Raw genomic sequence first — 51,731 nt, forward strand, 5'->3', positions numbered from 1 at the left:
CCCACATCACAAACGGCGCGTACCGCCTCCATCCGGCGGAATGGGCCGTGGGCGACGCGGCGGCGACCGTGGCGGTGTTTTGCCTGCGCGCCGGGGTGACGCCGCAGGCGCTCGCCGCCCGTGCCGATCTTCGCCGCAGGGTGCAGCTCTTGCTGCTCGACGAACAGATTCCCGTCTACTGGTACGACGATGTCCCGCTCCGGCACCCTGCGTTTGCGGCGACACAACTGCTCGCCGTCGAGCGCATCTGGGAGGGGAACGACGCAGACCTGCACTTCTCCCCCGACCTCGCGATGCGCACGGACGAAGGAAAACGGCGGATCGCCGCCGCGGCGGCGAGCATCCGCAAGTGGGGCGGGACCGCCGATCCGGAATCGGCCGCGTTGGAGCCGGCGCCCGAGGACGACGTTCTTCCGCTGCGCCGGGACGCGGCCGCCACCCTGATCGCGCTCAGCGTGCCCGGTGCCACCGCGCCCGAACCGGCCGCCGGGTCCGGGGCCATCACGCGGGCGGAACTTGCGATCTGGCTGGCCGACCTCGTACGCTCCGCAATCGAGCGCCACGCGCCGGCGTCCTGACCGGCGCCCGAGGACGCACCGCGCCACCCACAGTTTCCCATCCAGTCAGGGCCTCCACGCGCCCGCAGGCCGCGGGGCACGATCGGCCCGTGTATGCACTGCATGCCTGATTGGAGAATCGGTGGTCAACCCGATACCGAGGGGGAAGTCGGAGTGATAGATTTGGCGCGGCGGCTCCTGTGCCGTCCGGGCGAACGTGCGCACGCATCGGTCGCGCCCGCGCACCTAAGGGAGGTGGCGAGATGAAAGTCATCACCGCCGGGGCACCGCGTGCAATCCGAGAACATCCGGGCTTCAACTGGAAGCCGTTTCTGCCGGTGCTGCTGGCCCTGGCGATCGCGCTGATCGGACCGTTTCCCGGACTGACGCGCGCGGCTTGGCTCTACTTCGCGCTCTTCGCGGGCGTGATCGCCGCACTCATCCTCGAGCCGCTCCCCGGCGCTGCGGTCGGCCTGATCGGCGTCGGTCTCGCCACCGCGCTCGGCCTTATCCTCGGCCCGCGGCATCGATCACCTGGGGGCTATCGGGGTTTTCCGACACCACCGTCTGGCTGATCTTCGCAGCCTACATGGTGGCCCTCGGATATCAAAAGACCGGCCTTGGCCGGCGCATCGCGCTGTCCTTGGTCAAAGCGCTTGGCGGGCGGACCCTCGGGCTGGGATACGCGGTGGCCCTAAGCGACCTGGTGCTGGCCCCGTTCACCCCCTCGAACACCGCCCGCAGCGGCGGCACCATCTACCCCATCGTCGAGAGCATCCCCCCGTTGTACGGGTCGCTCCCGGGGCAGACGGCGCGAAGGATCGGGTCATACCTGATCTGGACGGCGCTGGCCACCACGTGCGTGACGAGCTCGATGTTCCTCACCGGCGTCGCGCCGAATTTGCTCGGCGTGGCGCTCGTGGCCAAGATGGCGAAGGTCAGTTTCAGTTGGGGCCAGTGGTTCATGGGATTCCTGCCGCTCGGAATCCTCCTGTTCCTCAGCGTGCCGCTTGTGATCTACTGGCTGTACCCTCCGGAGATCAAGCGCAGTGACAACGTGCCGGCCTGGGCCGCCAGCGAGCTGAAGAAGATCGGCCCTCTGACCGCGGGAGAGCTCAAGATGGCGGCGCTCGTGATTCTGGCGCTGACGCTCTGGATCGGCGGCGCGAGTTGGATCAACGCGACCGCCGTGGCGGTGGGGATCGTCGCGCTGATGATCGTGCTCGGGGTCATCTCGTGGGACGACGCATTGGGGAACCGGCAAGCGTGGAACGTGTTGATCTGGTTCGCCACGCTGGTCACCCTCGCCGACGGGCTCAGCCGGGTCGGTTTCCTCGCGTGGTTCGCGCACGGGGCGGCAGGGGTGTTGCACGGCGTGCCGATCATGACGTTCGTCCTGGCCTCGGTGGCGCTCTTCTTCCTGATGCACTACATGTTCGCGAGCATCACGGCGCACACGGCCGCGCTGCTCCCCGTGTTCCTGGTCGCGGCGGCGGGCGTCCCCGGCGTTCCGATCAAGTTGCTCGCCCTGGCGCTTCTGTACACCCTGGGCCTCATGGGAATCCTGACTCCTTATGCGACCGGTCCGGGGCCCATCTACTTCGGGAGCGGCTACATCAGCCGGAAAGACTTCTGGATTCTGGGGCTGATCTTCGGCGCGATCTTCCTGGCGGGCCTGCTGTTCATCGAGGTGCCCTATCTGTCGACGCTCTACCGCTAACACGAGAGAGAAGCGAACCTCGTTGATCAGAGGGACGCGGGCCGGCCGTCGGTAGCCGGGCTTGAGCGGGCGAGGGCCGTTGGTCCGGTCGTGCAGACGCAGGTCTGCGCGGCGTTCAGCCCCTTAGATATTCCTCCCGCAGCGGGTAGAAGACATCCAGCACCCGCGCGGGGCCGCCGGACGCACGGGCGGCGTGGCGCGTACCGCCCGGGATCACATAGGCATCCCCCGGCCGCAGCGCCCGCCGCTCCTCACCGATCTGCATCTCAATCTGCCCCTCGAGCACCACGCCCAGTTGCTCATGCGGGTGCGAGTGAAGGGCCACGGTGGAATCGGGCGACAAATCGACGCAGCTGATCATCACATGCGCTCCCGCGAGCGGACGCATGGTCACACCCTTCGCAATCTCCTTACCGGGCAGCGCGTTGAGCGACGTGAAGACGTACTCCGCAGCCATGGCATGCCTCCTTGCGACGGGCCTCGTGAGCCGTGCGAGCCCTGCGTCGGAAGGTTTCGCCCGCGTCGGGGACGTCCCTTCAAGAAGAGGAGGCCGCGGCACGACCGGACGGCGTCTCCGGGCGCTGCGGCCCGATCCTGGCGGCCCGTTGGCTCCTAAAGAGGAATTCGCCGGATTTTCTCGAAATGAGAGAGTTGACAACTTGTCGCGGAGGAGGTGAACGTGGTGGCACTCGTAGCGTTTCTCGCACTCATCGGCATCACATTGTGGGCAACCGGCCACCTCATCGTCCGCTGATCGCGACGCTGCAGCGGGACGCCGGTTTCTTTCGATGAGGGGGGTCACCCCCCTCATCGGTCTATCTGGAATGTTTGCGCCGGGGCCGTGCAGGGAAAACAAGCGGTTGAACCTAGTAGCCAGGGGGTGCCTTTCATGGTGTTTGTGTTGTTGGCGCTGCTGATTCTCGCGGCAACGGGGCACATGATCCTGCGCTAGCGGTGAAACGGCGGCCGGCCGCGAGGCTCGCGCCTGCGGCTTCCGCCTGAGCACGAACGGGGCGGTCATTCACTTCCCTTGAACCCGACAGCTGGGCGGTGCGGACACATGAGCGGCGTGCGATGGAAGGCGGTCCTATGGTTGACGGGCGTGCTCCTCGCGCTGGAAGGCGCGGCGCCGCTCTGGTCCGGGGCTCAGACCTCCCCGGGGTCGGCGACCGGTCAGGTGAATCAGGTCGAGTCGGTCACGCTGGCGCACGGGGTCAAGTCGGCGTCGGTGTTCGGATCGGGGCTGCTGACGCCCGTCGATCCCGCGACCACGTTCGTCAACACAGACGTACCGTATGCGATCGTCCGGATCAAAGCACTCGCGCCGGACACAACGGTCGCGCTGCGCCTCGCGGATCCGTCGGGATCCGCCTATGCGGTACAGGCCAAGATACCCGCCCATCGAGGGAACCCCAAGGACTTCGACTTCGCCGCCCCGTTGTACATCCTGGGCACGGACCTCGAGTCCCACACGGGAACCTGGCATGTTCAGATCCTGATCAACAACGCGCCCGCGAGCGACGTGACATTTCAGTGGCAGGCTGCAACCGCTGCGGAACTTGCGAAGCTCAAGGACACGGTGAACCAGTCTCCGCTCACCGCAGACCTGCACTGGCGCTATGGCGCCGCGCTCGGGCTGCTGGGCCACCTGTCGGAATCGATCACGGAGCTTCAGAACGCCATCCGCCTGGACCCCAACTACGCGCTGTACTACATCACGCTCGGACGCGTCTATGAACTGCAAAGCCGTGTCGCCGATGCGACGCAGCAATTTCAGAAGGCACTCAGCGTGCACGGCAGCTTCTACGATAGTGTGTTCGAGGGTTGGGCACGCGCCGGTCTCGTAAAGCTTCAGGCGCACTAGGGCCGTTCCATCGCGATGCACGGTTGGCTCCCTGGATCCGCGGCGTGCAGCGACACCCTGGGCTCGGGTGGCGTGCCGCGCCGATGCGCGTCGTCGGTGGAGCGCTAGGATCGCCGGGAGATGCCGGAGGGTAACCCCAGGGCAACGACCTACCTGCGGACGCTCTGCTTCATCCGGTACGGCGACCGCGTGCTTCTGCTCCAGCGTCGTCACCCGCCCAACCAGGGGCTGTACAACGCCCCCGGCGGCAAGATCGAGCGGGACGAAGATCCGTACGAAGCCTGTCTGCGCGAAGTCCACGAAGAGACGGGGTTCCACCTCCGCAAGATCAGGCTGCGCGCGCTGCTGACGGTGATCAGCCGGACGACCGGTGCCCAGTGGCTGTTGTTTGTGTTCGTGGGGGATCGGCCGGCGGGAGACCCCGACCCCATCGCGACGGACGAAGGGACGCTGCGGTGGGTGCCGCTGTCCGACATCGCCTCCCTGCCGGTGCCCGCGGACATTCCGCTGATTCTCCCCCACCTGTTCACCCCCGATCCCGGCATCCTGATCGGCAAGATCCACGCCGAGGACGACGTGCTCGTGGACTACGAGGTTCGAAACGCCTGACCCAAGACGGTCGGGCCGCGCGAAGGAGTTCCGGGCATCCAGGGACAACAGGATCGTATGCCCGAACAGGTCCTGGTCGTTCCGCGTGCTCGGCTGTTGCCGCACGGAGGGTTTCACGGATTCTGCCGCGAGGGACTCTCGGCGTACCTGACCACGATCGAGGGGTACGCGTTCTTCGCGCCAAGGGATCAGGTCGAAGAGGACGCGAGTCTCAAGCAGATCATCCCCTACGTGGTCCTCCGCCACGACGCGCGCATCTTTCTCGTCGAGCGCACGCGCGGCGGCTCCGAAGCGAGGCTGCGCGACAAACTCTCGATCGGCCTCGGCGGGCACATCAATCCCGGGGATGGCGACGGTGCGGCGGACCGGGTGGCGGCGGGGATGGAACGGGAGTTGACCGAGGAGGTCGACCTGCCCGCGGGATGGCGCGCCAAGCCGATCGGCCTCCTCAACGACGACGTCGAGGCCGTCGGACGCGTGCACTTCGGCCTCGTGTACGTGGCCGATCTTCCGTCACCGGACGTGCGCGTCCGCGAGACCTCCAAGCTCGCGGGCGCGTTTGCCACGCGCGAGGAGGTCCGCGCCGCGTACCCCCGCCTGGAATCGTGGTCGCAGTTCGTCGTAGACGGGGTGGATCTGCTGGAGGTCTAGGCATGCCCGCGTGGACGCTCGAGGCGGCCGGGGTCCACCTCCGGCGCACGCTCGACTCCGGGCAGGCGTTCCGATGGCGTTGGGAGACAAGGAACGGCGGCCCCGATGTGGCCACCGGGATCGTGGGCTCCCACCGGCTCCGCGTCACACAAGACGCTCGAGGCGTTCATCTGCTGGCGCCAGGCACCCCGACCGCGCGCGACGCGCTTGCGCGCTACCTGACGCTGCCGTCCCCGGACGCCACGCGTTCGGGCGGCGACGCACCCGGGCTGCACCGTATCGAAGCGCGCCTCGCCGCAGACGCCGTGCTCGCGCGCGTGCTGCCGCGTACGCACGGCATTGCGCTGCTGGTTCAGGACCCGTGGGAGGTCCTAATCTCGTTCATCGTCTCCCAGAACAACAACATCCCGAAGATCACCCGATCGATCGAAGGTCTCGCCCGCGCGCTCGGAGCACCCCTCGGCGACGGCGCCTACGCGTTTCCGTCACCGGCGCGGCTCGCCGCGTCGCACCCGGCGACGCTCCGCGCCTGCCACCTCGGCTATCGAGCACCCTACGTGCGCGAGGCGGCGCGGCGTGTGGCGGAGGGGCGGCTCGATCTCGACCGGCTCCGGCGCATACCCGAGGCCGAGGCGCGCGAGGCGCTGCGCGAACTCCCCGGCATCGGCGACAAAGTGGCCGACTGCGTCCTGCTGTTCGCGCTTGGCCACGTCACGACGTTCCCGGTCGATGTGTGGGTCCGGCGCGCAGTGGAGCGGCTGTACTTCGGCGGCCGGCCGAGACCGTTGCGGGAGATCCGCGCGTTCGCACGAGATCGCTTCGGCCCGCTCGCGGGCTACGCCCAGCAGCACCTGTTCGTGTACGCGCGCACGCATCTCAGGAATCCCCGCGGGCGCGACACCGTCGCGGTCACCGCGCCCGCAGGCGCTTCCGGGCGAGCGCGGGCCCGCCCGGGCCGATCGCGGGCGTGAGCGCGCGTCCACCCTCACCGCGCGGTAACGGTGATCTCGCCGAGCCCCGGCCCCGTGATCTCGCCGACGACGGCGGCCAAGGTCCCCCGCTCGCGCAACGCTCCACACAGCCGCTCGAGACGGTCCCCAGGCACCGCGATCAGCAGGCCGCCCGAGGTTTGCGCGTCGCACACGATGACCTGCGCGTCCTCGGCGACACCGTCCCAGACGACGGCCTCTTCGAGCGCGGCCCGGTTACGCTCCGTCCCGCCCGGGATCGTCCGCTGCCGGACCAGCGTCCAGGCCTCTTCGAGCACGGGAACCGCCGAGAGGCGGAGGTGCGCGCGCACCGCGGCCGCGCGCGTCATCTCGTGGAGGTGTCCGAGCAGTCCAAACCCCGTCACGTCTGTCGCGGCGGACACGCCGGTCGCGACCATCGCGTCCGCCGCGGCCCGGTTCAGCGTGGCCATGATGCGAATCACCTCGTCGGCCGTCTCGCGCGACGTGCGGCCCTGTTTGATTCCGGTGGTGATCACGCCCATCCCGAGCGGCTTCGTGAGGACCAGGATGTCCCCGGGGCGCGCGGACGCATTGGTCACGACGCGGTCTGGGTGCACAAACCCGGTCACCGCGAGCCCATACTTCGGCTCGGGATCGTCGATCGTGTGCCCGCCGATCACGGTGACGCCGGCCTCGGAGCACTTGTCCGCGCCGCCGCGGAGGATCTCTCCGAGGACATCCAGGGGCAGCGCCGTCCTCGGGAACGCCGCGATGTTAAGCGCGAGGCGCGGAACCGCACCCATCGCGTATACGTCGCTGAGTGCGTTGGCGGCGGCAATCGCGCCGAACCAGTAGGGCTCGTCCACCACGGGCGTGAACACGTCCACGGTCTCGACGAGGGCGAGTTCGGGCGTAAGCCGATACACCCCCGCGTCGTCCGCGGTGTTGGTACCCACGAGGACGGCAGGGTCGGTGATCGGTGGCAGGTGGCGCAACACGTGCGCCAGGTCCGTCGGACTCAGTTTGGATGCTCAGCCGGCGCAGGCCACCATGCTAGTGAGCCTGATCCGGTCGCGCTCGGTCATCGCGTCCTCCCCGTCCGCGCCTCCCGCGCCCGCGGATCCTGACCGCGGGGGCGCCGTCGTGTCCTCATTGTAGCACCGGCGCCGGCGGCGGGGCCGCATGATGAATGCCCCTCCTCATCGGCGCAGGCCCCTGTTATAGTGAGTGGTAGCACATGTGGGAGAACCGCCATGGCGATCAACCTCCACCAACTCAAAATCTTTCACACCGTGGCCAGATCCGGCAGCTTCTCGCGCGCGGCGGCTGAACTGAAAATCAGCCAGCCGTCCGTGAGCATCCAGGTCGGAGATCTAGAGCGCCAGTTCGGCGTCGAGCTCTTCGAGCAGGCGGGGAAGGCCGCCCGGATGACCGAAGCGGGCCGGATCCTCGATGCCTATGCCGGCCGGATCCTGGCGCTCATCGACGAGACGCGCGGCGCGATCGACGAGGTCAAGGGCCTCCGCCGGGGTCGACTCCTGATCGGCGCGACGTCGACGCCCGGGGCCTACCTGCTGCCAGGACTGTTGAGTCGGTTCCGCGAGCAGTACGCGCACGTCGAATTGGGCCTGCGGATCGCCGGGACGCGGCGCATCCAGGAGATGCTGCTGCAGCGCGAGTTGGACCTCGGCGTTGTGGGCGGACACGTCACCCAGCGGGACGTCGAGGCCGTGCCGATCGCCACCGACGAGCTGGTGCTGATCACGGCACCCGGCCATCGGTTCGCGTCGATGCCGTCGGTGGCGACCCCGGACCTCGCCGGCGAGCCGTTCATTCTGCGCGAACGCGGATCCGGCACCCGCGAGGTCGTGGACGAGGCGCTGCATCGTGTCGGCGCCCACCTCACGCCCGCGATGGAACTCGAAGGCGCGGAGATGGTCAAACAAGCCGTGGCCGCCAATCTGGGCGTGTCGATCCTCTCGCGGTGGGCGGTGGCGATCGACGTCGCCGCGGGCCGTCTCTGCATCGCACCGATCGACGGGGTACGGATCACGCGAGAGATTCTGCTCGTCTACCATCGGGACCGCCGCCTGCCGCATCTCGCCCGCGCATTCGCCGAGATGGTGGCACCGGCCTGGCACGCCCCCGCCTCGTCGGGCGCTGCCCCTCCCGCGGCGGGTCGCGCGTAGCCGGCGCCCGCGCCGGCCGCGCCGCGCACCGACACACTCCAGCGAGAGGGGGAGTTTCATGGAGATCTTTGAGATCCTCAAGGACCGCCTGTATCAAAGCGGCGCGCCGGAGGAAGCGGCCGAGTGGGCGTCGATTCACGCCCTCGGCATCGATACGGTCGTCGACCTCTTCGGGACGCTGGACCCCGGCGTGCCGACGGAACCCAACTCGATCCTCTACATCTTCTGGCCGATCGCGGACCATGCGGAGCTCCCCGATCTCACGATCCTGAACGTCCTGGTTGACACCGTGGTGCGCCTCATTCAACTGAACCACAAGATACTCGTCCACTGCCACCGCGGCAAAAGCCGCTCGGGACTCATCAACGCGCTTGTGGCCATGAAGATCTTCGGGATCACCGGCGCGGAGGCCGTCGACCTCGTGCGGCGCCAGCGGCCGGGGGCGCTCGCCAACCCCGTGTTTGCGGCCTATCTCGAGGCGCTCCCCGCGCCGGCTCGATCCGCGACGCCGACGACGTGACGGGCCGTCCTCACGCCTGATCGGCCCGCCCGCGCCCGGTGACGTGTGCCCGCAGGGCGCGCTATTTCTCGGTCATCCAGGTCGTCCGCAGACCGATGTACGACGTGTTGAGGTAGTGCTGATAGCCGTGCACGTTTCGCCGCGCCGCCTCGTACTGCGTCGAGTGGAACAGGAACACCATCGGGACGGTGTCCTGGAGCCGCAGCTGGGCCTGATCGTACAGCGCCCGACGCTTTGAGTCGACGGCCACGAGGCGCGCCTGCTCGACGAGCTTGTCGAACTGCGCGTCGGAATAGCCCTCAAAGTTGCTGCCGGCGCCCGTATGGAAGTTGTTGTAGAGGAAGTCGTCGGGATCGGTCTGGCCGGACGTCCCGAGAATCGTGAGCGTGAAGTGCTTCTGGAACACGGTCGGGAGATAGACGCTCCAATCCGCCGCGACGATCTTGGTCCGGATGCCGATCTTGGCGAGTTGCGCCTGAATGAGCTCGGCCGGCGTCCGGAGAAAATCGTACGTACTGGTCACGTACAGGTCCGCGTCCAGCCCGTTCGGGAACCCGGCCTCCGCCATCAAGCGCTTCGCGCGGTCGAGATCGACCTTGTCGTACACGTTCTTCCTCAGCGCGTAGTAGTTCCCGGGCGGGATCGCGGTGCCGGTGGCGACGACGCCGCCCACGCCGAACAGCGCGGTGTCCACGATCTCCTTGCGGTTGATCGCCCACGCCATCGCCTGACGGACCTTCACGTTGTTGAAGGGCGCGACCGTGTTGTTGATGTAGAGACCGCGGAAGTTGGCAGAGAGCCCCCCGATCACCTCGACGTTCGGATCGGCCCGTAGGCTCTGCACGTCCGACGAGGGCACGTACTCGATCCAGTCCACGTTCCCCGTCCGGAGCGCCGTCGAGCGGGCGACCGCGTCAGGATAGAATACGAACTCGATGCGGTCGATGTAGGGGAGGCGCCGCCCGGTCGCGTCGGTGCCCCAAAAGTCGCCGCTCCGCACCAGGATCATGCGCTGCTGTGGAGTATACCCGACGAACCGGAACGGCCCCGTCCCCACGGGTTCCTTGTTGAGGTCCCCGTCCCGCTCCACGATCTCGTGGGGCACGATCACGTTCGTGGACAGGGCCAGCTTGGCCAGGAGCGGCGAGAACGGCTGCTTGAGCCGAATCGCAACGGTGAGCGGCCCCGCAACCGTGACGGTGTCGATGATCGCGAAGTCCGACGCGCGCGGCGATTTCGTTTTCGGATCGCGGATACGGTTCAGCGAGTACACGACGTCGTCCGCGGTCATCGACCGGCCGTTGTGAAACTTCACGTTCGGCCGAAGATGAAAGGTCCAGGTCAACCCGTCCGTCGAGGTCGTCCACGACGCGGCCAAGCTGGGAAGAACGTGCAGCGATGGGTCGACCGTCACGAGGGTGTCGTAGACGTTCTCCATCATGTTCCGCGTCGCCGTCGCGGTCGTCGTGTGCGGGTCCAGCCCGACGGGGTCGGTCTGCATCCCCGCGCGCAGCGTGCCCCCGTACCGCGGCCCCGGCGCCTGCGCGAGCGCGGCCGGCAGAACCAGGAACAGTACCATGCTGACCACCACGAGCCACCGCATCGTCCGCATCCTGTACCTCCCCTGATCGATCTATCCGATCCCGTGCAGGTGCGGGTCCAACGCGTCCCGCACGCCGTCACCCAGCAGGTTGAACCCCAGCACCGTCATCGTGATCGCGAGGCCGGGCCCCATCGCCGGCCACACGCTGAACTGCATCACGGCGCGCCCCTCCGCGACCATCTGCCCCCAACTCGGCGCCGGCGGCTGCGTGCCGAGTCCCAGGAACGACAGGGCCGCCTCCGCCAGGATCGCAAACGCGAGTCGCAGCGTGCTCTCGACGATGAGCGGCGCCGCCGCGTTCGGTAGGATGTGACGCCGCAGGATGCGGGCGTCCCCGGCGCCGACCGCCCGCGCGGCGTCGACGTACTCCTCGTGGCGCACGGTCAACACGGCGGCCCGCGCGACGCGCGCCATCGGCGCCGCGTACACGACGGCGATCGCGATCACCACGTTCCAGAACCCACCGCCCAGAAACGCCAGCAGCGCGATCGCGAGCAGAATCGCGGGAAACGCGAGCACGACGTCCGACACGCGCATCACCGCGGCATCGAACGTCCGACCCCAGTAGCCGCACAGCGCCCCGAGGGTCCCGCCGCTGAGGAGCGCAAAGCCGACGGAAAACACGCCCACCCCAAGCGAGATCCGACCGCCGTACAGCACGCGCGCGAAGATGTCCCGCCCGTACAGGTCGGTTCCGAACAGATGCGCCGCGCTCGGCGCCTGCAGGCGCAACGCGGGCGCGACCTGGATGGGATCGTAGCGCGTGAGCACCGGAGCGCCGAGCGCACCGGCGACGACCAGCCCGAGCAACACGACCCCCACCCGCGCGCCGACGTGCCGCACGACGCGCGTGCCAAGGCCGCGCAGGCGCCCGGCGACGACGTTAGCCGTAGCGGACGCGAGGGTCGAGGAAACCATAGAAGACGTCCACGCAGAGATTGACGAACACAAACGACAGCGCGATCGCCAGCACCGCGCCCTGGATGACCGGGTAGTCGCGGAGGTTGATCCCTTCGAGCGCGTACCGGCCGATTCCCGGCAGGCTGAAGATCTGCTCGATGATCACCGCTCCGCCGAGCAGCGTCCCGAATTGGAGACCGATCACGGTGACCACGGGAATCAGCGCGTTCCGCAGTGCGTGCCACAGGATCACGCGCGGCTCGTCCAGGCCCTTCGCCCGCGCGGTCCTGACGTACGAGCGCGTCAGCACCTCCAGGAGACTGCTGCGCACGATGCGGGCGATTGCCGCCGCAAGCGCAAGGCCGAGAGATACCGCGGGCAGCACCATGTGCGTGAGGTTGGCGCCGACCCCGTCGCTGGGCGCGTAGTACCCGGTCGGCGGGAGCCAGCCGAGGCGCAGCGAGAAGAGCAGGATCAACAGCACGGCCAGCCAAAACGACGGCACCGACAGACCGAGCAGCACGAAGATGTTCGCGAGATAGTCGCCGGCGCGCCCGCGTTGGAGGGCTGCGGCAATGCCGGTCGGAATGCCGATCACGAGGGCGACCCCGAGCCCGAGGCAGGACAGCTCGATCGTGACCGGAAACCGGTGAGCGAGCTCCGGACCGACCGGCAGCCCCGTGCGCAGCGACTTCCCCAAGTCGCCTTCCGCGACGCCGGCGAGGTACGCGGCCAACTGCGCGGCCAGCGGTCGGTCGAGGCCGAACATCCGCCGGAGTTCTGCGACGCGCTGGGGGGAGATCGACGCTTCCAGGCTGACCATCTGCGTCACGACATCCCCAGGCACAAGCCGGATCAACAGAAACACAGCGACGAGCACGCCGAACGCCGTTGGAACCGCGAGGGCCATGCGGCGAAGCAGGTAGGCGCCCAGGGGAACTCCTCTCCGACGGCCGCAGCCCCCAACGTCGAGGAGCTGGGCGCTCGATGCCCGCCACCTTTCTTCGGCACGAAAGCGGGGTCCTGCTGCGCCGGTCCGGGCGCCTGCGCCAACCGAGGCCGTCCCGTTGACGTTCCTCGGACGATAATGCTATGATGCCCCGAGCAGGGCGATGACGGAGACGCGTCGGCCCGTGCCGCTCCCCAAGAGAGCCGGTGGCGGTGGAACCCGGCGGAGACGGACGGACGGCATCCACTCTCGAGCCGCGGTCGGATCGCGCGGTGGCACGCGCGTGAAGGAACTGCCGGGTACGCCCGTTACCGCGATCAAGCGCCGGACCGCCTGTGCGGGGTCCGGAAATGGAGTGGCACCGCGAGCGTTCTCGCCTCCGTATGGCGAGAGCGTTTTTTGTTTGTGTCGGATCGCACCTGAGACGCGTGACGAGGAGGAGAGCGATGGCCCAAACCAACCTGCTGCTGATTCCCGGCCCCACCCCACTGCCGCCCGAGGTGCTGCGGGCCATGGACCGGCAGATGACCAACCACCGCGGCCCGGCGTTCGGCCGGCTGATGGGCGAAACGATGGATGGTCTAAAGGAGATCTTCCAGACCAAAAACGACATCATCCCGCTCGTCTCCTCCGGGACGGGCGGTCTCGAGGCGACGGTCACGAACTTCCTGTCGGCGGGCGACCGCGTGCTCTCGATCAACAACGGCTCCTTCTGCGAGCGGTTCGCCGCCATCGCGGAGCGCTACGGGGCCCGCGTCGACCGCGTCACCGCTGAATGGGGCCACCCCGTGCCGCTCGACGCGATCAGCGAGCGCATCCGGGGGGACGCCAAGCGCGAATATCGCGCGGTGCTAGTCACCCAGAGCGAAACGAGCACCGGCGTCCACAACGATGTGCGGGCGATCCGCGGGGCCCTCGGTGACCACCCCGCGCTCCTGGTGGTCGACGCCGTCAGCAGCCTCGGGGCCATTCCCCTCGAGACCGACGCCTGGGGCGTCGACGTCGTCGTCACGGGGTCGCAGAAGGCCCTGATGAGTCCGCCGGGCATGGCCTTCGTGAGCGTGAGCGACCGCGCCTGGACGGCGGCCGAGCGGTCCACCACGCCGCGGTTCTACCTCGATCTGGGCCGCGGTCGGACGGCGGTTCACGATCGCGTCCCTTCCACGCCGTTCACCACCGCCATGACGGTCGCCTATGCGGTGCACGCGGCGGTCGGGCTGATCCTCCACGAGGGCCTGCCCCAAGTTTTCGAGCGACACCGGCGGATGGCGCGGATGGTCCGAGCCGGCGTTCGGGGCATGGGCCTCGCCCCGCTCGTCGAGGACGCGTACGCCGTCAACTCGGTGACCCCCGTGCTGATGCCGGAGAACGTGGACGGCAAGGCCGTGGTGGCGCGCGCCCGCGACGCCTACGACGTGCTGCTTGGAGCCGGGATCGGACGCTTGGATCGCAGCACCGTGCGGATCGGCCACCTCGGATACACAAAGACGGAGTGGCTGCTCACCGGTCTCGAGACGCTCGGCCGCTCCCTCGGCGATGTGGGCCACCCGGTCGCGACCGAAGCCGGCGTGGCCGCGGCGCGGCTCGCGCTCGAGACCGCGCCGCAGCGGTAACGACCGGTTCCATGCGCGTTCTTGTTGCCGACGGGCTGGCGGAGGAAGGCCTGAACCGGCTACGTGACGCCGGGGAGGTCGTGGTGCACCGCGGGCTGTCGGAGGATGAGCTGTGCGGCCTCCTCCCGGAGGCCGAGGCGGTCGTCGTGCGGAGCCGCACGCGCGTCACGTCGCGCGCGCTCCGCGACGCCGGCCGTCTCCGAGTGATCGCCCGCGCCGGTGTTGGCGTGGACAACATCGACGTGGACGCGGCGACCCGCCGGGGCATCCTCGTCCTGAACACGCCGGACAGCAGCACGACCGCCGCGGCCGAGCACACCCTGGCGATGGTGCTGTCGTTGGTGCGGCGCATCCCCCAGGCGCACGCCTCGTTGGCCGCCGGAGAGTGGGCGCGCGACAAGTTCCTCGGCATCGAACTGGCGGGTAAGACGCTTGGCGTCGCCGGTCTCGGGAAGATCGGCAGCGAGGTCGCGCGGCGCGCCCGCGCGTTTCAGATGCGCGTCCTCGCCTACGACCCGTACGTCACCGAGGAACGCGCGCGGCGTCTGGACGTGGAACTCGCGCCCTGGGACGCGGTTCTTCGGGAGAGCGACATCCTCACACTCCACGTGCCGCTGCGGTCGGACACCACGGCCCTGATCGGCCCCGGTGAGCTTGCGATCATGAAACCCGGGGCGCGGCTCGTGAACTGCGCGCGTGGGGGCCTCGTGGACGAAACCGCACTCCTCGACGCCCTGAACCGCGGGGCGATCGCCGGGGCCGCGCTCGACGTGTTCGAGGAGGAACCCCCCCGACCCGGGCACCCCCTGATCGGCCACCCCCGCGTCGTCGCCACACCCCACCTCGGCGGGTCCACCGTCGAGGCCCAGCGGCTGATTGCCGTGGAGATCGCGGACCAGGTGCTGGCGGCCCTCAACGGCGCGCCGGTGCGCGGAGCGGTCAACGCGCCGGCCCTCGGCACGGAGGTGTGGCAGCGGCTTGATCCGTTCATGCGGCTGACCGACACCCTCGGCAGCCTCACCCAACAGCTCGTAGAAGGCCAGGTCGCCGCCGTGTCCCTCAGCTACGAAGGAGAGGTCGCGCAGTTGCAGACGGATCCGCTGACGGCGGCGTTTCTCGTCGGGTTGCTCCGCCACGTGTCCGACGAGCCGGTCAATCCGGTGAACGCGGTCGTCGTGGCCAAGGAGCGCGGCCTGCGGGTCAGCGAGTCACGCACGGACCTGTGCGAGGACTTCGCGAGCCAGGTCCTGGCGGAGATCCAGACCTCGCACGGAACATTCCACATCGGCGGCACACTCTTCGGACATCGGGAACCGAAGATCACGCAGCTCAACGGCTGGGAGCTCGACCTCGCGCCGGCACCGGAGATGCTGTTCGTCTGGAACGCAGACCGGCCGGGCATGATCGGCCGAGTCGGGACCATCCTCGGCCGCCACCGCGTCAACATCGCCAACATGCACGTGGGTCGCCGGAACGCTGGCGGCGAGGCGGTGATGGTGTTGACGCTGGACGCGCCACCCCCTGCGGCGGCGGTCGAAGAGATGACCACTGCCGACGGCATCACCGCAGTGAGGCACGTGCGCCTGTGAGACCCTGGACCGTCGGCCGGGCGCACGGTCGACGCCCACGGCGGACGACGAGGACACGCCGATGATCGATCTGAAGCTGCTGCGCGAGCAACCCGACTTGTTTCGCGCGTCGATGCGAAAACGGGGGTTGGACCCGGGGGCGATCGACGAAGTGCTGGCGCTCGACAAGCGGCGCCGAGAAACCCTCGCCCGTGTGGAAGGGCTCCGTGCCCGACAGAAGCGCGCCTCCGATGAGATCCGTCGCCTTGCGGACCCGGAGCGGACGGCGCGGCTCGAGGAGCTGCGGCGCCTGGCCGCCGAGATCAAGGCGGAGGAACCTGCGCTCAACAGTGCCGAGCGCGAGCTGACCGCAGCGCTGCGCACCATCCCCAACCCGCCCCATGCGTCCGTACCGGAGGGCGGCGCCGACGCCGGCCAAACCATCCGGACGGTGGGCATGCCGCCGGCGTTTCCGTTCACCGCGCGGGACCACGTCGAACTCGGCACCCTCCTCGACATCCTCGACGTGGAGCGCAGCGCCAAGACCTCTGGGTCTCGATTCTTCTTTCTGCGGCGCGACGGAGCACTGTTGCAGCTCGCGCTGATCCGCTACGCGGTCGACCAGCTATCGACCGAGGGGTTCGTGCCGACGATCACGCCGGTGCTCGTTCGCCGGGAGAACCTGCTCGGGATGATGGGCGGCGCGCAACTCGACGACCAGATGGTGTACCGTGTGGAGGGAGAAGATCTCGCGTTGACGGGTACGTCGGAAATGGCCCTCGGGACGATGCACGCCGGGGAGGTGCTGGAGGAAACCCAGTTACCGGTCCGGCTCTGCGGCATCTCGACGTGCTTTCGCCGGGAGTCCGGCGCGCACGGCAAGGACACCCGCGGCATCTTCCGGGTACATCAGTTCGACAAGGTGGAGATGTTCTCGTACTGTCACCCCGACCGCTCCTGGGACGAACAGGAGTTCCTCCTGAGCCTCGAGGAGCGCCTCTGGCAGTCGCTCGACCTCCCGTACCGCGTCGTGAACATCGCCGCGGGCGACCTCGGCGATCCGGCGGCACGCAAGTTCGACATCGAGACGTGGATGCCCGGGCGGAACGGCTACGGGGAGACGCAGTCGTGCAGCAACTGCACGGATTTCCAGGCGCGCGCGGTCAACGTCCGCTTCCGGCGGCGAGACCGGACCGGCACGGAGTTCGTGCATACCCTGAACGGCACGGCCGTCGCCGTCCCGCGAACGATCGTGGCGATTCTGGAGAACTATCAGCAGGCGGACGGCAGCGTGACAATCCCGGAACCGCTCGTTCCGTACATGGGCGGGCTCAAACAGATCCGGCCGCGCGACACGACGGCCAGGTGAGGAACGGGCGCAGGGACCCGGCGTCAGCGACGCCGGGTAGCTTCTGCACAGCCGCTTCCGACGCCCGCCCCGGCCGGTCCGTGCGACGGGCGCGGCGCGTTCCAGGCGCCGGCCCGAAGGTTACGACGAGACCGACACCCCTTGCACACCTTCGATGTCGGCCAGCCTGCGATCGAGGTCGCGCATCCGCCGGCGATACTCGATCTCGACGGCGACGGCTTCCTGCACGTAGCTGAGGATCGGCCCCTCGGCGGACTGCGGCTTGTCGCGCTCCAGCGTCCAGATCAGGTCGGTGAGGCTGTGTACCAACTCCTTCAACTGCACACGAATCCCTCCCCTTGGGGTTTCGCGTTGGCCGTCCCAGACCACATCGGCCATCGCGGACGTCTCGGGCCCACGCTCCGGTAAGTGAAGCGTGAGAGAGACTCCCCCGTCGGGGCGGTGGCGTCCTTCGATCAAAGCGAGTAATTCAGCACTGCCATCCGATCGGTACTCATCGACCGAAAGATAGAACGCCACTCCCTCTCGGCGTTCCGCAAACTCCGGCCCGACGACCTGTCGCCCCACCGCCTCCCAGAACGCGCACGCGCCCCACATCGCGCCGAACTCCAGTGCGGCCGGGCCGAGATACGTGGGAACGCCCAGGCGATCGAATACCGCGTCGTCACGGGAAAGAGACGGGTCCCCGTGGGCCGGGAGGCCAGCCACGAGGCCCGCCCGCACAGAACGGGCGAGATCTGCACGCGTCACAATTGATCGTCTCACGGGGCGCCACGCCGCACGATGACTCACGCGCCTCACGGCGGCGCATCACGTCATTGCACGCCGGTTGGCGAGTTCCTGCTCCACCTCCCGCAGCCGAGGCGCCGCACGTGTGTCGAGTGAACGATTCGGTCGTCGGATCTGGACGAGGGGTTTCGACCTGGCGCGCGGCGGTGGCGCACCCGAGCGCCGCGGCATGCATCGCATTCTTGATCGGCAGTTGATTCGATTTGATTTGGAATCGTAGCAGGCATTGTCGAGGTGGCACAGAAACACTGTGTACATCTATCGTACGGGGAGAACGACAGTGCCGTTGACGGATAGTGGCTTTTCCAGTCCGCACGAAGAAGATGATCTGATGGCGCAAACGCTCCGAGCAGTTCGGGCAATTCGAGGAGGAACACTCCCGGCGGAATCGATCCAAGGCGCGACGCGTCGGATCAAGATATCCGAAGACATCCACATCGCGCTGGAACACGTGTGTTCCGCGGTCGAGAGCATTGTGGAGTGGATGGAACAGGAAGCGCGGCCTCACGCTGAGGCGACCCAACTCGTCGGCAACCTGCGCAAGGCGGGCGATGCCCTGGCGCGCTGCGCCGCCGAATATCCGCTTGAGATGGTGCTCGAGAAGGAAGACCTGCCTTCGTAACCGGCCCGCCGCGGACGCGACGGGCCCGCCGCTACTCCCCCGCCGCGCTCCCTTTCAACGCTGCGGGGCGGCGCACGGCGGTGCGCGCGCGCGGAGACGACTTCCCGGTCTCGCGGTCCGCGACCTTGCTCGCCCCGTAGCTGTCGGGTTTGGTCACCGCGGCGTAGCCGCTGCCCTGGACCATGCCGACGACCTCGCGAATCACCCGCTTGGTCTCCCCGCGGTCGCCGACGTCCAGATGAATCTCCACGGGCAGTTCGCTGTAACCGTTCTTCGCGAGTTCGGCGCTGAGCTGGCTTGCCGTCTCCAGGCTGAGCGAGGTTTCGTAGAGAATGCGCTGTCGCAGGCTCTCGATCTTGCGGTTTCGGAACTTGTGGTAGAAATACCGCCCCCCGCGACCGACGCGATGCACCACGACGGCGGTCACGAAACAGGTGTCGTCGCCTAGCAGGGAGTCCGTCCCGATGATCAGGTGGTACCGTTGGTCCGGCTGTTCCTGCATGTAGCCGACGAGCTGTTGGAACATGCGTTCGAAGCTGAGCCTACCGTATGTAGGGCTGACGAACTCCATACCCTCACCGCGCCCAGTATAACCAAGGGATCGGAACCAGGCAAGTGACCGTGCGGACGCGCAGGCCGGCTACAGCTCGCGGCGTCCCTCCAGCGCGCGAGCCAGCGTCACCTCGTCCGCGTACTCCAGATCGCCGCCAACGGGTAACCCGTGCGCGATCCGGGTGACCCGGACCCCGAGGGGCTTGAGCACTTTGGACAGATAGAGCGCTGTGGCTTCGCCCTCCACGCGGGGATTCGTGGCGACGATGACCTCGCAGACCTCGCCCGTGGAGACGCGATGCAGCAGTTCGGTGATGCGCAGGTCGTCCGGTCCGATCCCGTCCAGGGGGGAGATCGCACCCTGCAGGACGTGATAGACGCCCTTGAACTCGCGCGTGCGCTCCATCGCGGCGATGTCCCGCGCGTCCTCGACGACGCAGATCACCGACCGGTCCCGCTGCGGATTGGTGCACAGCGCGCACGGGTCGGCCTCGGTGATGTTGCCGCACACGGAGCAGTGACGGATCCGACGTTTGCATTCCAGAATCGCCTCGGCAAGAGCCTCGGCGTCCTGCGCCGACATCGAGAGCATGTGGAACGCGAGACGCTGCGCGGTCTTCGGACCGACCGTGGGCAGCTTCCCCAGCTCCTCGATCAGCCGGGCGAGCGGCGGCGCGTACGTGAACACCGCGGACTCACGCGCCGGGGCCGGGCAGACCGGGAATCTGGAGCCCCCCGGTCACGGCCTTCATGCGCTCGGCGGCCAGGTCCCGGGCCTTCCGAAGGGCTTCCCCGGACGCCGCGACGACCAGATCCTCGAGCATCGAGACGTCGCTCGGGTCGACGACGCTAGGGTCGATCGTGATCGAGACGAGATCCCCGTGCCCGTTCGCGATTGCGCGGACGACACCGCCGCCAGCGGTCCCCTCGACGCGTTCGCCCGACAGCGCCTCTTGGACCCGGGCCATCTCTTCCTGGACCTTCTGAACCTGCTTCAGCATCTTCTGCATGTTGAACATGCGTCACTCCCCATGGTGCGTAGGACGCTCGGCGCCCCGAACCAGCGCCGGGCCTCGCCACGGCCGCCCTTACTCGGGGCGCCGGACCTCCTGCACGGGATTGCCGAACCGGCGCACCGCCTCCGAGACCAACACATCATCGGCTGCGCCGGGGGCCTCGGGAGGCACCTCCTGCGCCGGCGGCGGGGTGTCATCGAGCGTAAACCGCACGCGCATCGGCGCACCAAACACGCGCGCCAGCGCATCCTCCACGATCCGGCGGGTCTTGAGGTCCTGAAGGCTCTCCATGTGGAACCGGTGCCGCACCGCAAGCACCAGCTCGGTGCCAGACAGCTCACGGGGCGTGCTCTCCAGGAGAAACGCGTGGACCGTGCGAGTGCGCTGCTTCACCTCCTCCATCACGTGGCCCCACCGGGCACGGAGCAACTCGAAGCTCACGCCGCCCTCGGACGCAGCGTCGCGGGCGGCCACCTGCCCGGGAGACGCCCCAGCGCCGGGCGGCTCGGGCGCGGCGGCTCCGCGCGCCCCCGCCGGATCCGATCGTGAACCCGCGGAGGCGCTGGCCTGCGATTCCTCGACCGCCCCCGTCGAGTCAGCCCCGGCGTCGCTGCGCGACGGGTCGCGACGGGGCGCGCCCGCAGTTCTCGGCGCGGCCGAGCGTGAGGCGCCGCCGCGCCGCCCCTGCCCGGCGTCGTCTCCAGAGGACGGGGCGCCGGTCGCGGGACCCTCCGAGCGCGGCGGCGCGGCCGCACCGTCTCCGGCCGGTCGATCGCGCCGCCGCTCGAGCGCCTCCACCCGCGCTGTCAACCCGTCGAGCGTCGGATCCATCTCCGGGCGGCTCACCCGCAGCAGCGCCATCTCGAGCGCAATCCGCGGCTGGGTCGTCAGCCTGGCTTCCGCCTCGGCGGCGGCGAGCATCCGGATCTTCTGGATGATCGCCGCCGGGGCGAGCCGCGCGCTCTGCGCGCGCAGGGAAGCCAGCCGAGCGTCGCTCGTCTCGACGACCCCCCGGGGCTCGTCGACCACCGCAACCACGAGGAGATCCCGGAACTGCTCGATGAGACTCCTGAGGATCTGGCGGACATCACGGCCCTCGTCGATCACGCGGGCCGCGATCACCAAGCACCGCGCGCCATCGCCGCCGATGATGGCGTCCGCCAGTTCCTGCGTCACTTCCTCCTCGATCACGCCGAGCACCGCCAGCACGTCGGCCGTGGTCACGGTTCCCTGGCAAAAGGCGCTGAGCTGGTCGAGCAGGCTCTCAGCGTCCCGCAACGCGCCGTCCGCGCTCCGTGCGATCAGATGGAGCGCATCCTCCTCGACAGTGAACCCCTCCGACGTCGCGATGGCGCGCAGGCGGTCGACGATCGTGGCCTGAGGAATACGTTTGAAGTCGAAGCGCTGGGTGCGCGACGTGATCGTCGGCGGGAGCCGGTGCGGCTCGGTTGTCACGAGGACGAGCACGGCGTGCGCCGGTGGCTCCTCGAGCGTCTTCAGCAGCGCGTTGGCCGCCTCCGTCGTCAACATGTGCGCCTCGTCGATGATGTACACGTTGTACCGGCTCCCGACGGGGACGCGCGAGATCTTCTCGCGGAGATCGCGGATCTCGTCGATGCCGCGGTTGCTCGCCGCGTCGATCTCAATGACGTCGAGCGAGGCGCCCTCGCTGATCGCGCGACAGTTCGCGCACACGTTGCATGGCGTCGGCGTGGGACCGCGTTCGCAGTTCAGCGCCTTCGCGAGTAACCGCGCCGTGGTCGTCTTGCCGGTGCCGCGGTACCCGCAGAACAGATACGCGTGCACGATGCGGTTCGATGCGATGGCGTTCTGAAGCGTGCGGGTCACACGCTCCTGGCCGAACACATCCTCGAACGTCTGCGGCCGCCATTTCCGGTAGAAGGACACATGAGACACGCGGACGTCCACCTCGCGCAGGTCTTGCGACGTATTCGCCGAACCTTACCGGCACTCCTGGAGGTGCAGCATCGGACCGCGATTGCTCGCGCTGGTTTCCCTTACGATCGCGGTCGGCATCTTCTTCGACGCGAGGCCGCGCGTCGGCGCGAGGTCCGCCGCGCTGTGGGCGGTGGCCACGCTGCTCGGCCTGGGTCTCGTCGCGCCGCTCTACCTGTTGATGCGTCCCTCACGCGCGCCGGCGTGGGGGATCCTCGAAATCCTGGCGCTCACGCTGTTCTTCACGATGATCGTCCCGCTCATCGGCCAATTGCTTCACGTCCGCGCCGCCGGTGCGCCGCCGCTTCCGACGATCGCCGCGCTCGCGGTGCTCCAGAACGCGGTGTTCGCCGCCGCTGCCGTCTACGTCGCGCGCGTCAAGTACCGCCTCCCGCTCGCCGCGCTTGGCCTCACGATCGGTGCCTGGTCGCAGCGGCTCCGCCAGGGCGCGATCGCCGCGGCGGCCGGCATCGCGGCGAACAGCGTGGGGCAGAGCGCCACCGTGGCCGCGCTCGCGATCTGGATGGGGCGCCAGGCCGCAAACGACCTCGTGGTGCGCGACGAGGTCCACACGCCGGTGTACCGCATCCTACCGCAGCTTCATCAACGCGGCGAGATCGCCGTCCTCGCGGTGCTGGTCGGCATCGTCGTGCCGATCGGCGAGGAGATCTTCTTTCGGGGCCTCGCGTTCGGGGCGCTGCGCCGCGTGATGAACCGCCACCTCGCGGTACTGCTGAGCGCGTTGTTCTTCGCCGCAGCCCATCTCGAGCCGGTGGCGCTCGTGCCGATCGTGCTGCTCGGCGTGGTCCTCGCGTACACTTACGATTACACCGGCTCGCTCGCACCGGGCATGATCGCGCACGGCGTCAACAATCTCGCTGCGCTCTTCGTCTTCTACCAGAGCCCGACCCCGGGATCGTCGTAGCCGCCGCACACCCGCGGCGGAGAACCCGTACCGGGGGTCTGCGCGCCGGCAAAGAGAGTTTTGGCCGTGCACCCGCCGTCGACAACCTCTCCGAGGCGGTCCCCACGCAGCCAGCTCCGACCAGGTGTCCCCACGGCACACGAAACGGCTTACGTACCGTTGCTTCCTTCCGGACCTGGCGGGGTTGGTAAGATCTCGTTGCGCGGGACCCGATCCTCCTCACCGCTTACGTAGGCCGGTTCCTCAGAGACGAGGCCTCGGGCGGGAGTTCAGCCCCGCTGTAGCGGGTTGCGGGTACAGGGAACCGCTAGCTCCCCGCCTAGCACGGCCACCAGCAGTATAACACACGGGGCGCGCTGTGCCCGGCGCGTCCCACCGGGTCTTAACTGCGGCCAACAGGGCGGCGCGCGTATCTGGGTCGGGCCGCCACGCTACGGCGGCGGTGACGACGGAGGGCTCGTCGAACCCGCGGCGGCGCGCAGCGCCTCGCCCCGCCGCCGCGATTCCCGCGCGTACCTGAGGGTCCACAGAATCAGCGCGATCGTGACGCCGTTGGATACAATCGGGCCGACGACCAGCATCCGCGGGATCGACAGGCTCAGCACCAGCAAGACCTTGAGCGCAAACTCGCCGACCCACCCCACGCCCCACACCGTGGTCATGATCCGAAACACCCGGCGTGCGCCCGCCCGCTGCCAGAGCGCGTTGAACTCGGCAACGCGCACCGGATCGTGTCCCGTGCTGAAGTCGCGGCCGATAAAGAACAACAGCGGTCGGTGCCACAGGAGCGAGAACAGGCAGATGGCCCCGAGCGCGCCCGTCACGAACGACTCGCGCATCAGCACGAGCTTGGGGTCACCGCTCAGGAACGCGGTCGCGGCGCCGACGGTGATCCCCACCAGGACAAAGACCCCGATAATGTCGAGCGTGCGGCTGCGGATCAGGCTCAGGACGTTGCCGAGCGCCGGGAACACCCCGGACAACACGAGCGCGAGTGACGGCGACATGCCCGGCACCCGATGCGTCAGAAACGTGTACGCCAGGTAGGGGCATGCGACATCCAGCACCAGAATCGGTACCAACCCGCGCGCGCTGAACCCTTCCTGGGACCGACCGCTAGACACGGCGTCCGGCCGCCTACGGTTTCGTGACCATGAGGTACAGCGCGGCGAGAGGCAGCAGCGTGGCGATCCCGCCCCACAGCGCCCAGCGCGCGGACAGGCGCCGGAACTCGGGGGCGAGACTCCCGGACCGGCGCGCGGCGTCCGCGACCGTGATCAACCGGCGCTGGATGGGCACGAGCACGAGCAGATAGAGGAGCACCGTGACCCAGTACAATCCCTGCCCCCACTCCAGCCATGGGAGGCCGTGGAGGGGAAACGGACGCCGCACCGCCATCGCGTACCCGGTGACCGCGATCAGCGCCGCCCCCGGCACCGTAAACGCCAGATCGGTCAGCCCCACCAGCCGCTGGGCGAACGCGATTGTCGCGAGATCACCCGTCCGGTCGGCGCGTGCCTTCCACATTGCGGTCACCATGATGTTACCGAGGAACAGCACCGCACCGAAGATGTGCAGGAACTTGATAAGCGTGTACATCGGCCGTCTCTTCCGCCTGGAGAGGGCGCGGTCCTGCACCGTGCGTGCGGTCGCGGCATGGATGCCGGAAACCCACAAGGGACTCGTTCCCGCCGCGTGGAATGCCGATCGCTAGTCGTCCCCCCGGCCGCGCGCGAATCGCGCGAGGCGGACCGGTTGCCCTTGTGGGGCCCCGCGGAGAGGAGCGAGGCGAGAGGTGGAGCCGCGTCCGTGGCATCGATTCTACGGCAATGCCGTCCCCGCATCGATCACGTTCCCCGACGCCCCGCTGCCCTCGTTTCTCCGAACGGCCGCCGATCGCTTCCCGAATCGCCCCGCCGTCTTGCTGGCCGGCCCCGGATTCACCGGATCCCTGACGTACCGCGCCCTGGACCGGCAGAGTGATCGGTTCGCCAACGCGCTGATCGGTGCGGGAGTGAGACCGGGGGACCGCGTCGCGGTGTCCCTGCCCAACCTTCCACAGTACCCCATCGCGCTGTATGGCATCTTGAAGGCGGGCGCGGTGGCGGTCCAGGTGAATCCCCTGTACCACGGCGACGATCTCGCGAACCTGCTCGCGGACTCCGGCGCGCGGGTGCTCGTGACCCTGACGCGCCTCTCCGCCCAAGTGGAGGCGATCCGCAGCCGGACGTCCCTCGAGCACGTCGTCCTCACCAAGGTATCGGACTACTTCCCGCCTCTCTGGCGGGTGTTGTATACGCTGACCCGCGAACGCCGTGCCGGGGACGCGATGCCCGCGCACGTCCGCGCGCTCCCGTGGTATCGCTTCCTCCGCTCCGGCCACGCCACACCGCCGGTGATCACGGTGGCTCCCGACAGCGTGGCGATCCTTCAGTACACCGGCGGCACGACCGGCATCCCACGCGGAGCGATGCTCTCCCACCGGAACCTCGTGGCGAACGCCGCGCAGGGTATCTCTTGGTTCGTGGACCTCCGCGAGGGCGCGGAGTGTTTGTTGACGGTCGTGCCCCTCTTCCACGCGTACGGCCTCCTGGTGCTCAACGCCGGCATTCGGCTCGGCGCGACGCTGCTCATGGTGCTGATGCGCATGTTCGACGCGCGGCTCGTGGCCGAGCAGGTGCCGCGCTACCGGCCGTCGGTGTTCCCGGGGGTGCCGGCGATGTACGCCGCGATCAACCGCGTCAAGCACGTCGAGCGGTACAACCTGCACAGCATCCGCCTGTGCGTATCGGGCGCAGCGGAGCTCCCCCAGGATGTCGTGGCGGAATTCGAACAACTCACGGGAGGGCGGCTCGTCGAAGGCTACGGACTCACCGAAGCGTCCCCGTTGGTCTCCGCCAACCCACTGTGGGAGGGCGGCGTGCGCAAGGCGGGCAGCATCGGCGTTCCCCTGCCGGACACCGACGCCCGGATCGTGGATCTCGACACCGGCACGCGGACGTTACCCGCGGGCGGGACCGGCGAACTGATCGTGCGGGGCCCCCAGGTCATGCGCGGCTATTGGAACGCGCCGGCGGAGACCGCAGGCGCGATTCGCGACGGGTGGCTGTTTACCGGCGACGTCGGGCGGATGGACGAGGACGGGTTCTTCTTTCTCGTGGACCGCAAGAAGGATATGATCAACGTCGGCGGCTTGAACGTCTACCCGCGCGAGATCGAGGAACCGCTTCGGCAGCACCCGGCCGTGCGGCAGGCCGCGGTCGTCGGCGTCAAGCGGCCGATCCGAGGGGAAACCATCGTCGCGTACGTGGTGCCGAAGGAACCGGTCGCGGACCCGGGCCCGCTCCGCACCGAACTCCGCGAGTTTCTGCGCGCGAGAATCCCAGACTACAAGATGCCCCGGCGGATCACCATCGTGGACGAAATCCCGACGACGCTGATCGGGAAGCCGCTCCGCCGGATCCTGCGTGAAGACGCCGCCCGGCACGCCGTGGACGCGCGGGAGGAGCCCCCGACGGATGCGCGCGCGTAACCGCGCCTACCGCAGCAAACGCAGCCGGTCCACGGGCCAGTAGATCAGGATCGCCTCCCCGACGAGATTGCTGTCTGGCACGAACCCAAACGCCCGGCTGTCTTCGCTGTTGTCGCGATTGTCGCCCAACACGAAGATCTGGCGGGCCGGTACCCGTGCCGGGCCGTATGTCCCGTCGGTCGGCACACGCAGGTAGGCCTCCTGAAGCATCCGGCCGTCGACGTAGACGTGCGCGTCGTGGATCCGCACGGTCTGGCCGGGCACCGCGACGACGCGCTTGATGTAGTTACGCCTGGGATCGATCGGCGGATGTAACACGACGATCTCGCCCGCGCGCGGCGGACGGAAGTGGTAGACGAACTTGTTGACGAGGACCCGGTCGCGCGGCAACAGGTTGGGTTCCATGGAGTATTGCTCCACCTGGAAGGCTTGCGCGACGGACGTCATGATCAGCTGCGCGAGCACGAACGCGATCACGAGCGTCTTGAGAAATTCGAAAAGCGCGCGGCGGATCTCCCGCGTGTTCATGCCCATCCTCGTCTGCGATTGAATTGGCGGAGGGGGTGGGATTTGAACCCACGAGGCGGTTGCCCACCTACACGCTCTCCAGGCGTGCCGATTCGGCCGTGCTCTCGCACCCCTCCGGAACGACACCCATTATAGCACGGCCCCTCCGCCCTCAGGGGACGCGCACGGTCAGCCCGGCGATGGCGCGCGCCGCCGCAAATGCGCAGCGGTGTCAGGCCGCGGTCGCTACTTCGCGCGCTCCGCCGCCTTCAGGACCGCGCGCTTCACGTACACCGACGCAAGATGCGCGCGGAATTCGCTCGAGGCATAGAGATCGCCTTGCGTGTCCGCACCCTGCGCGGCGTGGGCCGAGGCGGCCGCCACGGTCTTCTCGTCAAGCGCCTGCCCCGTGAGCGCCTTCTCGACCGCAGTGGCGCGGTACGCTTTGCCCGAGACGCCGTTGACGCCGACCGCCACCTTCTGGCACTTCCCGCCGCTTACCGACAGCACGACCGCCACGCCCACGACCGCGTATCCGCTGGCCGGGTGCGCATGCTTCACATACGCCGTGCCGGTGCCCTTGCCGAGCACGGGAACCCGCACCTCGGTGATGATCTCCGCCGGCGCGAGCGCGGTCGTGAGCAACTCGACGAAGAAGTCCCGCGCCGCGATCGTGCGGGATCCCTTCGGCCCGGTGGCCACGATCTGCGCGTCCAGCGCGAGCATCGCCCCCGGATAGTCGGCGGCGGGATCGGCGTGCGCCAGGGACCCGCCGATCGTGCCGCGGTTCCGCACCTGCATGTCGCCGATGAGCCCCGCGGCCTCCGGCAGGAGCGGGCACTTGGCCTTGAGCACGTCGCTGTGCTCCACGGTGTCGTGGGTCACAAGCGCGCCGATCGCGATCGTGTCGCCCGCGGCCTTGATCCCATCCAGCCCCGGGATGCGGCCGATGTCCACCACGATTTTCGGCTGCGCGAGCCGGAACTTCATGATCGGAAGCAGGCTGTGGCCGCCGGCGAGCACCTTGGCGTCGTCTCCGTGCTCTTGCAGCAGCCCGATCGCCTCCTTCACGGTCGTTGGCGCGTGGTATTCAAACGCTGCAGGAATCATGCTGTCGTCACCTCCGGGTCGTTGCGTGAATCGCGTTCCAGATCCGCTGCGGCGTCAGCGGCATGTCCAGGTGTGTGACGCCGAGGGGGCGCAGCGCGTCGAGCACCGCGTTGACGACGGCCGGCGTGCTCGCGATCGTGCCGGTTTCCCCCACGCCCTTCACGCCGAGCGGGTTGTGCGGCGACGGCGTCTCGGTGCGCGCGGTCGTGAACATCGGGAACATGTGCGCCCTCGGCACCGCGTAGTCCATCATGGAACCGGTCAACAACTGCCCCTCTGGGCTGTAGACGGCACCCTCCCACAGGGCCTGCGCAATCCCCTGTACGAGCCCGCCGTGGACCTGCCCGTCGACGATCAGCGGATTGATGACCCGGCCGCAGTCGTCGACGGCCACGTAGTGCCGCAACTCGACCTCGCCGGTATCCGCGTTGACCTTGACCGCGGCAATATGCGTCCCGAACGGGAAGGTGAAGTTCGACGGATCGTAGAACGCCGACGCCTCGAGCGACGGTTCGACGCCCGCCGGCAGGCTCCACGCAAGGTACGCCGCGAGCGTGACCTCCTGGATCGTCTTCGACCGGTCCGGGCTCCCCCTGACAGAGAAACGGCCCTGGTCGAACGTGATGTCCGCCTCGGACGCCTCGAGCATGTGTGCCGCGATCTTCCCCGCCTTCTCCTTCACCCGGCGCGCGGCGAGTACGATCGCGGCGCCACCGACGACCGTCGTGCGGCTCCCGTAGGTCCCCCACCCCATCGCGATCGCGCCGGTGTCGCCGTGCACCACGTCGATGTCTTCGATCGGCAGGCCAAGCTCCTCTGCGACGATCTGCGCGAACGTCGTCTCCTCCCCCTGCCCGTGCGGCGACGCGCCGGTGAACACGGTCGCCTTGCCGGTCGGGTGGAGACGCACCGTGGCGCTCTCCCACAGCCCGCCCTGGAAGCCGACCGCGCCGGCGACCGCCGACGGACCGAGCCCACAGATCTCCACGTACGTGCTCAGTCCGACGCCCAGATAGCGGTTGTCCTTCGGCCCTTGTTTCTGAAAGTCCCGGATCTTCTCGTACCCGATCAGCTCGAGCGCCTTGGAGAGCGCGGGGTGATAGTCCCCGCTGTCGTATGTCAGTCCCTCGACGGTCGTGTACGGGAACTGCTCGCGCTTGATGAAATTCCTCCGGCGGACATCCGCGGGATCCATCTTCAGCGCGCCCGCGACGAGATCGACCATCCGCTCGATCAGGTAGGTCGCCTCGGGGCGACCGGCGCCGCGGTACGCGTCCACCGGCGACGTGTTCGTGAACACGCCGAGCACTTCGTACGACAGGTTCGGAATCGCGTAGCACCCCGTGAGGATCAGGCCGTGCAGGATCGTGGGCACACCCGGCGCGGCGGTCGAGAGGTACGCGCCCAGATTGGCCCACGTCTTGCCCCGAAGTGCCGTGATCGTGCCGTCCTTCCGCGCCGCGATCTCAAGGTCGGTGATGTGATCGCGGCCGTGAATCGTCGCGACGTAGTTCTCGCGGCGATCCTCGACCCACTTCACCGGGTGCCCCGTCTCGCGCGCACAGAACACCACGACCGCCTCGTCGGCGTAGAACGGGATCTTGCTCCCGAACCCTCCGCCGACCTCGGGAGCGATCACCCGGACCTTCTGCTCGGGGATCCCCGTGACGACGGACATCAGGAACCGCGCGATGTGAGGGTTCTGGGTCGTATACCAAACGGTCAGCTCACCGGCGCCGCTGTTGTACCGCGCGACGACGCCGCGTGTTTCCATCGCGTTCGGGATCAACCGCTGATTCACGAACCGCTGCGTGACCACGACCCCGTCACGCTTCGCCTCGGCGAACGCCTGGTCAGCGTCGCCGCCCGCGACACGCCACGTGAACGCGACGTTCCGCGGAACGTCCGCGTGAACTTGTGGCGCGCCGTCTCGCACCGCCTGTTCCTGGTCCACCACCGCCGGGAGGTGTGCGTATTGCACCTGCACCAGGGCCGCGGCGTCGCGCGCAGCGTACAGGCTCTCCGCCACCACGACGGCGACGCCGTCCCCGACGTAGCGCACCACATCCACCGCGAGCGCTGGATGCGGCGGTGTCTTGAGATCCGCGTTCGGCACCAGCCACGCCGTGGGGATCGGGTTCAGCTTGCCTGCGAGGTCCTTCCCCGTGTAGACGGCCACGACTCCCGGATGCCGCCGCGCCGCCGCGGCGTCCACGCGAACGATCCGGGCGTGGGCGTGTGGGCTCCGCACGATCTGCGCGTGCAGCATGCCCGGTAGCTGCAGATCATCGGTGTAGGTCGCCTGTCCCGTGATCAGCCGGGGATCTTCCCGGCGCTTGATGCTTGCCCCGAACAATTTGCTGACGGCCATGACGACTCCCTCCCCGTACCCCTACCGCGCGACTTTGCCTGGAGTCTCGCCCCGAAGTTTCTTGGCCGCGTACTGTATCGAGTTGACGATGTGCTGGTACCCGGTGCAGCGACAGAGATTGCCGTCGATCCCCCATCGGATCTGCTCCTCGGTCGGATTGGGGATGCGCTGGAGCAGATCCACCGCGGTCAACATCATGCCAGGCGTGCAGAATCCGCACTGCAGCCCGTGCTCCTCCCAGAATCCCTCCTGGATCGGATGGAGCTGCCCATCCTTGGCGAGGCCTTCGACCGTCGTGAACTGGGCTCCGTCGGCCTGGACGGCGAGGAGCGTGCACGACTTGACGGCCTTGCCGTTCATCAGGACGGTACACGCGCCGCAGTTCGTCGTGTCGCATCCGATGTGGGTCCCGGTCAGCCCGAGGACCTCGCGAATGTAGTGCACCAACAAGAGGCGCGGCTCGACCTCGTTGGTGTGCGTAACGCCGTTCACCGTGATCTTGACCGTCCGCTTCACTGTTCGTCCCTCCTCCACAGTCCGTTGCCACCAGAACGACGCGCGCCGGTCCCCATCTCACGTGGGCCGGCACGCACGCGCGCCTGCAACAATCGGGGGCTTGTGACCGCACCGTTGAAGCCCGCAGCCCGAGGAGTGCGCATCGTCATCCGCACCTGAAGTCACGACGTGGTGACGGAACGACGGGCCCCGACGGAAACGCTCCAACAGTCACGAACGGCGGCGGTCATGGAAAGGGCCAACGTCGCTTTGATCCTACTTTGGTCCTAGCGTGTATTATAGGGCGTTCGCGGGGGGACGGAAACTTCCTCCGGCCCGCCGCCTGGCTTTACGGCTCGAGCAACGCGACCGCCTCGACCTCAACCAGCATCCCCGGCGCGATCAGCGCGCGAACCTCGACCATGCTCGTGACCGGGCGGATCTGCCCGAACACCTCGCCGTGCGCGCGGCCGACCTCCTCCCAACGGCCGATGTCGGTCACGAAGATGCGCGTCTGGACCACGTCCCGCATCGTCCCGCCGAGCTCGCGGATCGCGCGCTCGATCCGGCCGAGCACGTCTTTGGTTTGCGCGTACGCGTCTCCGGGCGCGATCGCGTTCCCATGCGGATCCGCCGCCGCGGTCCCGGCCACGAAGATCATGTTGCCGGCGCGCACGGCGCGCGAGTACCCGACTCTGGGACCCCAAACCGCCCCGGCCGACACCTGCTGTCGAGTCATCGATACGGCCCTCCGGTAACGACGTGGCAACACTACCCGCAGTATAGGCCGGGATCGGGGCTCCCCGGAAGCTCGTGCGGTATACTGGTGCACGGCGAGAGGCACCAGCCGCGCAGGAACCCGTTCCCCGCTGCGCAGGAGGTCGCATGAGGCAGGCGTTCCGCGTGTCGGCTCCACCGGCGTTTGATTTCCTCGGGACGATCGAGGCGCTACGCCGGGGCCCCCACGATCCGCTCCATTGGTGCGACGGCCGCCGGTGGCGCCGCCTGTTCGCGGTAGACGGGTGCGTGTTTCTGGTCGAGGTGACCTGCCGCCGCGTGCTCACGATCCGACGTCTGGCCGGCGAAGCGCCCCGGGACCTCGTGAAACGGACCGTCACGCGGGTCCTCGGGCTCGATGACCCCGGCGCGGCCCTGGCCGGCCGCCTGCCGCCCGCAGCGCGGCGGTTCGTTCGCGCGCGCGCGGGCCGTCTGCTTCCGGGGCATTCGTCCTTGTTCGAGGCGCTCGTCCACGCGGTGCTCGGCCAGCAGCTGCATGCCGCGGTCGCGAATCGCCACCGCGCCGCGTTCATCTACGCGTTCGGCATGCGCTACGATTACCGCGGCGTCGGGTACTGGGCCTACCCCACGCCGGAACGGGTCGCGGGCACCCGGGCGTCGCGGATCCGCGCGCTCGGGATCAGCACGGGCAAGGGGCATGCGATCCTGACCATCGCCCGACGCCTGCGCGACGGCCGCCTGACCGCGGCACGCCTCGCGGCGATGCCGTCCGAGGACGCGATCGCCACGATGAGCGCGCTGCCCGGGATCGGACGTTGGACGAGTGAATGGGTGCTGCTCCGCGGACTGCGCCGCTTCGACATCGTCCCCGCCGGGGATCTCGCGGTGCGCAAAGCGGTCGCGTGGTCGCTCGGGCGCCGGCGGCTCCTCACGGAGCGGCAGGTGCGGTCCGCAAGTCGGGCGTGGGCGCCGTACCGCGGCCTCGTCGCCTACCGCATGCTGCACGCCCATCGCCAGGCGGTCGGCTAGCCGTGTCTTCGACTCCCGCCGACGAGCTCCGGCGCCGCGCCGCCGCGCTGCAACGTCATCTCCGAGATCTCGACCTCCATGCCGCGCTGATCACCCAGAACGCGGACCTCTTCTACTTCGCCGGCAGCATGCAGAGCGGTGTGCTCGTCGTGCCGGCCGCCGGCCGCCCCGTCTACGGGGTCCGGCGGGTCTTCGAGCGCGCGACGCGCGAGAGCGCGCTCGAGCGGATCGTGCCGCTCGCCAGCCTGCGGGACCTCGCAGCCCTGGTGCGCGACGCTGCCGGCGGACCGGTCGAACGTGTCGGCATGGAACTGGATGTGCTGCCTGTGACGGTCCGCGACCGCTTCGCGGCGACATTGGACGGCGTCACGGTCGCGGACATCTCGTCGTCGATCCGCCTCGTGCGCGCCGTGAAGTCACCGTACGAGATCGATCGGATCCGGGCCGCGGCGTCCCTGGCCAACGAGATGCTCAAGGAAGCCGTGCGCACCCTCCGCCAGGGGATGACGGACTTGGCGTTCGCGGCCGGGATCGAGGCCGCCGCGAGGCGCCTCGGCCATCAGGGCATCGTCCGCACCCGCGGCTTCAACCAGGAAGCCTACTACGGCCATGTGTTTTCGGGCGAGGCCGCAGCGGTCCCGAGCTTTCCCGACCTACCCCTCGGCGGTGTCGGTCCGAGCGCCGCGGTGCCGTACGGCGCCGGGCATCGCCGCATCGTGGCGGGAGAGCCGGTGATCGTGGACTATGTCGGCGCCGTGGACGGCTACCTCTGCGACCAGACGCGGACCCTCGCGATCGGGACGCTTTCCCAGAAGCTCCTTGACGCCCACGACGCCGCGGTCGAGATCCTCCGGGAGGTGGAGGCCGAGATCCGGCCGGGCGTCACCCCGGAGCGCCTGTTCCGTCTCGCCGTCGAGCGCGCCGGTGCGCGGGGGTACGCCGACGCGTTCATGGGTGCCGGCCGGTTCCGCGTGCGGTACGTCGGGCACGGCGTGGGCCTGGAACTCGACGAGTGGCCGGTCCTCGCGGACGGCTTCACCGCCCCGCTCGAGCCCGGGGTGGTCTTCTGCGTGGAGCCGAAGATCGTCTTCCCCGGCGAAGGGGTCGTCGGGATCGAGGATCAGTTCGCGGTCACGGCGGACGGCGCCGAGCGGCTGACGCTGCCGGAGCAGCGGCTGTTCCCCGTGTAGCCGAGCATCGCGATCAACGGATGCGCGCGGCGGCGGCTCCCGTCGGGGGCCGCGGCTCCCTCCACTACTCCAACGAGAAGTTGTCGCCGATGCCGCGCGCCAGGGCGTGTTCGTAGGCCAGCCGCGCCGACGCAACGTCTTCCACCGCCAGGCCGACGGACTCGAACAGCGTGATCTCGTCGGGACCGGTCCGCCCAGGATGCATGCCGGCGAACACCTCGCCCACCTCCGCCAGCACGTGGGCCTCAGTGAGCTCGCCCGCCCGCACCGGCATCACCAGATCACCCGCCTCCGCCACCGCGCTCGCTCGGGAGTCCACGAACAGGTGCGATCGCGACACCGCGTCGGTGTCGAGCTCGCGCCAGTCGGGCCGGGCCGCCCCCACCGCGTTGATGTGCACGCCGGGCTCGAGCCACGCGCCCTCGAGCACCGGTGACCGGCTCGACGTCACCGTGCAAATCACGTCCGCGCCTCGGGCGGCGTCGCGCGGAGAGCCGCTGGCCACCACGTGGAGGCGCAACCGCTCGCGCATCTCCGCCGCGAACCGGTCGGCGGCATCGCGGGTGCGGCTCCACACCCGCACCTCGGCCAAAGACGCGATTTCACGGAGTGCGTGCAGGTGGCTGCGCGCCTGAACACCCGCCCCTAATAGCGCAAGCGTGCGGACGGGACGACCGGCGAGCTTCGCGGTGACGGCGGCCGACACCGCGGCGGTGCGCATCTCGGTGATCAGGCGCCCGTCCATCACGGCGAGCAGCACCCCCGTCGGGGCGTCGAGCAGAAGGATGGTCGCGAGGTGCGACGGCAGCCCCCGCGCCGGGTTGTCGGGGTACACGGCGACCGCCTTCAGCCCGATCGCCTCCTGCGTCACCAGGTACGCCGGCATCACCGCGAGAAACCCGCGATGCGCGTCGACTGGAACCACGGGCCGAAGCGGCTGCACCGCCCCTCCCGCACTGAACGCCGCGAGCGTCTGTTCCATGAGCGGGATCAACGCGCGCATGGTGAGGAGTTGGTGCAGGTGCGACTCTCGCAGGAGCAGCGGCATCGGCACTCCTTTCGCCCGCGCGGCGGGCGCGGCCTGTGAATCCGTTCTGTTCGACGCTGCGGGGTGCTGCGCGCTAGGACGGGCGAGTTCTCAGCCGATCAAAGAAGCCCCGCAGCACGGCACCGCACTCCGCGGCACAGACCCCGCCGGTCACCTCGACCACGTGCGGAAACCGGGGGTCTCGCAGCAGGTCCACGACGCTCCCCACCGCGCCGGCCTTTGGATCGGTCGCGCCGTACACCAGTCGGGGCAGCCGCGCCTGCACCATCGCGCCCGCGCACATGGCGCAGGGTTCGAGCGTCACGTACAGCGTGCAACCGATCAGCCGCCAGCCGCCCAAGTGCCGCGCGGCCTCGCGCAGCGCCAGCACCTCCGCGTGCGCCAGGGGGTCACGGTCGGCCTCGCGACGATTGTGCGCGCGCGCGAGCACGCGGCCGTCTCGGACCACCACCGCCCCGATCGGTACGTCGCCGAGTTGCGCGGCGGCCGCCGCCTCCGCAAGCGCCACGCGCATGAACGCGTCGTCGCCCCTCGAGCCGCTTCCGCCGCCGGCCTCGCGCACCGCGGGGCTCTACTCCGACGGGGGCAGCGGCGCGCCCTCGGCCGCGAGCCGGAGGGATTGGAGCGCGGTGAGAATGGCCGCCACCGCGGCGGCGATCTTGCGCGGGCGGTCCGCATCCACCAGTTCGTCTTCTTTCAGGACGACGCTCGACTGCACGCGCGCGCTGTACATCGGCGCCGCATCCTCCGTCGAGAAGTGCTGCTGCAGGCTGATACTCGGCACGCCGGGATCAGGGGACACGGGCATGATCGCCCTGCGCAGCCCGACGACGTCCGGCGGCACGAGCAGCCGGTCCATCGTGACCTCGGTCAGCAGTTCGCCGAAGACCTGCACCTCTTCGTGCACGGTGCGCGAGAACTCGACGCCCTCGTCGTACTCCGCGATGTGTCGTCCGAACGAGAGCGCGTCCACGAGAAACCGCAACTCCGCCCACGGCCACGCGAAGGTTTGCGGAGTGTCCGCCGACGGCTCCTGTTCCAGATGGACGACGTACCGGTACTCGCGGCTCATGTGGTCCACGTCCACGAAGAACGCGTACCCGGACACGACGAGATGGTTGTCCTCGAGCGCCTCCGTCAGCCGCCCGGCGAACTCGTGGAACGGATCGTGGTAGTCGAGCCGACCGGTCAACGCGTCACCGATCCCCGCGGGAGCGCGCAGCGACGGACGCGGCGGCCTGCCGCAGCCCCGTCACCTGCGCCTGCGCAGCCCGCAGGAACAGCCGGGTCGCGCTGTCGACGAACATGGTCGCACCCAGAGCATGGTACGTGCGAACATCCTCCGGCGTCAACGCCAGGATCCCCACGGCGACGCCGGCCCGCCGGCCCGTCTCCACGATGCGGCGAATCGCCGCCTGTACTTCCGGATGGTCGGGCCGGCCCGGGTGCCCGAGGCTCTGCGACAGGTCCGACGGGCCGATGAACAACACGTCCACGCCAGGGACCTCGGCGATCTGTTCGACCGCGGCCAGTCCCCGCCTGGTCTCGATCTGCAGCACGCTGATCACGACCGCGTTGCTCGTGGTCACGTGATCCCCGAGCGACACCGCGCCCCAGGAAGACGCCGCGGTGCCTCCGGCGAGGCTCCGCGTTCCCTCCGGCGCGTATTTGGTCGCGGCCACGGCCGCGACGGCCTGCTCGGGCGTTTCGATCTGCGGGACCATCACCCCCACGCAGCCCACGTCGAGCACCTGCAAGATCTGCTTCGGCCGGTGGTCGGGAACGCGCGCGATCGGCGTGATGCCAACGGCGCGGCACGCCCGCACCATCGCCTGAAGCGTCTCGCTCGTGAGCGGCCCATGCTCCATGTCGAGCAGCACCCAATCGTACCCGGCGACGCCCACGATCTCCACGACCTCGGGGGAGGGCAACGACACGATCGTGCCCAGCACCGCGTCGCCGCGGCGGAGCCGTTCCTTCAGCGGGTTCTGGAGCATCTGACCCTCCCTGCGGGCGTTCCGGTGCAAGACTTCCATCCCGCGCGGGCGAATTCCCCCATGTGCCCACCGTCGTCTATCTCGTCCGCCACGGCGTCACCGATTGGAACGTCGCGCATCGTCTGGCCGGACGGCTGCCCGGTATCTCGCTGAACTCGGACGGCCGGGGGGAGGCGGCCGCCGTCGCGTCGAGGCTCGCCGCGCTCCCGATCGGGAGGGTCGCATCGAGCCCGCTCGAGCGCGCGCAGGAGACGGCGGAGCGGATCGCGCGGCCGCACGGACTCGCGGTGGCGACGGAGACCGCGTTGCTCGAGCGGGGGTACCCCGCGTGGCAGGGCCTGTCGGCAGCCGAGATCCGCGAGCGGTTTCGCGACGACGTCGACGCCGTGGCGCGCGGCGGACGCGTCCGCGGGGTCGAATCGGTCGAAGAGATGGCGGAACGCATGTGGGCCGTCGTGGAGCGGCTCGCGGCGCTCCACGCGGACGAGGCCATCGTGATCGTGTCCCACGCCGACCCGATCCGGGCCGTGATCGCGCGCATCGTCGGGGTGCCCCCCGCCCGCCTGCGGGCGATCACGATCGATACGGGCTCGCTCTCCAGGATCCGCCGGCGCGACGCCGCCGCGGTCGTCGACTACACGAACAGCCGGATCCACCTTGACGCCCTCGGAACACCGGGCCAGTCTTCCTCCAGCCCCGCGTAGCGCGAGGCGCCCGGCGGGAGCCACAGGAGCGTCACGACCGCCCGATCAGGATCCCCGCGAGGAACACCAAGCCCCCGCCGACGACCACCTGGAGGACCGAGAGCCAGAAGCTCATGGCAAAGTAGCGATTCCGGATGAACGCGATCGTCACGAGCTCGACTCCTACGACCAGGTAGGCCAATGCGAGCGCGGTGCCCAAATGCGGGATCAAGAACGGGAGCGCGTGCATCAGGCCGCCGATCAGCGTGGCGATTCCGGTGATCGACCCGCGGATGATGGGCTTGCCCCGGCCGGTCAACGTGCCGGTGTCGGAGAGCGCCTCCGCAAAACCCATGCTGATCCCGGCGCCGACCGCCGCCGCGCTGCCAACCAGGAACGCGGTGTGCGGACTGCGAGTGGCAAACGCGGTCGCAAACAACGGCGCGAGCGTGGAAATGGACCCGTCCATCAGCCCGAGGAGCGCGGGCTGGACCACCTTGAGGAGATACCCGGAGTGGTGCTGTTGGGCGCGCAGGTCGGCGGATCCCGCGTGCGGATGGCTCGGCTCCACGACCGCCACGTGGACTTCCGGATCGTCGCGCGTCATGCCCCCGCCTCCTGTGCGGGGCCCCGACGCCTCCGGCAGCGAGGACAGACCCCATGAAGTTCGAACCGAACCGATCGCACCTGAAAGCCCGCGCGCGACGCGACCGTGCGTTCGATCGCGCGGACACGCGGGTCCAGAACGTCGAGCACATCCCCGCACCGCCGACAGACCAGGTTCACGTGCCGTTCCACCTGGCCGTCGTAGCGCCGGACCGGACCGCCGACTTCTTGCACGATGCCGAGGTCGGCGAACAGGCCCAGCGTAGCATACACCGTGGCCGGGCTGATGCCGGGGAACCGCCGCCGCACCTCGTCGCAGACCGTTTCGACGCGCGGGTGCGTGGCGCGCCCGACGACCGCCTCGTAGATCGCCATCCGCTGCGGCGTGAGCCGCCCGCCGCGAGCGGCCAGCGTACGCCGGAGCGCCGTCCACGCCCGGTCCGGCGCGGTCCGCCCGGAACCGGCGCGCCTTCCCCCTGAACCCGCAGTCCGTACTGAATTCTTATTTGTAATCATTACAGTTACAGCCTATCCGCCGCACGCCCGCGTGTCAAGCGGCAGGGACGCACTGCGCCCGACGCCAACCCTTCTCCGGGCGGGCCGGAACCGGCCGGCCCCACAACGGCGGCGGCCGCGCGCGGGCTGCGACCGGCCGCCATCCTCGGAGGTGCAGGCATGCGGTTGGTGACGTTTGCGTCGCGCGGGAGGACCCGGGTCGGGGCGCTGTCGGGAGGCTGGATCGTCGACCTGACCGCGGCCGCGCAGGCGCACTACGCGGCGCGCGGGGCGGCGCGCCCCGGGGCCCGCGCCCGCACGTTGCTGCCCCCGTCGATGCGCCATCTGCTCGCCGGCGGCGACGAAGCGCTCACGTTCGCCCGCGCGGTCACCGCCGAAGCGGAGGCGCGCCTCTCCACGACGGAGGGCGCTCGCGCGTTGGAGGCGGACGGCATCGCGTGGCGCCGTGACGATGTGCGGCTGCTCCCTCCGGTTCCCGCCCCGCCGAAAATCCTCTGCGTCGGCCGGAATTACGCGGAGCACGCGCGCGAGGGCGGGAGCGATCCCCCCGAGCTCCCGATCTTCTTTGGGCGGTTCCCCCACAGCCTGCTCGGCCCCGGCGAGCCCTATGTGATGCCGCGCGCGAGCACCCAGGTGGATTTCGAGGGCGAGCTCGCGGCAATCATCGGGACGGGCGGGCGCGACATCCCCGAAGCCCGCGCGTTGCGGCACGTCGCCGGCTACACGCCGTTCAACGACATGTCGATCCGGGACTATCAGCGCCGCACGTCGCAGTGGATGCTCGGCAAGAACTTCGACCGCAGCGGCCCGCTCGGCCCGGCCCTTGTCACGCGCGACGAGATCCCAGATCCGCAGGCGCTCACCCTTACGGTGGACGTGAGCGGCGAGCGCATGCAGGAGGTCAGCACCAGCATCATGATCTTCACGGTCGCATACCTGATCGCGTATGTCTCCCGCGTGCTGACGCTCGAACCCGGGGACGTCATCGCGACCGGCACGCCGAGCGGCGTTGGGTACGCACGCACACCCCCGCGATGGTTGCGCCCCGGTGACGTCGTGCGCGTCGAGATCACCGGGCTCGGCGCGCTGGAGACGCCGGTCGCGGCGGGGTCCTAACGCGGGTCCAGGCTTCGACGGCGCGCCGCGGGAGGGACCGGCGGAAGCCCGAGAGGGCCGCCCACCCAAGGCGACCCTCTCGGCGCACCAACTCGGGCGTCTCGCGCCCGACGTCCCTACCGTGCCGCGGCGACCGCCGGCGCGCCGAGCACTTCCTCCTCGGCCTCGTACGCGTCGCCCGCCGTCTCGTCCCTCCCTCGGGGCACGCCCACCGCGTCGAGGATCCACGTCCCCACGATCGCGATGAGGATGTTCAGCACGAACATCTCGAGCGCGGCGTAGGCGTTGATGGTCATGCCGCCGACGTGCAGGGGGTACACCGGCGACTTGAAGCCCGTCGACCACGCGAGGCCGGTGCCGACGACCATCGCGACCAGCCACCCGAGCACCAGCGCAACGTGATGGAACCAGCGCGTGTACAATCCGAACACGATGGCCGGGAACGTCTGGAGGATCCACACGCCTCCGAGCAGCTGCAGGTTGATCGCATACTGCGTCGGCAGCAAGAGCACGAACGCGAGGGCGCCGATCTTGACGAGGAGCGACACGGTCTTCGCGACCGTGGCCTCCTCGTGGGAGGCGCCGACCGTCTTGAAGTACACGTGGTAGATGTTGCGCGTGAAGAGATTGGCGGCCGCGATCGACATGACCGCGGCAGGCACGAGCGCGCCGATCGCGATCGCCGCGAACGCGAATCCGACGAACCAGTCGGGAAACATCTTCAACAGCAAAGCCGGCACCGCAAGGCTCGGGGCGGACACCTTCACGCCGGCCGCGATCGCCATATACCCGAACAGCGCAAGCAGCCCGAGCATCAGTGAGTACGCGGGCAGGAGCGCGGCGTTCCGCCGGACGACCTGACCGCTCGAGGAGCTCAACACGGCCGTGATCGCGTGCGGGTACATGAACAGGGCCAACGCCGACCCGAGCGCCAGCGACGCGTAGGGCATCGCCGCCGCCGGCGGCAAGATCAGAAAGCCTTTCTTCGCCGGAAGCGCCGCCGCCGCGGCCTGGAAGATGTGCCCGAAACCCCCGAGCTTGATCGGGATCGCGATGACCGCGACGATCACGGTGATGTAGATCATGGAGTCCTTCACGAGGGCGATCAGCGCCGGCGCCCGGAGGCCGCTTTGGTACGTGTAGGCGGCGAGGATCAGGAAGGCGATGATGAGCGGCAGGTCCCTCGCCACCCCCGACCCCACGAATCCCATCGTCGCGAGCACCACCTGGATGCCCACGAGCTGCAGCGCGATGTACGGCATCGTGGCCAGGATGCCGGTCACGGCGATGGCGAGCGCCAGACCGCTGGACCCGTACCGGCCGCGGACGAAATCGGCCGGCGTGATGTAGTGATGACGCCGGCAGACGGCCCACAACCGCGGCATCAGCACGAAGACGAGGGGGTAGACAATGATCGTGTAGGGTACCGCGAAGAACCCCAGCGCTCCCACGCCGTAGACCAGCGCCGGCACCGCGATGAACGTGTACGCCGTGTAGAGGTCGCCGCCGAGCAAAAACCAGGTCACCACCGTGCCGAACCGCCGCCCGGCGAGACCCCATTCGTCGAGCCGCGTCAAGTCGCCCCGCTGCCAGTGCACGGCGACAAACCCCATCACCGTGACCAGCAGAAAGAAGAACGCGAAGACGATCAAGATCGTCCAGTTCATCGCCCACCCTCCTGCTTTGTGACCTTATACACGAATGCCGTCAAGATCACGCCGATGATGAGCCAAACGAACTGGTAGAAATAGAAGTATGGGATCCCCCACACCGCCGGTTCTGCGCGAGAGTAGAACGCGGGCCAGAGCAACGCGATGAACGGAAGCAACAGCAGGAGGTACCACGGGCTGAACACGGGGTGCGCAGCGCGGTGCGTGCGTGACGCCGACAGGTCCGAACCTCTCTTCATGGCATGCCCCCTTCTTCGTATCACGCCATGCGATGCGGCCGATCAAGCGGTCTGCGCGACCGACATACACCGCGGGGCCCCGCGACTCCTGGCGCCGGGTCCGCCGGGCCTGACGCCGGGGCCCGCGATCGCTCCGTCCCAGCGACCGTCGCCCGAGGTGTGGTGCCCCATGCGCGCCGAAGTACCATCGCACGCCCGCGATCACAAGGAGGCGAGCTAGGGATGCCCCAGCCCGCGTTGACGCTCGATCAGGCGCTTGCGATCACGTTCACGGCCGGGCACGCGTGGTCGCCCGGCGGTCGGTTAATCGGCTTCATCCACGACGACGGCGGCCGGTTCTCGCTGCGGGTCGCGTCGCCGGACACGGAGGACGCCACCCAGATCTCCGAAGGCGACGTGCCGGTCACGGCGTTCGCGTGGGCGCCGGACGGCGCGATCGGCTACGTCCAGGACGGCCGCCTGTTACTGGCGCGGGCGCAGGGAGGATCGTCGGGCCCGAACGTCCGGTGGGCGTCCGCGGAGGCCTACGCCGGCCCCGACCCCGTCGCGGCGCTCGCCTGGGCGTTCCGCGGCTCGCTGCTGGCCTTTCACGCCGGCGGGAAGGTATGGACGCTCGATCTCCGCGGCCCGTCGCTCCGCGCGCTCGCGCTGCCGTGGCCGGTGCGCGCACTCGGCCATGAACCCCCGCTCGCGTGGTCGCCCGACGCACGGATGCTCGCCGTCACGATCCGGGACGGCGCGCAGTGGGACCTCGCCGTCGTCACGGAATCCGGTCGCGTCTTGTGGCGCACACACACCGAAGAGCTGGAGGGGCCCGCCGTGTGGCTGCGTCCGGGGCGGCTGCTGTTCGCGCGGACCTCCGTTCCATACACCGCCCGGGAGTGGCACGTCCTGGACGTGCCCGCGGACGGCAGGCCTGCGCAGGTGAGGCGGCTGCACCGCGCCGAGGAACCCGACGGGCTGGGCGCCGATTTCGCCCCGCAGCCGCATCCCGACGGGCGGCGCGCCGTCCTGGTGCTGCGGCACGAAGGCTGGTGGCACCTCTACGTGCTCGACACGGAAACCGGGACCCTCCGGGCGCTGACCGGAGGCGAGGCCGAAGACGTGGGCCACGCCGTGGACCGTCCGCGGATCAGCCCGGACGGACGGGAGGTGATCTTCTCCGCGAACCGCGTCAACCTGGGGCAGCGCCATTTGTTCAGCGCCGACCTGACGACGGGGGAGCTCCGGCAGGTCACGGGCGCGTCCGGCACGAGCGTGGAGCCCGAATGGTCGCCCTGGGGAGACCGGATCGCGTTCAAGCACAGCACGATCCATCACGCGCCCGAGATCTGGATCGTGGACCGCGGCGGCGAGGAGATGCGGCGCGTCGTCGGCGCGATGCCGCCCGGGGTCGACCCCGGGCGGTTCCCGCTGCCGAAGGCGGCGACGATCCGGGGCGCGCACGATTGGGAGATCCCGGGATATCTGCTGACCCCGGAACCGCTCGAGCCCGGGCGGCGCTACCCCGCGCTCGTGTACGTCCACGGCGGCGGTATGCGCCAGATGCGCGAAGGGTTTCCGCCGCTCGAAGCATATGCGTTCCACTACGCCGTGTCGCTCTGGCTGACCGGACTCGGCGTGGTGTCCTACCTCGTCAACTACCGTGGCGGCATCGGGTACGGCCGCGCGTTCGAGCAGGGCAACTCGGGCGGTCTCGGCGTCCTCGAGTGCCAAGATTGCGTGCGCGCGGGGGAGTACCTCAAGAGTCTTCCGTTCGTGGACCCCGAACGCGTCGGAATCTGGGGACTGAGCTACGGCGGGTGGCTCACGCTCGCGTCGTTGTGCCGCTCACCCGAGACCTTTGCGCTCGGCGTCAACTTCGCGGGCCTCTGGGACTTCGGCCGGTGGATGGCGTGGGCCAAGGAGGCCTACCGGCCGCCGTACGACTACTTCCTGGGACGGGCCCGCGGCACCCGCGCGGAGTCGCCGGATGTCTGGCGCAACGCGTCGCCCCGGCATCTCATCGAGCGCATGCGGGCCCCGCTCATCAACTTCCACGGCACCGCCGATGCGGCGGTGCCGTTCGAGCAACTGGACCTGATCGTGGAGGATTGCGTGCGGCACGGCAAGAGGTTCGAGACCCACTACTACCCAGGGGAAACGCACCTGTTCACACACCGGGCCACGTGGCGCGACGCACTCCGAAAATTCGAGGCGGCGCTGCGCACGTACCTGGGCGTGACAGAGTAGCCGGTCGCGTCGGCGTCAACTCCCCTCCGCGGCGAGCCGCGCGAGCAGGTCCGCGGCTGTCTCGGCACGCGCCGCCCAGAACTCCGCGATCCCGCCGACCGCGTCCCGGTGCGCCAGGTGCCTCGGGATCCACGCGCGCACCTCCGCCTCGAGCCAGGCGAGCGTCCGCGTCGCGTCCTGGGACAGCAGCGCATCCAGCATGAACCGCCGCTCTCCCATTCGAAGCCCCAGCTCGGTGTCGCGGGCGGCCCGCGCGAGATCGGCGCGCACGAGGAGCGCCCCGCTGCGCACGGGCGCGAGCAGGCCTTGGAGGAACGCCGCGGCGCCGGCCTGCCGGGGATCGGGGAGCGGCGGCGCCTCCCGCAGGTGCAACGGCAGAGCATCGGGCCGGCCCGGCTGGACGAGCGCTTCCCGAAGCGCCTCACCGAGCATCTCCCCCCACGCGCGGTAGCACGGCGATGCGATGTCCCGAAGTTTGTCGAGGTACATCGGCAGCCAGCAGGCGAGGTGTTCCCACAAGAGCGCCTTGCGGCTCTCGGCCAGGAGCACCCGGCGCGCCGGTTCACGCTCAGTGCTCTCGTGCTCCCCCAGCGTGGCGTAGAGAGCGAGCAGGGTGGTCAAGTGGTCGGGCTCGACCGGCGGCACGCGTCCCAGCGCCCGCCAGAACCCGGCGATGCGATCCCGGGCCTCTCCGCCCAGCATGCCGTCGCCGCCGAGATACACGGACGCGTACGGATACAGGTGGAGCACGAAGATCTCGGTGTAGTGAGCGGCCTCGGGTCGACCGGGCAGCCCAAGGATTTCGGCGAGACGGATCTGCTCCAGGCCCGGGGGCTCGCCGAGCACCCCGAGCGCGCGCCACAACTCCATCAGCGCCTCGAGGCGCGGGCCTTCGTCAGGGTCCACGCGGATGAGCCCGCCGCCGCCCCGGCGACCGATCCGACTCGACCGCCTGCATTGCTCCTTACCGGGTCCGAAAGCCCTGACGTGAACCTCCGCCGCGTCACTCGCCGGCGGCCGGCGTGGGGTCCGGCGTCCTCGGACCCGGCAGGCGGTATGCGTCCCGGGACGGCCGCAGCGGCCGCATCAACCAGTAGGGCCGGCGCGTCCCATCCGGCGAGTGCCGGTCGGCGGGCTTGGTCAGCGCAAGCCACTTCGCATACACCTCGTGCGCGCGCTGCGTGCTGACGGCGATGTCCCCGTAGCGGTCGCCGGGACCAGCCGGCCGGACGCGCACCGCCTGGTGCCAGCAGTGTTGGCCGGAGATCGGGTCCGGATGCACAGGAAACGTCAGGTTCTGGTGCACGCCGACGTCCGTCCACCAGATCCGCAACGTGTCGGGATCGCCGGAGGCGTAGGGCGCGACACCGCGCTCGCGACGCAGCTGCCAGCGGTCCTCGGCCCGATCGAGCGTCACCGTCGCCATCGCCTGGCGCTGACCCGGACCCGCGCCCTGGATCTTCCACCGGCCCATGTGATGGCTGCAGGCGACGACCCCCGGGCGGATGCCTTCGGTGACCCACGCCTTCACGACGAAGTAGCCGATCTCGGTCTCCACGCGTACGAGATCGCCGGTGCGAAGGCGCATCGCATCCGCGTCGTGCGGGTGGATCCACAGCGGGTTTGTGTGGGCGATCTCGTCGAGCCACTTCGAGTTTGCGCTGCGCGTGTGAATCTGCACCGGCAGGCGGAACGTCGAGATCAGCACCATCTGGTCGCGCTCGAGCGCGCTGCGATGGACGTGGCTGCGCAGGTACGTCGGCAGGGCGCACTCGGACCACCCCCACTCGACGAGCGTACGAGAGTAGAACTCGAGCCGGGCCGACGGCGTCGGAAACCCGCGCAGGATCTCCCCGTCCACCCGAACGCCAACCGGCCGTCGCCCGTCGGCGTCGGGCTCGGGACTCCCGACCGGCACGATGTTGGGATCGGGCGGCTTCGCCGCGCGCGTGTAGGCGCGGCCGAACCGGCCAACGTGCACGTCCTGCAACTCCGCGAGCGGCACCGGCGTTTCGTACAGCGCGCCGATCTTGCGCGTGATCTCAAACGCGCCGTACCGCCGCATGAACCCGAGCGGCGTGAGGCCCTCCCCTGCGGCGCGCTCGGGCAGCCCCGGCACGGAATGGTCGAAGATGTGCGCGTAGTACTCGTCCACCGCGAGCCGGGCGCCGGGCTCTCGCTGGGACTCGAAGTGCTTGCGGATCCCGAGCGATCCGTCGGGATCGATCCGCCACGACAGCTCGATCCAGAACTCATTCTCCTCCCAGACCTCCCCGGGGTTCGTCTGGCGCGTGTCCGTCACGCGCTCCCCGAGGCGCTCCCGCGCCGCGCGCAGCACCGGCTGGCGGAAGCCGATCCACTGACCGTCGTACTGCTCGTAGGAGTGCAGGTCGTGGCGCTCGGGTCCGTGCCCCATCGGAAGCACGTAGTCCGCGAAGAACGCCGTCTCGTTCCAGGTCGGCGTGAGCGCCACGGAGCAGCCGACGACACGTTCGTCGGTCAGCATCTCGATCCAGGAAAACCCGTCGGGATTGGTCCAGACCGGATTGTAGACGCGGGTGAAGTACACCTCGAGCCGCCCCCGCCCGTCTTTCAGAAGATGCGGCAGCAAGAACGAGAGCTCGTTGATCGCGAGGGGGTACTCGATCGGCCAGGTCAGGCCGTTCCAGGTCGTCGGGTGCGGCGGGACGTAGATCGGCTTCGGCACGTACTTGTTCCACGCGTTCGGGTAGGTGCCGCCTTCGGTCGCCACGGCACCCAGCAACGCGTTCAGCAGGAACAGCGTTCGCGGCACCTGCCACCCGCCCAGGTTGCCGGCGGCGGCGCTGCGCCACGTGTGGGTCGACAGGCGCGTGCCGGCCGACGCGACCGTGCGCGCCACGTCTTCGAGCGCGGCCGCATCCACCCCCGACTCCTGGGACGCGAACTCGAATGTGTACGACGCATAGAGGCCGCGCAGGATCTCCTCAAACGTCTCGAACGTCGCCGGGTGATCCGGGTGCTCGAACGCGAGGTACTCCTCCCAGTTCCACCAGCGCCGGACGAACTCGCGGTCGTAGAGGCCGCGCCGGATCAGGTAGCTCGCGATCGCGAGCAGGATCGCCGCCTCGGACCCGGGATGCGGCGCGATCCAGTGGTCCGCATGTGTCGCTGTGTTCGACAGCCGCGTGTCGAACACGATAAGTTTGGCCCCCTGCTGTTTCGCCTCGATCACGCGCTGGGCGTGGGGGTTGAAGTAGTGGCCCGCCTCGAGGTGACTGCTGACCAACAGGATCACGCGGGCGTTGGCGTGATCCGGGCTCGGCCGGTCCACGCCCATCCAAAAATGGTAGCCCGCCCGGCCGCCGCTGGAACAGACGTTGGTGTGAGTGTTGTGCCCGTCGACACCCCACGCGGCGAGCACGCGCTCCGTGAACCCATCCTCGCCTGGCCGGCCGACGTGATACATCACTTCGTTCCCGCGTCCTTCCGTGATCGCACGGCGAATGCGCACGGCGATGTCGTCGAGCGCCTCGCTCCAGCTCACTTGGACCCACTTGCCCTCACCCCGCCGGCCGGCCCGTTTCAGCGGGTACAGAATCCGGTCGGGGTCGGTGATCTGGTTGAGGGTCGCCGGCCCCTTGGCGCAGTTCCGTCCGCGCGACCCGGGATGCTCGGGGTTGCCTTCGAACTTCCGCACCTGCAGCGTCTCCCGGTCCACGTAGGCGAGGAGACCGCACGCCGACTCGCAGTTGAAACACGTGGTCGGCACCAGCATGTACCGCTTCTCGACCCGCCGACCCGGCCACGCCTTGGAGTCGAGCTCGACCCAGTCGTCCCACCGCTCCTTCGGGGGGAACGAGGCGAGATGGATCCGGCTCGGCCCAGGGTAGAACGTCTCGCCCCGCGCCTCGGCGTCGCGCCGCGCCGCGCTCACCCGCTGGTTCAGCGCCTTCGTGTCCATTCCGTCCCCCTTAGGCAAGCGGCACGCACTGCCCGGCCTGCACGTACGCGTGCTCGTACGCGAGCAACCCGACGAGCGCCAGCACGGCGACCGCGGCACCGCTTCCCGCGATCGGCGTCGCGAGAACGCCGAGCACGGCCGCGGAGACGAGCACGGCGAGTGCGCCGAACCCGATGCCGGTCCAGAACCCCGTCCGGAAGCGGCCCGCGGTCATCTCGCGGACCGCGAGGCGCCCGTGGGCGGTGCCGTGCGGCAGCGTCGTCTCCCCCCACACCAACAGCAGGTGCGCGAGGCTCGCGCCTCCGACGATCCCGAGCAGCGGCGGCGCCACGGCCGGTTCCAGCCAGCCGGCGAACGGCAGCAGGATGGCCGCCCCGGCGATCACCGCCTGCAGCAGCAGGTGCAGCGGCAGCACCGGATTCTGCCAGAGGTCGCGCGCCTTCGCCTGCGCGAACAGGTAGGCAGTGTACACTGCGCACAGCACGGCGAGCACCGCGCCCGGCGCGCCGAGCACCCGCTGCAGCTCGCGCCATCCGAATACGCTGCCAACGAAGTGCAGCGCGAGCACGAGCGAGTACGCCGTGATGATGAAGGCGCCGCGCACCAGCCAGCTCCCCCACTGCGGACGCGTGAAGATCAAGTAGAACCGCTCGGGGTGCTTCAGGTCGGCGACGAGGAGCCCGCCGGTCGCGGCGAGTGCTGCGCCGCAGACGACCGGCGCCACCCACACCCACAAGGCACTGCTCCACGACAGGACGCCGCCGAGCAGCAACCCCAGGAGCACGAGATACGCCCCCGCGGCGATGCCCTTGGTCCACGTGTACAGACTGACCCGCCAGTGCCAGGGCGCGGTGTGGGGCACGTCGTAGCTGAGGAGCGCCGCGGCAGACGTGTTGTTCCACGGTGAGGCGACGCCGGCCGGCACGTCGCCGGGCCCGGTCCCCTGTTCGCTCCACATGTAGAGGCCGCCATCGGGGCGCCGCGCGGCAAGCGGGTCGAGCGTCGCCTGGTGCGCCCCGCGGTAGAACAGCTTGGGCTGCGTGTCCTTCTCCGGCCGGCGCACGGTGACGGGCTCGCGGTGCACAATCTGGGCGACCCGGGAGGTCGGGTCGTTCAGATCACCGACGAGGATCGCCTCGGTCGGACAGACCACCACGCACGCCGGCTCAAGCCCGACGTCGAGCCGGTGCGCGCAGAAGTTGCACTTCTCCGCCGCATGATCCTCGGGGTTGATGAAGATCGCGTCGTACGGGCACGCGGCGATGCAGGCCTTGCAGCCGATGCAGATCGATTTGTCGAAGTCGACGATCCCGTCCGGACGCACGAACATCGCCGACGTCGGACACGCGGTCGCGCACGGGGCGTCGTCGCACTGGTTGCAGCGCGTGACCTGGAACGCCCGGCGCGCCTGCGGGAACATCCCGACGTCGACGTACTTCACGTACGTCCGGGTGACCCCCACCGGCACTTCGTTCTCCGACTTGCACGCCACGGTGCAGGCGTGGCAGCCGACGCAGCGGGTGTGGTCGATGACCTTCGCCCACTTCGGCGGACGCGCCGCGCCGGCGAGCGCGTCCCCGACGGCCTGGGCAGCAGGAAGAGGCATGCCGTTGCTCCTGGGGTGATCGAGTCGGTGCCTTAACTGTTTCGGCGGCGGAGCGACGCGACCCCTGCTCGGAGAGGGACGCCGCCGGCCCCTCGCACGCTATCTCTGCGCTTCTCTCGGGCCCGTCAGCGGCGGCGCTCAGCGTGTCGGGAACATCAGCGGCCGCTGGCAGGCCATCCTTGCAGATGTTCGGACGGCAGACCAGCAGGGGCACGATCGTACCCCTGCTGGTCGCGAGTCCCGTGGGTCACGTTCTCGGATCCGAGTCTTCACACGCTCCCGAAGCGCTTGATGTCCTCAGGGCCGGTCTTGGTCACCACCGGTGTGGCCCCCTGCACCGCCACGCGGATTTGCTCGACCACGTCCGGATTGGCCAGGGTGGTAACGTCCCCCGTGTCCATGGTGTTGGAGATGGCCGCGAGTACCCGGCGCATGATCTTCCCCGATCGAGTCTTGGGCATGTCGGGGACGATGCGGACGTCTTTGGGGCGGGCGATCTTGCCGATGGTGGTCTCGATCGCATGGACCACCCGATCCTTGATCTCGGCGCTCGGCGAGATGCCCGGTTTCAGCGAGACGTAGACCTCGGGCACCCGCCCTTTCAATTCATCGACCACGGGCACCACCGCCGCCTCGGCCACCTCGGGCACTGTCAAGCAGGCCGACTCGATCTCCTTTGTCCCCAGGCGGTGCCCCGCGACGTTGATGACGTCGTCGACGCGGCCCAGGATTCTGAAGTAGCCGTCGGCCGCCTGCAGCGCACCATCGCCGGCGAAGTACGGCCAGTCGCGCCAATCCTTGCTCTTCGGGTTCTTGCAGTACTTCGCGTAGTATTGGCGGACGAAGCGGTCACGGTCTCCCCAGATCGTCTGCATGATCCCCGGCCAGGGGTTGCGGATGCAGATGTTGCCGGCTTTGCTCGAGCCGCGCGGGATCTCCTTCCCCTCTTCGTCGTAGATCACCGGGTAGATCCCCGGCACGCCCGGGCCGGCGCTTCCTGGTTTCATCGGATCGAGGGCCGGCTTCGTGCTGCAGAGAAAGCCCCCGTTTTCCGTCTGCCACCAGGTGTCCACGATGACCGCCTCGCCCTTGCCGACGGCCTTGTGGTACCAGCGCCACACCTCGGGCTCGATCGGCTCTCCGACCGTCGTCATGTGCTTGAAGCGGGTGTGGTATTTCTGGGGTTCGTCGGGTCCGGCCTTGCGCAGCATGCGGATCGTCGTGGGCGAGGTGTGGAAGATGTTCACGTCCAGGCGCTCGGCGATGCGCCACGGACGCCCCGCGTCGGGATACGTGGGGACGCCCTCGTAGATGATGCTCGTCGCGCCGAGCGCCAGCGGGCCGTAGACGATGTACGAGTGCCCCGTAATCCATCCGATGTCGGCGAAGCACCAGTAGACGTCGGTCGGGTGAATATCCTGAATGTACTTGGACGTACCGGCCACGTACGCGAGATACCCGCCGGTCCGGTGCTGGCAGCCCTTGGGGCGTCCCGTCGTGCCGCTCGTGTACATGAGGAACAAGGGCGCCTCGGCATCCATCGAGACCGGCTCGATCTTCTGGCCGACATACTTCTTGAGCAGGTCGTTCATGATATAGTCGCGGCCGGAGACCAGCGCTGTCTCTGACGCTGACTTGTCGCGGAGCCGGCGCCAAATGAGAACCTTGTCCACTTTCTGGCCTTCCTTGGCCGCTGCCGCCACTGCGATGTCGGCGTTCGCCTTGTGGTCAAGCAGCTTCCCGTTCCGGTAGTACCCGTCCATCGTAATGAGGACGCGGCTCCCGGAGTCCGCCGCCCGAAGGCCGCACGCCTCGCCGCTGAATCCGCCGAAGACCACGGAGTGCACGACGCCCAGGCGCGCGCACGCCAGCATCGTGATCGGAAGCTCCGGGGTCATCGGAAGGTGGATGGTGACACGATCGCCTTCCTTGAGACCGGCGAAATCGCGAAGGAGCGCGGCGACCTCGTTGACACGTGTGTACAGCTCCTGGTAGGTGATCGCGACGTGGGTGTCTTCCTCGGGCTCCGGGACGAAGATGAGGGCCGCCTTGTTCTTGTACTGCGCGAGATGGCGGTCGACGCAGTTGTAGGATACGTTCAGCTTTCCGCCGACGAACCACTTCCAGAACGGCGGGTCGTTGGTATCGAGCGTGGTGTAGTACTGATCCCAGGAGAGCAGG

General features: G+C 69.0%; 48 protein-coding genes, 1 tRNA gene, 1 other RNA gene and 1 pseudogene. 19 read left to right on the plus strand and 32 right to left on the minus strand.

The genetic code is table 11. The annotated features are described in order from the left end of the window. Nucleotides 1-578, plus strand: a 578-nt coding sequence (locus tag VKZ50_12490; GenBank protein ID HLJ60537.1) for an FAD-dependent oxidoreductase, incomplete at its 5' end; no start/stop codon positions are given. 242 nt (nucleotides 579-820) lie between these two features. Then, nucleotides 821-2,277, plus strand: a pseudogene (locus tag VKZ50_12495) (DASS family sodium-coupled anion symporter). Between the two features lie 115 nt (nucleotides 2,278-2,392). On the opposite strand, the gene VKZ50_12500 reads toward VKZ50_12495, so the two are convergent. Next, complete coding sequence (locus tag VKZ50_12500; GenBank protein HLJ60538.1) at nucleotides 2,393-2,734, minus strand: cupin domain-containing protein; 342 nt, start codon at nucleotides 2,732-2,734, stop codon at nucleotides 2,393-2,395. A 603-nt stretch (nucleotides 2,735-3,337) separates the two neighbouring features. Between VKZ50_12500 and VKZ50_12505 the strand changes: the two genes are divergently transcribed. The 4 genes from VKZ50_12505 to VKZ50_12520 all read left to right on the plus strand — a co-directional run bounded on the left by VKZ50_12505 (nucleotide 3,338) and on the right by VKZ50_12520 (nucleotide 6,372). Further along, nucleotides 3,338-4,141: a tetratricopeptide repeat protein gene (locus VKZ50_12505; protein HLJ60539.1), complete on the plus strand. Its 804-nt coding sequence runs from the start codon at nucleotides 3,338-3,340 to the stop codon at nucleotides 4,139-4,141. A 120-nt stretch (nucleotides 4,142-4,261) separates the two neighbouring features. Further along, entirely contained in the window at nucleotides 4,262-4,750 is a 489-nt protein-coding gene (locus VKZ50_12510) for an 8-oxo-dGTP diphosphatase (GenBank protein HLJ60540.1), read from the plus strand. Between the two features lie 57 nt (nucleotides 4,751-4,807). Beyond that, nucleotides 4,808-5,401, plus strand: a complete 594-nt coding sequence (locus VKZ50_12515) for a hypothetical protein (protein ID HLJ60541.1) — start codon at nucleotides 4,808-4,810, stop codon at nucleotides 5,399-5,401. Between the two features lie 2 nt (nucleotides 5,402-5,403). Beyond that, nucleotides 5,404-6,372: a DNA glycosylase gene (locus tag VKZ50_12520; GenBank protein ID HLJ60542.1), complete on the plus strand. Its 969-nt coding sequence runs from the start codon at nucleotides 5,404-5,406 to the stop codon at nucleotides 6,370-6,372. A gap of 14 nt (nucleotides 6,373-6,386) precedes the next feature. Here VKZ50_12520 and selD read toward each other — a convergent pair whose 3' ends face one another. Continuing rightward, on the minus strand, nucleotides 6,387-7,403 hold the full coding sequence (gene selD, locus VKZ50_12525) for a selenide, water dikinase SelD (protein ID HLJ60543.1): 1,017 nt from the start codon (nucleotides 7,401-7,403) through the stop codon (nucleotides 6,387-6,389). Next, nucleotides 7,383-7,535, minus strand: a complete 153-nt coding sequence (locus tag VKZ50_12530) for a hypothetical protein (protein HLJ60544.1) — start codon at nucleotides 7,533-7,535, stop codon at nucleotides 7,383-7,385. The genes selD and VKZ50_12530 overlap by 21 nt, the downstream gene beginning before the upstream one ends. Nucleotides 7,536-7,604: 69 nt before the next feature. On the opposite strand from VKZ50_12530, the gene VKZ50_12535 reads away from it, so the two are divergent. Continuing rightward, nucleotides 7,605-8,540: a LysR family transcriptional regulator gene (locus tag VKZ50_12535; GenBank protein ID HLJ60545.1), complete on the plus strand. Its 936-nt coding sequence runs from the start codon at nucleotides 7,605-7,607 to the stop codon at nucleotides 8,538-8,540. 58 nt (nucleotides 8,541-8,598) lie between these two features. Further along, complete coding sequence (locus VKZ50_12540; protein HLJ60546.1) at nucleotides 8,599-9,060, plus strand: dual specificity protein phosphatase; 462 nt, start codon at nucleotides 8,599-8,601, stop codon at nucleotides 9,058-9,060. 61 nt (nucleotides 9,061-9,121) lie between these two features. On the opposite strand, the gene VKZ50_12545 is transcribed toward VKZ50_12540, so the two are convergent. The 3 genes from VKZ50_12545 to VKZ50_12555 are packed head-to-tail and all read right to left on the minus strand — an operon-like array spanning nucleotide 9,122 to nucleotide 12,497. Further along, nucleotides 9,122-10,672 carry an ABC transporter substrate-binding protein gene (locus tag VKZ50_12545; GenBank protein HLJ60547.1) on the minus strand — a complete coding sequence of 517 codons (1,551 nt, stop codon included), beginning with the start codon at nucleotides 10,670-10,672 and terminating at the stop codon, nucleotides 9,122-9,124. A 21-nt stretch (nucleotides 10,673-10,693) separates the two neighbouring features. After that, nucleotides 10,694-11,581: an ABC transporter permease gene (locus VKZ50_12550; protein HLJ60548.1), complete on the minus strand. Its 888-nt coding sequence runs from the start codon at nucleotides 11,579-11,581 to the stop codon at nucleotides 10,694-10,696. After that, a complete protein-coding gene (locus VKZ50_12555) occupies nucleotides 11,547-12,497 on the minus strand; it encodes an ABC transporter permease (GenBank protein HLJ60549.1) in 951 nt (316 codons plus the stop codon). Before VKZ50_12555 ends, VKZ50_12550 begins: the two co-directional genes overlap by 35 nt. Before the next feature lie 461 nt (nucleotides 12,498-12,958). Between VKZ50_12555 and VKZ50_12560 the strand changes: the two genes are divergently transcribed. From VKZ50_12560 to serS, 3 genes are all read left to right on the plus strand, one after another. Continuing rightward, the gene (locus VKZ50_12560) at nucleotides 12,959-14,125 is read left to right on the plus strand and encodes an alanine--glyoxylate aminotransferase family protein (protein ID HLJ60550.1); all 1,167 of its coding nucleotides are present in this window, start codon (nucleotides 12,959-12,961) and stop codon (nucleotides 14,123-14,125) included. An 11-nt stretch (nucleotides 14,126-14,136) separates the two neighbouring features. Further along, on the plus strand, nucleotides 14,137-15,714 hold the full coding sequence (gene serA, locus VKZ50_12565; protein HLJ60551.1) for a phosphoglycerate dehydrogenase: 1,578 nt from the start codon (nucleotides 14,137-14,139) through the stop codon (nucleotides 15,712-15,714). A 61-nt stretch (nucleotides 15,715-15,775) separates the two neighbouring features. Next, nucleotides 15,776-17,062, plus strand: a complete 1,287-nt coding sequence (gene serS, locus VKZ50_12570; GenBank protein ID HLJ60552.1) for a serine--tRNA ligase — start codon at nucleotides 15,776-15,778, stop codon at nucleotides 17,060-17,062. A gap of 120 nt (nucleotides 17,063-17,182) precedes the next feature. Here serS and VKZ50_12575 read toward each other — a convergent pair whose 3' ends face one another. Then, nucleotides 17,183-17,440 carry a hypothetical protein gene (locus tag VKZ50_12575; GenBank protein ID HLJ60553.1) on the minus strand — a complete coding sequence of 86 codons (258 nt, stop codon included), beginning with the start codon at nucleotides 17,438-17,440 and terminating at the stop codon, nucleotides 17,183-17,185. Between the two features lie 691 nt (nucleotides 17,441-18,131). On the opposite strand from VKZ50_12575, the gene VKZ50_12580 reads away from it, so the two are divergent. Continuing rightward, entirely contained in the window at nucleotides 18,132-18,473 is a 342-nt protein-coding gene (locus VKZ50_12580) for a hypothetical protein (GenBank protein HLJ60554.1), read from the plus strand. Nucleotides 18,474-18,504: 31 nt separating this feature from the next. On the opposite strand, the gene VKZ50_12585 is transcribed toward VKZ50_12580, so the two are convergent. The 4 genes from VKZ50_12585 to dnaX form a co-directional block, all read right to left on the minus strand. Then, nucleotides 18,505-19,044: a ribonuclease H-like YkuK family protein gene (locus VKZ50_12585; GenBank protein HLJ60555.1), complete on the minus strand. Its 540-nt coding sequence runs from the start codon at nucleotides 19,042-19,044 to the stop codon at nucleotides 18,505-18,507. A gap of 69 nt (nucleotides 19,045-19,113) precedes the next feature. After that, entirely contained in the window at nucleotides 19,114-19,713 is a 600-nt protein-coding gene (recR, locus tag VKZ50_12590; protein ID HLJ60556.1) for a recombination mediator RecR, read from the minus strand. Nucleotides 19,714-19,720: 7 nt separating this feature from the next. Continuing rightward, nucleotides 19,721-20,044: a YbaB/EbfC family nucleoid-associated protein gene (locus VKZ50_12595; GenBank protein HLJ60557.1), complete on the minus strand. Its 324-nt coding sequence runs from the start codon at nucleotides 20,042-20,044 to the stop codon at nucleotides 19,721-19,723. Nucleotides 20,045-20,113: 69 nt separating this feature from the next. Then, nucleotides 20,114-21,958, minus strand: coding sequence for a DNA polymerase III subunit gamma/tau (gene dnaX / locus VKZ50_12600; protein HLJ60558.1), 1,845 nt, complete (start codon nucleotides 21,956-21,958; stop codon nucleotides 20,114-20,116). An 82-nt stretch (nucleotides 21,959-22,040) separates the two neighbouring features. On the opposite strand from dnaX, the gene VKZ50_12605 reads away from it, so the two are divergent. Next, complete coding sequence (locus tag VKZ50_12605) at nucleotides 22,041-22,922, plus strand: CPBP family intramembrane glutamic endopeptidase (protein HLJ60559.1); 882 nt, start codon at nucleotides 22,041-22,043, stop codon at nucleotides 22,920-22,922. A gap of 64 nt (nucleotides 22,923-22,986) precedes the next feature. On the opposite strand, the gene ffs is transcribed toward VKZ50_12605, so the two are convergent. The 3 genes from ffs to VKZ50_12620 all read right to left on the minus strand — a co-directional run bounded on the left by ffs (nucleotide 22,987) and on the right by VKZ50_12620 (nucleotide 24,521). Continuing rightward, nucleotides 22,987-23,250, minus strand: an RNA gene (gene ffs / locus VKZ50_12610) — signal recognition particle sRNA large type. A 103-nt stretch (nucleotides 23,251-23,353) separates the two neighbouring features. Next, a complete protein-coding gene (locus VKZ50_12615; GenBank protein ID HLJ60560.1) occupies nucleotides 23,354-24,046 on the minus strand; it encodes a VC0807 family protein in 693 nt (230 codons plus the stop codon). Nucleotides 24,047-24,059: 13 nt separating this feature from the next. Next, entirely contained in the window at nucleotides 24,060-24,521 is a 462-nt protein-coding gene (locus VKZ50_12620; GenBank protein ID HLJ60561.1) for a DUF2269 family protein, read from the minus strand. 196 nt (nucleotides 24,522-24,717) lie between these two features. Here VKZ50_12620 and VKZ50_12625 point away from each other — a divergent pair, with 196 nt between their 5' ends. Next, nucleotides 24,718-26,454 (plus strand): long-chain fatty acid--CoA ligase, encoded by a 1,737-nt coding sequence (locus VKZ50_12625; protein ID HLJ60562.1) that lies wholly within the window; start codon nucleotides 24,718-24,720, stop codon nucleotides 26,452-26,454. 6 nt (nucleotides 26,455-26,460) lie between these two features. On the opposite strand, the gene lepB is transcribed toward VKZ50_12625, so the two are convergent. The 6 genes from lepB to VKZ50_12655 form a co-directional block, all read right to left on the minus strand. Continuing rightward, entirely contained in the window at nucleotides 26,461-26,982 is a 522-nt protein-coding gene (gene lepB, locus VKZ50_12630) for a signal peptidase I (GenBank protein ID HLJ60563.1), read from the minus strand. A gap of 24 nt (nucleotides 26,983-27,006) precedes the next feature. Next, nucleotides 27,007-27,098, minus strand: a tRNA-Ser gene (locus VKZ50_12635). A gap of 109 nt (nucleotides 27,099-27,207) precedes the next feature. Further along, a complete protein-coding gene (locus VKZ50_12640; GenBank protein ID HLJ60564.1) occupies nucleotides 27,208-28,071 on the minus strand; it encodes a xanthine dehydrogenase family protein subunit M in 864 nt (287 codons plus the stop codon). Between the two features lie 7 nt (nucleotides 28,072-28,078). Further along, complete coding sequence (locus VKZ50_12645; protein ID HLJ60565.1) at nucleotides 28,079-30,442, minus strand: xanthine dehydrogenase family protein molybdopterin-binding subunit; 2,364 nt, start codon at nucleotides 30,440-30,442, stop codon at nucleotides 28,079-28,081. 21 nt (nucleotides 30,443-30,463) lie between these two features. Beyond that, nucleotides 30,464-30,958: a (2Fe-2S)-binding protein gene (locus VKZ50_12650; GenBank protein ID HLJ60566.1), complete on the minus strand. Its 495-nt coding sequence runs from the start codon at nucleotides 30,956-30,958 to the stop codon at nucleotides 30,464-30,466. 328 nt (nucleotides 30,959-31,286) lie between these two features. Further along, on the minus strand, nucleotides 31,287-31,676 hold the full coding sequence (locus VKZ50_12655) for a RidA family protein (protein ID HLJ60567.1): 390 nt from the start codon (nucleotides 31,674-31,676) through the stop codon (nucleotides 31,287-31,289). A 146-nt stretch (nucleotides 31,677-31,822) separates the two neighbouring features. Between VKZ50_12655 and VKZ50_12660 the strand changes: the two genes are divergently transcribed. Next, on the plus strand, nucleotides 31,823-32,704 hold the full coding sequence (locus tag VKZ50_12660; protein ID HLJ60568.1) for a hypothetical protein: 882 nt from the start codon (nucleotides 31,823-31,825) through the stop codon (nucleotides 32,702-32,704). 2 nt (nucleotides 32,705-32,706) lie between these two features. Beyond that, complete coding sequence (locus VKZ50_12665) at nucleotides 32,707-33,894, plus strand: Xaa-Pro peptidase family protein (protein HLJ60569.1); 1,188 nt, start codon at nucleotides 32,707-32,709, stop codon at nucleotides 33,892-33,894. A gap of 64 nt (nucleotides 33,895-33,958) precedes the next feature. On the opposite strand, the gene VKZ50_12670 is transcribed toward VKZ50_12665, so the two are convergent. The 4 genes from VKZ50_12670 to VKZ50_12685 form a co-directional block, all read right to left on the minus strand. Further along, a complete protein-coding gene (locus VKZ50_12670; protein HLJ60570.1) occupies nucleotides 33,959-34,942 on the minus strand; it encodes an ornithine cyclodeaminase family protein in 984 nt (327 codons plus the stop codon). 73 nt (nucleotides 34,943-35,015) lie between these two features. Further along, a complete protein-coding gene (gene tadA / locus VKZ50_12675) occupies nucleotides 35,016-35,504 on the minus strand; it encodes a tRNA adenosine(34) deaminase TadA (protein ID HLJ60571.1) in 489 nt (162 codons plus the stop codon). Nucleotides 35,505-35,513: 9 nt separating this feature from the next. Continuing rightward, a complete protein-coding gene (locus VKZ50_12680) occupies nucleotides 35,514-36,134 on the minus strand; it encodes a hypothetical protein (protein HLJ60572.1) in 621 nt (206 codons plus the stop codon). Nucleotides 36,135-36,138: 4 nt separating this feature from the next. Further along, a complete protein-coding gene (locus tag VKZ50_12685) occupies nucleotides 36,139-36,939 on the minus strand; it encodes an aldolase/citrate lyase family protein (protein HLJ60573.1) in 801 nt (266 codons plus the stop codon). A gap of 62 nt (nucleotides 36,940-37,001) precedes the next feature. Here VKZ50_12685 and VKZ50_12690 point away from each other — a divergent pair, with 62 nt between their 5' ends. Then, nucleotides 37,002-37,643 (plus strand): histidine phosphatase family protein, encoded by a 642-nt coding sequence (locus tag VKZ50_12690; protein HLJ60574.1) that lies wholly within the window; start codon nucleotides 37,002-37,004, stop codon nucleotides 37,641-37,643. A 31-nt stretch (nucleotides 37,644-37,674) separates the two neighbouring features. Here VKZ50_12690 and VKZ50_12695 read toward each other — a convergent pair whose 3' ends face one another. Further along, nucleotides 37,675-38,229: a VIT family protein gene (locus VKZ50_12695; GenBank protein ID HLJ60575.1), complete on the minus strand. Its 555-nt coding sequence runs from the start codon at nucleotides 38,227-38,229 to the stop codon at nucleotides 37,675-37,677. Beyond that, nucleotides 38,226-38,744 carry a Fur family transcriptional regulator gene (locus VKZ50_12700; protein ID HLJ60576.1) on the minus strand — a complete coding sequence of 173 codons (519 nt, stop codon included), beginning with the start codon at nucleotides 38,742-38,744 and terminating at the stop codon, nucleotides 38,226-38,228. The genes VKZ50_12695 and VKZ50_12700 overlap by 4 nt, the downstream gene beginning before the upstream one ends. 159 nt (nucleotides 38,745-38,903) lie before the next feature. Here VKZ50_12700 and VKZ50_12705 point away from each other — a divergent pair, with 159 nt between their 5' ends. Next, entirely contained in the window at nucleotides 38,904-39,860 is a 957-nt protein-coding gene (locus VKZ50_12705; protein HLJ60577.1) for a fumarylacetoacetate hydrolase family protein, read from the plus strand. Between the two features lie 116 nt (nucleotides 39,861-39,976). Here VKZ50_12705 and VKZ50_12710 read toward each other — a convergent pair whose 3' ends face one another. Continuing rightward, complete coding sequence (locus tag VKZ50_12710) at nucleotides 39,977-41,527, minus strand: sodium:solute symporter (GenBank protein ID HLJ60578.1); 1,551 nt, start codon at nucleotides 41,525-41,527, stop codon at nucleotides 39,977-39,979. Continuing rightward, nucleotides 41,524-41,769, minus strand: a complete 246-nt coding sequence (locus VKZ50_12715; GenBank protein ID HLJ60579.1) for a DUF3311 domain-containing protein — start codon at nucleotides 41,767-41,769, stop codon at nucleotides 41,524-41,526. Before VKZ50_12715 ends, VKZ50_12710 begins: the two co-directional genes overlap by 4 nt. A 222-nt stretch (nucleotides 41,770-41,991) precedes the next feature. On the opposite strand from VKZ50_12715, the gene VKZ50_12720 reads away from it, so the two are divergent. After that, nucleotides 41,992-44,001, plus strand: coding sequence for a prolyl oligopeptidase family serine peptidase (locus tag VKZ50_12720; GenBank protein ID HLJ60580.1), 2,010 nt, complete (start codon nucleotides 41,992-41,994; stop codon nucleotides 43,999-44,001). A 15-nt stretch (nucleotides 44,002-44,016) separates the two neighbouring features. Here the strand turns inward: VKZ50_12720 and VKZ50_12725 are convergent, their stop codons facing one another. From VKZ50_12725 to acs, 4 genes are all read right to left on the minus strand, one after another. Continuing rightward, nucleotides 44,017-44,907 (minus strand): molecular chaperone TorD family protein, encoded by an 891-nt coding sequence (locus tag VKZ50_12725; GenBank protein HLJ60581.1) that lies wholly within the window; start codon nucleotides 44,905-44,907, stop codon nucleotides 44,017-44,019. A gap of 97 nt (nucleotides 44,908-45,004) precedes the next feature. After that, nucleotides 45,005-47,944 carry a molybdopterin dinucleotide binding domain-containing protein gene (locus VKZ50_12730; GenBank protein ID HLJ60582.1) on the minus strand — a complete coding sequence of 980 codons (2,940 nt, stop codon included), beginning with the start codon at nucleotides 47,942-47,944 and terminating at the stop codon, nucleotides 45,005-45,007. Nucleotides 47,945-47,954: 10 nt separating this feature from the next. Next, nucleotides 47,955-49,550 carry a 4Fe-4S dicluster domain-containing protein gene (locus VKZ50_12735; GenBank protein ID HLJ60583.1) on the minus strand — a complete coding sequence of 532 codons (1,596 nt, stop codon included), beginning with the start codon at nucleotides 49,548-49,550 and terminating at the stop codon, nucleotides 47,955-47,957. A gap of 269 nt (nucleotides 49,551-49,819) precedes the next feature. Next, on the minus strand, nucleotides 49,820-51,731 hold a 1,912-nt coding region (gene acs / locus VKZ50_12740), incomplete at its 5' end, for an acetate--CoA ligase (protein HLJ60584.1).

Source organism: bacterium (assembly GCA_035295165.1).
GTDB lineage: Bacteria > Sysuimicrobiota > Sysuimicrobiia > Sysuimicrobiales > Segetimicrobiaceae > JAJPIA01.

What these genes read in the sequence shown, in the direction of transcription:
- VKZ50_12500 (HLJ60538.1), bottom strand. Translation starts at nt 2,734, where the DNA reads ATGGCTGCGGAGTACGTCTTCACGTCGCTCAACGCGCTGCCCGGTAAG.
- VKZ50_12505 (HLJ60539.1), top strand. Translation starts at nt 3,338, where the DNA reads ATGAGCGGCGTGCGATGGAAGGCGGTCCTATGGTTGACGGGCGTGCTC.
- VKZ50_12510 (HLJ60540.1), top strand. Translation starts at nt 4,262, where the DNA reads ATGCCGGAGGGTAACCCCAGGGCAACGACCTACCTGCGGACGCTCTGC.
- VKZ50_12515 (HLJ60541.1), top strand. Translation starts at nt 4,808, where the DNA reads ATGCCCGAACAGGTCCTGGTCGTTCCGCGTGCTCGGCTGTTGCCGCAC.
- VKZ50_12520 (HLJ60542.1), top strand. Translation starts at nt 5,404, where the DNA reads ATGCCCGCGTGGACGCTCGAGGCGGCCGGGGTCCACCTCCGGCGCACG.
- VKZ50_12530 (HLJ60544.1), bottom strand. Translation starts at nt 7,535, where the DNA reads ATGCGGCCCCGCCGCCGGCGCCGGTGCTACAATGAGGACACGACGGCG.
- VKZ50_12535 (HLJ60545.1), top strand. Translation starts at nt 7,605, where the DNA reads ATGGCGATCAACCTCCACCAACTCAAAATCTTTCACACCGTGGCCAGA.
- VKZ50_12540 (HLJ60546.1), top strand. Translation starts at nt 8,599, where the DNA reads ATGGAGATCTTTGAGATCCTCAAGGACCGCCTGTATCAAAGCGGCGCG.
- VKZ50_12545 (HLJ60547.1), bottom strand. Translation starts at nt 10,672, where the DNA reads ATGCGGACGATGCGGTGGCTCGTGGTGGTCAGCATGGTACTGTTCCTG.
- VKZ50_12550 (HLJ60548.1), bottom strand. Translation starts at nt 11,581, where the DNA reads ATGGTTTCCTCGACCCTCGCGTCCGCTACGGCTAACGTCGTCGCCGGG.
- VKZ50_12560 (HLJ60550.1), top strand. Translation starts at nt 12,959, where the DNA reads ATGGCCCAAACCAACCTGCTGCTGATTCCCGGCCCCACCCCACTGCCG.
- serA (HLJ60551.1), top strand. Translation starts at nt 14,137, where the DNA reads ATGCGCGTTCTTGTTGCCGACGGGCTGGCGGAGGAAGGCCTGAACCGG.
- serS (HLJ60552.1), top strand. Translation starts at nt 15,776, where the DNA reads ATGATCGATCTGAAGCTGCTGCGCGAGCAACCCGACTTGTTTCGCGCG.
- VKZ50_12575 (HLJ60553.1), bottom strand. Translation starts at nt 17,440, where the DNA reads ATGGCCGATGTGGTCTGGGACGGCCAACGCGAAACCCCAAGGGGAGGG.
- VKZ50_12585 (HLJ60555.1), bottom strand. Translation starts at nt 19,044, where the DNA reads ATGGAGTTCGTCAGCCCTACATACGGTAGGCTCAGCTTCGAACGCATG.
- VKZ50_12595 (HLJ60557.1), bottom strand. Translation starts at nt 20,044, where the DNA reads ATGTTCAACATGCAGAAGATGCTGAAGCAGGTTCAGAAGGTCCAGGAA.
- VKZ50_12620 (HLJ60561.1), bottom strand. Translation starts at nt 24,521, where the DNA reads ATGTACACGCTTATCAAGTTCCTGCACATCTTCGGTGCGGTGCTGTTC.
- lepB (HLJ60563.1), bottom strand. Translation starts at nt 26,982, where the DNA reads ATGAACACGCGGGAGATCCGCCGCGCGCTTTTCGAATTTCTCAAGACG.
- VKZ50_12640 (HLJ60564.1), bottom strand. Translation starts at nt 28,071, where the DNA reads ATGATTCCTGCAGCGTTTGAATACCACGCGCCAACGACCGTGAAGGAG.
- VKZ50_12645 (HLJ60565.1), bottom strand. Translation starts at nt 30,442, where the DNA reads ATGGCCGTCAGCAAATTGTTCGGGGCAAGCATCAAGCGCCGGGAAGAT.
- VKZ50_12655 (HLJ60567.1), bottom strand. Translation starts at nt 31,676, where the DNA reads ATGACTCGACAGCAGGTGTCGGCCGGGGCGGTTTGGGGTCCCAGAGTC.
- VKZ50_12660 (HLJ60568.1), top strand. Translation starts at nt 31,823, where the DNA reads ATGAGGCAGGCGTTCCGCGTGTCGGCTCCACCGGCGTTTGATTTCCTC.
- VKZ50_12670 (HLJ60570.1), bottom strand. Translation starts at nt 34,942, where the DNA reads ATGCCGCTGCTCCTGCGAGAGTCGCACCTGCACCAACTCCTCACCATG.
- VKZ50_12685 (HLJ60573.1), bottom strand. Translation starts at nt 36,939, where the DNA reads ATGCTCCAGAACCCGCTGAAGGAACGGCTCCGCCGCGGCGACGCGGTG.
- VKZ50_12695 (HLJ60575.1), bottom strand. Translation starts at nt 38,229, where the DNA reads ATGACGCGCGACGATCCGGAAGTCCACGTGGCGGTCGTGGAGCCGAGC.
- VKZ50_12700 (HLJ60576.1), bottom strand. Translation starts at nt 38,744, where the DNA reads ATGATTACAAATAAGAATTCAGTACGGACTGCGGGTTCAGGGGGAAGG.
- VKZ50_12705 (HLJ60577.1), top strand. Translation starts at nt 38,904, where the DNA reads ATGCGGTTGGTGACGTTTGCGTCGCGCGGGAGGACCCGGGTCGGGGCG.
- VKZ50_12710 (HLJ60578.1), bottom strand. Translation starts at nt 41,527, where the DNA reads ATGAACTGGACGATCTTGATCGTCTTCGCGTTCTTCTTTCTGCTGGTC.
- VKZ50_12715 (HLJ60579.1), bottom strand. Translation starts at nt 41,769, where the DNA reads ATGAAGAGAGGTTCGGACCTGTCGGCGTCACGCACGCACCGCGCTGCG.
- VKZ50_12720 (HLJ60580.1), top strand. Translation starts at nt 41,992, where the DNA reads ATGCCCCAGCCCGCGTTGACGCTCGATCAGGCGCTTGCGATCACGTTC.
- VKZ50_12730 (HLJ60582.1), bottom strand. Translation starts at nt 47,944, where the DNA reads ATGGACACGAAGGCGCTGAACCAGCGGGTGAGCGCGGCGCGGCGCGAC.
- VKZ50_12735 (HLJ60583.1), bottom strand. Translation starts at nt 49,550, where the DNA reads ATGCCTCTTCCTGCTGCCCAGGCCGTCGGGGACGCGCTCGCCGGCGCG.